Origin of the sequence: Kitasatospora sp. NPDC097605, from assembly GCF_040302725.1 — a bacterium.
Taxonomy (GTDB): domain Bacteria; phylum Actinomycetota; class Actinomycetes; order Streptomycetales; family Streptomycetaceae; genus Kitasatospora.
The window spans coordinates 1-42,718 of the sequence record NZ_JBEOSF010000058.1; the positions used below are offsets into that span (position 1 = coordinate 1).

A 42,718-nucleotide genomic window follows, 5' to 3' on the forward strand; every position below is an offset into this window, starting at 1 on the left:
TCCGGCTTGTCTGTGCGCCGCCAGGGACTCGAACCCCGGACCCGCTGATTAAGAGTCAGCTGCTCTAACCAACTGAGCTAGCGGCGCCTGCTGACAGAGAAGACTCTAGCAGCGGGGCGCGGTCCGGCCAAAATCGAATACCCGCACCTCCCGGGCCCCGCGCCGGCCCGGCGGGCCCGGGGCGCCCCGACGGGCTCAGAGCGCCTCGACCGGCTCGCGGGCCGCCCGGACACAGGCCCAGAGCACCACCGAGGCCCCCGGCAGCCACGGCTCCCGGCTCTCCGGGGCGACGATCCACCGCCCCCGGCCGTGCCCCGGCAGGTCCGGGCCGCCGTCCGCCGTCCGCTGCACCGGCGGCACCGTCACGGTGTCGCCCTTGCCGTGGCAGAGCAGCGGGGGCACGTCCCGGGCCCACTCCTCCCAGGCCAGCAGCCGGCGCAGCCGGGGCGCCGCGCCCGGCTGCACGAACAGCAGCGTCCGCCCCCGGACGACCGCCACCGGCCCGCAGCCGGGCCCGGAGGCCCACAGCTCGTCCAGTACCCGGCGGCCGAACAGCGCCGGCATGCTGATCACGTCGAAGGCCCGGCCGCAGGGCAGCACCGAGGGCGCCCACGGGCGGGACTCCCACAGGGCGCGCATGCTGCGCGGGTACTCGCTGGCGGAGGCGAGCCAGGCCTCTCCGGCCACGGTCACGTACTCCACCGACTGATAGGTCCAGATGTCCACGCACAGTAGCGTGGGGTGCCCGGAGCGTGTCCGGGGCGGAAAGTGCGGTTCGCCGGACAGCGGGGCGGGCGGGGGCGTACCCTTCCGCTTCCTCCGGCATATGCCAGGGGCGAGGGAGCCGGGCCGGGGTGCCCCCGGGTGGATCAGTCCTCGTGCCGCCGGGGGCTGAGCAGGGTGCGGCCGTACTCGATCATCTTGGCCGCGTAGTCCGGCGTCCAGTCCGCCCGGTCCGCGATCTCCGCCTCGGACAGCGCGTCGAACCGGCGCGGGTCCGCCAGCTGCGCGGCCGCGACCGCCTGGAAGTCGGTGGCCCGCTCGGCGGCCGCCCGGAAGGCCAGCGCCAGCTCGGTGGAGCGGCGCAGCAGCTCACCCGGGTCGTCGATCGACTCCAGGTCGAAGAAACGCTCCGGCTCCGGTTCGTCGGCCTGCGGCTCGAACAGCAGCTGTGCCGGGCGCTGCCGCCGACCGGACGCCGTACCGGCGCCCGTGCCGGGACCGGCCGGCGCGGCGGGGCCGCTCGGGTCGGACGCCTGCGCATGGGAGTCGGGCATGGACGGACACCTCCGGGTGCTCGATGGGGGCGGGCGACGGCTGCTCGGGACGGGCGCCGCCCGGTCGTGGCCGTCGTCCATTGTCTCGCGGCGGCGGCCGGTAACGGAACGGTGCGCGTCCGGGCGCTATTCCCGCCCGGCGCGCCGGGGGCGTGCGTCAGCCGGTCCGGCCCACCACGCGCCGCACCGGCCGGCCGCACGCCCCCGCGGCCCGCGGAGTGGACGGCCTCAGAGCCGGCCCAGCCGCACCCGGTGCCCGGACAGGTGGTGCAGCACCCGGTGATTGGCCTCCCAGCCGTCGGGGAACGCCACTGGAACGTTCAACTGCACCGGCTCGGTGGCCGGATGCTCGTCCAGCAGCTCCGCGATCCCGGCCCGGGCCACCACGATGCAGGCGTGCCGGTGCCGGGAGGCCAGCACGCACAGCCGGCCGGTCTCCAGGTGGAACGCGGTCGCGTCCGGCCGCCCCGACAGCGGGTGCAGCACCACCGTCACGTCGTACTCGCGGCCCTGCAGCCGGTTCGCGGTGTCCACCGTCACGGCCGGCCCGGCCGTCGGGTCCACCGGCACCCCCGCCTTGACCAGCGCGGCCCGCACCGCCGCCGCCTGGTCCCGGTGCGCCGTGCCGACCGCGACCCGGTCCGCCGTGAGCGGCGCCGAGCCCTGCTCGGAGTGCGCCGTCAGCCCGCGGTCCAGCAGCCGGCGCACGGTGGCCGCGACGGCCGTCACCGCCTGCGGATCGGTGCGCACGGTGTGCCGGGCGGGCAGCTCCAGCAGCGCCCAGCCGTGCTCGGTCGCCCGGTCGATCGCGGCGTCCACCGCCGAGCCGTCCGGCCGCACCGACGCGGTCATCGAGCGGTCCCCGGGGCCGGTGCCCGAGCGGAACGGCGTGAACGGGTAGAACGCCCCGGAGATCAGCGGCGCCGCACTGGCCGGCAGCCGCCAGGACACCGGCAGCCGGTGCGGCTCGATCTGCGGGTTGTGCGCGAGCAGGGTGACCACCGCGCTGCTCGACGGGTCGTACGACAGGCCCGCCCACTGCTCGGTGCCGACCACGGTGAACGGGTCCAGCTGGCCCGGGTCGCCGACGAACAGGGCCCGCTCGAACAGCCGGGCCACCGCCAGCAGCGCGTCCGACCGCATCTGGTACGCCTCGTCGACGATCGCGTGCCGCCACGGCTGCTCGGCCCGCACCCACTGCCACTTGGCCGAGGTGGAGATCACCACGTCCAGCTCGGACAGCTCGGCGACCTTGTCCGAGGGCGTGACGTTGGCGTGCCGCAGCACCTCCGGGCCCGGGCGCGCGTCGGCCGCGTGCAGCCGGCCGATCGTCAGATCCGGCGCCTTGACGGCCAGTCGGTCGACCAGGTCGTCCACCTGGCCGTTGGTCTGGGCGACGATCATCAGCCGCTCGCCGGCCCCGACCAGCTCCCGGGCGGCGCGCACCACCAGGGTCGACTTGCCGGCGCCGGGCGGCGAGTCCACCACCACGCCGCGCGGCGCGCCGGCGGACGGACGGACGGTCGCCTCCAGGATCCGCGCCACCGCGGCGTCGGCGGCCGCGCCGGGGGTCTGTCCGGAGAGCCGGTCGCCGGCCTGCTCGGTGCTCATCGCGCGGATCACTCCCAGTCCTCGGCGGCGCCGGCCACGACCGGCAGCACGGTGACGACGGCACCGGGCGGGCCGCCGTGGGTCCACGGCGTGTCGTCCGGCTCGGGCAGCGGCGCGGCCTGCCGGACCGTCAGTTCGAACAGCGTGAAGGTGACCCGCTCGCCCGGCTCGGGCAGGCTCCCCGGCTCGGGCTCCTTCCGGCGCCCCATGCCGGACAGCACCCGCACGGTGATGGTGCCCGCCTCCGGGTCCGCCGCCGCGATCACGGCCTTCTGCGCCGGGGCCGGTCCGGCCTCCGCCGCCGCCGGCTCGCGCACCCGGTGCACCTCGCGGCCCAGGTCGGCGTGCGGGCGGTCGTCGGTGCGCACGGTCACCAGCGGGCGCGGCTTGGGGGAGCGGCCGGTGGTGTCGTAGTCCGGCACCACCTCGGTCACCACCCCGCTGAACGCCTCCCCGGCCAGCCGGTGCTCGGCCATCGCCAGCGGGTCGTCCAACGCCTCCTGGACGTCCAGCCGGGCCTGCTCGCGCTCGCGCTGGGCGAGCTTGCGGGCGGCCGTCACGGCGTCGTCGATCCGCGGCTGCGGCGGCTCGCCGGCCGCCAGCCGGTCCCGGTGGCCGGTGTACGACCAGCGGTCGCCGGTCCACCGCTCGGGCAGGTGGCGGGCCGGGGGCAGGGCGCGCAGCAGGTCCAGGCCGTGCCAGACGTCGCGCCAGGTCGGCAGCAGCTCCTCGTGCAGCACGGCGCGCAGCTGCTCGACGGCGACCCGGACGGCCTCCCGGGCCGCCGCGGCGTCCGTGCCGAACGCGCCGCCGCCCGCGCCGCCGCCCGCCGCGCCCGGGCCGTCGGCCTCGCGCAGGGCCGCCGCGGCCGCGTCGTAGCGGGCGATCGCCGGGGCGAGCACCTTGGCGTCGAACACCGGGTCGGTGGTCGGGCCGGCCGGCGGGTGGACCAGCCGGCCGCCCTCGCCGCGCCCGGTCTCGGCCAGCTCGGCCGCCTCGGCGCCGGTCAGCCCCTCCGGCGGGGTGTGCCAGGCCAGCCGGGCGGCCAGGTGCTGGTCCTCCAGGTGGCTCTGACCGGTGGCCCAGTGCCGGGCCAGCAGGCCGGTCATCGGCAGCAGCAGGCTGGAGCCGGGCACCATGGCCCGCTCGGCGAAGTGGGTCAGCCAGCGGCCGAGCAGCGGCACCCGGGCGGGCGCCGGGAACGGGCCCGGGTCCTCGTCCTCGGCGGTGCGGCGGAACCGGGTCGAGCGGCCGAGCAGCGCCAGGTACCGCACGCCCCCGCTGTTGGGCACGATCAGCTGCGGGGCGTCCGCGCACAGCTCGCGCACCACCGGCGTCTTCTCACCGCTCTCCGGGTCCTTCTCGGAGCCCTCGATCAGCTCGACCTCGTCGCCGAAGGACTCCAGGTAGGGCAGCAGGTCGGCGGCCAGGTCGGCCAGGAACTCCGAGCGCAGCGTGCGGTTGAGCGGCTGCGGCACGAGGTGCAGCGTCGGCGCGTCCCGGTCGGTGCCCAGCAGCAGGGCCAGCGGGGCGCCGTCCTCGCCGGCCGAGGTCAGCGGCACGAGCACCATCGGGCGCTCGGACAGGTGCCGGTGGCGGACGGTGGCCAGCGGCTCGGCCCGGCCGCCGCGCACGGCCTCCAGCCGGGCCAGGGTGGACAGCAGGCTCACCGTCCGGCCCCCGCACCGGCGGGCGCGGGGCGGCCGAGCGCCTCGGCGCGCAGCGCGGCGGCGTAGGCCAGCCGGGCGGCTGCCTCGTCGGCGCCGTCGCCGTCCTCGTCGCCGTCCCCGTCCCCGTCCCCGTTCACGCCGCCGTCGGCGCCGCTCGGGGCGGCCCCGGCCGGGCCGGTGCGGGCGACGGCCAGCGCCTCGGTCACCGTGCGGATGCTGCCCAGCTCGCCCCGCACGCCCCGGCCGAGCTGCTCGACCCGGTCGCCGCAGCGGGCCTGGGCGCGGCAGTGGAAGCCGAGCTCGCAGGTGGAGAGGCAGTCCGGGCTGTACGCGGCGGGCACCGTCCCGACCGTCTTCTCCAGCTCCTCGGCCGACCGGACGGGAAAGCCGTCCCCATCGGGGGAGAGGTCGAAGTCCGCCCCTGGCGGCAGCACCGCCAGCAGCCGCTCGATGCCGGTCATCCGGCTCAGCTGCCGGCGGGTGGTGGCCAGCTCGCGGCGCACGTCCACCGGCACGGCGGTCGGCCGGCTGCCGAAGTCCTCCGGGCAGACCAGCAGCACGCTGGTGCGGGGGCTGCCGGGCAGCCGCTGCTCGGCGTACGGGTCCAGGTCCACCGGCCGGCCGGCCAGCGCGGCGGCCGCGTCCTGGAGGGCCAGCACGTAGACGGCGGCCTGCCGGGCGGCGGCGCCCACCTTTCCCGGGTCCGCGGTGCCGTCCAGCACCGGGAAGGACTTGATCTCCACCACGGTGCAGCGGCCGCCGTGCACCACGACGGCGTCCGGCTCCAGGTAGGCCGTGGAGCCCGCCACGTCCAGCCGCAGCATCGGGTGGTCGAGCAGCGTCCAGGCGTGCTCCTCGGCGGCCGCCTCCGCGAGCGCGGCCGCCGTGCGGTCGGCCCGGACCGCCGGACCGGAGGAGCGGAGCAGGTCCGGCACGAGCAGCGGGCCGCCCTCGTCGGACAGGCCGAGCCGGGCGCGCAGCGGCTCCAGCAGCGCCGCGTAGCCGTTCTCCTTCAGCCGGGCCTCGAACACGACGCCGCGCGCCAGCGCGAACGGCGAGCGGCCGAAGGGGGCGGGGCGGCCGAGCCGGGCGGCCAGCGCCGACTTGTCCACCCCGGCGGCGTCCAGCACGGCGCGGCGGTGGCACCCCGGATTGGCGGCCAGGGCGGCGAGGGCACGGGCGTTCAGACTGCGCTGCGGCGCCGGTCCGCGCAGCTCGGCGAGCCGCTGGGCGAGCGGCTCCGCCGGCCCGCGGAGCGGGGCGTTCGTCGAGACGTTCATGGTGCGGCCCAGTGTCGCATCCGGCTCCGACAATCCGCCGCGAACGGGTCGTTGGCGGCGCATCCCCGCCCTCCGGACCAGGCCGGGAGCGTGCACGGTCCGCGGTGGGGGATCATGGGAGGCCGGTGCTCGCTGCCGAGGCCGACCGATGACACCGCCCCGAGCGCGAGGAGCCCGCCCATGCCCGCCCGCATCCTGCTGGTCCGCCACGGCGAGACCGACTGGTCGGCCACCGGCCGCCACACCGGCCGCACCGACATCCCGCTGACCGAGCAGGGCCGGGCGATGGCCCTGGCGCTCGGCGAGCGGCTCGCCGCGGCGCCCTGGAACGGCCTGCCCGACGCCCTCGTCCACACCAGCCCGCTCGGCCGCGCCAAGGAGACCTGCGAGCTGGCCGGCTTCGGCGACCGCGCCGTGGAGCGCCCCGAACTCCTGGAGTGGGACTACGGCCAGTACGAGGGCCGCACCGGCGCCGACATCCGTGCCACCGACCAGCCCGGCTGGCTGATCTGGCGCGACGGCGTCCCCGGCGGCGAGAAGCTCTCCGAGGTCGCCGCCCGGGTCGACGCGCTGCTCGCCGACCTCAACACCGCCCACGGCGTGCCGGACCCGGACACCACCGTCATGCACTGCGCCGACTGCGACGTGGTGCTGTTCGCCCACGGCCACCTGCTGCGCATCCTGACCGCCCGCTGGCTCGGCCTGCCGCCCGAGTACGCACAGCGCTTCAAGCTCGGCACCGCCGCGCTCTGCGTGCTGTCCTGGGAGTACGGCGCCCCGGCCGTCGAGCTGTGGAACGACCAGGGCCACCTGGAGACCCTGCGGCGGTGACCCGGCGCCGGGCCGCCGGTGGCCGGGCCGGACGCCCGGACGCCCGCCCGGCCACCGGCGGCCCGGCGGTCAGTCGGGCGGCCGCTCAGGCGGCCGACGTCGCCGCGCCGTACTCGGCCAGGAACCGCCCCACCTCCGGCACCCGCCGGTGCTCCCGCAGCCGCAGCGCGGTGTCCGCGAGCATGGAGCGGATCCGGGCCGAGCGGACGTCGCCGAACAGCGCGACGGCGGCCGACCCGTGCTCGGCCGCACCCGCCAAGTCCCCCCGGCCCAGCCGGTCGTGGGCGAGTTCGGCGGTGTAGAGCACCCGGTTGCGGACGAAGTGCGGCTGTTGGAGCGCCATGGCCAGCCGGGCGTGCTCGCTGGCCAGGTCCCAGTCCCCGAGCGCGGACCAGCACTGGGCCTGCAGTCCGGCGAGTTCGGCCTCGCCGAAGAACGACATCCACTCCGGGTCGGCCGGGCCGGGCCCCTGCTCGAACAGCCCGCGGGCCCGGGCGACCGCCCGTTCGCAGGCGCCGCGGTCCCGCAGCAGGGCCCAGCCGCCGGCCTCGCGCATCGCGAGCAGGGAGAGCAGCCGGGGGGAGCCGAGGTGCCGGGCGGCGGACTGCCCGGCCTGGGCGGCGCGCAGCGCCTCGCGGGGGCGCCCGGCGTCCCGGGCGAGGAAGGCGCTGTTGGAGAAGACGTGCGCCTCCAGCGCCGGGTCGCCGGCCATCCGCGCGGTGGCCAGCGCCTCCGCGTAGTACGAGCGGGCGTCCCCGAGCCGGTTCGAGTCGTGCGCCAACCAGCCGACCGAGATGGCCAGTTCACCGGCCCCGGCCTGGAGTCTGCGCTCGGTCTCGGTGGAGTACTCGCAGGCGTCGAGCAGCAGGTAGGCCTCCCGCAGCGAGCGGCCGGCCTGCTCGAACAGGGCGTCGGCGCCGTGCGCGTCGTCGGCCAGCCGGATGTCCCGGACGGCCTGTTCCACGCCGAGCACCTCGGCCGTGCCGACCTTGCGGGGCGGCGGGACGGGGCCGGGACGGCCGGGCACGACGGCACTGCCCGCCGCCGGGTGGGGGGCGGCCGTGCCGTGGGGGGCGGGGGCCGCGGCGACCGGGCCGGGCCGGTCGGTGCCGATCACGGAGGCCAGCGCGGCAGGGCCGCCGGCCAGGAACGTACGGCGACGCACGTCGTCGTTCTCCTCGTCACAGGGGTGCGGTTCGTCGGGCCCCCAAGGCGCCGTCGCGAACCTCGGCACCGGGGCCCCGACCGGTGGGGGTGGTTCCGCGTACGGCGAGGCAGCGTAAGGGAGTTGGGTGGAGAGCGGCGAGCGGGGGACGGGCGGCGGCGGGAACGCCGGATGGAAGGGCGGTGGCGCCCCGGCGGCCTGCCCGCCGTCCCGCCCGGGCCCGCTCCCGCCTCCGCTCCCGCCGTCCGCCGGGCGGCGGCGGACGGCGGTGCGGGGGGCGAAGCCGAGGTCGGTGAGCGAGCGGTCCGGCCACATGTGCCGGAACACCCGCTCGTACGCGTAGTTGGGGCAGCGGATCTCGCCGGACTCGACCCGCCCCACGTACCGGGCGTCGCAGGAGACGTGCTCGCCGATCTCCCGGGCCGCCCGGCGCACGGCCACGGCGAACTCGCCCGGTGAGCGGTCGCCGCGCAGCGCGCGCATCGCGGTGTTGGGTGACGGGCGGTTCGGCTCGGCCGGTGGGGGGGCTGCCATGGTGCGCTCCGTGGTGGTGCGGGTGGCGGTGCGGGGGTCGGGCGGCGGGACGGCGGGGACGCCCGGCCGCGGGTGGGTCCGGTGGGGCCCGGCGGACGGCCGGGCGCGGCACGACAGTACCCGGAGTCACCGGGTGGCCACAGCGCGTTCGCGGGCGATGTGCCACCAATACGGGGCAAACGGGGCATAGTTGCCGGGATCCGCCATGAAATGCCATGCCTTGCTGTAAAGCGCCCCGTGGCCTGCGCCGCGCACCCGGCGTTGTCCTGGTACACGGAAGCCCCCGCCGCCGTCCCCCCGCCGCGTCCCTGGCGGCACCCCCACCCGGGCGGCACGGCTTCCGGTCCCGACGAGGTGACAGGAGGGCCCATGCCGGCCACTGGAGTACCGCAGTTCCGCCGTCTGGCCGTCGGCGGGGTGCTCGACGGAGCGGCCCCCGCCCTGCTGCCCGAGTCGGCCGACGACCGGGGCGCCGAGCGCTGCCCGTCCGGCGGCGGCCCCTCCCGCCGCCCGCGCGCCGACGCGGAGGCCGTCCTGGTCGCCACCTTCGACACCGTGACGGTCGCCCTGCGGCACGGTCTGGAGGCGGTCGACATCCTGCGGCTGCGCCGGGCGTGCGGCGCGGTGCTGCAGAGCCGCAACGGCGCCACCGTCTCCTTCCTCGTCCCGGCCGGCACCTCGGCGTCCTGGCACCTGCCCGGCAGCTCCTGTACCGCCGGCGCCCAACTGCTGCCCGCCACCGACCCGCGCTGGGTACTGCCCCCGGCGGGCGCCGACCGCGCAGCCCGCCCCACCGACCCCTGGGTCCTCCGCTCGGCCCTCTGCGAGGCCGCCTGCACCCTCACCGCGGGCGGCCTCGGCCCGTCCTGACCCCAGCCCGCCCCCCAGTCCACCGCCGCTGAGCTGCGGGGCTCTTCCGCGCGGCGGCGATAATGGCGGGTATGGGACGAAGCAACCGAGCCGGCCGCACCGCGGACCGGAGCCGCGACGCCGCGGAGAGCGGCCCGGCCGCCACCGGCCCCGGCGGCCGCACCCACGCCCAGGGCCCGCTCACCCGGGCCGTCGATTCCGGGCTCGCCGAGCTCCGCCCCGACCGCGACCGCCCCGCCGCCTGGTCGCTGCTGATCGACGGCGCGCCGCAGTCCCTGGTCGATCTCGCCGACCCCTCCCACCTGGGCTTCGAGTACCAGCGCCGGCTCGGCCACCTGGTCGACCTCGCCGCCCCGCCCGGCCGCCCGCTCACCGTCCTGCACCTCGGCGGCGGCGCCCTCACGCTGGCCCGCTACGTCGCCGCCACCCGCCCGCGCTCGCGCCAGCAGGTCGCCGAGATCGACACCGCGCTCACCGAACTGGTCCGCACCGAACTCCCGCTGGAGCGCGGCTGGCAGGTCAAGGTGCGCGGCGCGGACGCCCGCGCCGTACTGGAGCGCACCCCCGAGGGCACCGTCGACCTGGTGATCGCCGACGTCTTCTCCGGCGCCCGGGTGCCCGCCCACTGCACCACCGTCGAGTTCACCACGCTGGCCGCCCGGGCCCTCGCCCCCGGCGGCCGCTACGCCGTCAACATCGCCGACGGCTCCGCCCTGCCGTTCGCCCGCTCCCAGGTCGCCACCCTCGGCGCGGTCTTTCCCGAACTCTGCCTGGTCGCCGACCCGGCGGTGCTGCGCGGCAAGCGCTTCGGCAACCTCGTCCTGGCCGCCGCCCACACCCCGCTCCCGGTGGCCGAACTGGCCCGCCGGGTGGCCTCGGACGCCGCCCACGGCCGGGTCGAACACGGCCGCGCCCTGGCCGACTTCGCCGCCGGCGCCACCCCGGCCACCGACGCCACCGCCACCCCGTCCCCCGTCCCGCCACCCGGGGTCTTCCGCTAGCCCGCTCCTCGGTGCACGATGTCCGGATCCCGGACGACCCGAGCAGGAGGAGGACCCGCCATGCCGATCCGACCGGCCCGGCCGAGCGAGGCGGCGGCGCTCAGCGCCCTCGCGCTGCGCTCCAAGGCGCACTGGGGCTACGACGCGGCGTTCATCGAGGCCTGCCGGGCCGAACTCACCCTCGACCCGGCGCGCGTGGAACCCGACCGCACGGCCGTCGCCGAGGGCGAGGACGGCCGGGTCCTGGGGTTCGTCACCCTCACCGGGGCGCCCCCGGAGGGCGAACTCGGCATGCTGTTCGTCGAACCGGCCGCCATCGGCCGCGGCATCGGCCGCCGCCTGATGGAGCACCTGCGCGCCGAGGCCACGGCCCTCGGCTTCGACCGGATCACCGTCGAGGCCGACCCGAACGCCGAACCCTTCTACCGTGCCATGGGCGCCGTCCGCACCGGCACCGCCCCCTCCGGATCCATCCCCGGGCGCGAACTGCCACTGCTCACCCTGCACTTGACCACCCCCACGCGCTAGGGTCCGTCTTCAAACCCCCGCCTGCCGGGCGACGCTCCCCCAGCCTTCGGCCGGGAGGTACCCCCAGGGCACGCACCTCGCCGCGTTGTCGTCGGTCGCCGATGGCCCCCAGCCTTCGGCCGGGAGGTGCCCCCACCGCATGGACTCCCTCCTCCGCCTTGCGATGCACGCACCCAGACGCCGCCCGGCCCGCCCTTCGGGCGGACGACGGGGGCTTGAAGACGGACCCTAGCTCCAGGGCCGCTCAGTGGCCCTTCGGCAGGCCCCGGTGCTTGTACATCGCGGCGCCGGTCAGCAGCAGCCCGGCCGTGATGGGGGCGAGTACGGAGGTCGCGGTGCCGGCGGTGTCGTGGGCGACGGTGACGGCGGCCGTCCTCGCCGTGGCCCCGGCGGGCGGGGCCGTCGTGCCGGGCCCCGGGGCGCCGGCCGAGGCCGGTCCGCGTTCCCGGGCGGCCGTCCGCCCGCCCCCGCCGTCCGCCGGGACCGGGTGTCCGGCCGCGGCGTGCGGGGAGCGGCCCGGTGCGGCGGGCGGCGGGGCGGCGAGGCCGTGGGGAGCGTCGCCCGGCCGGACCGGCAGGCCGGCGTCACAGGGCCGCGCGGCCGGGCCCGACGGTCCGTCGGCCGTCACGCCGGGGGGCGCGTGCGCTTCGGCGGGGCGGGCCTGGGCGGTGGCGGCGTCCAACAGCCCGGAGGCGATCGCGAACGCGTCCGGCACGGCGGCCCGCTGCCCGGGCAGGGGGAGGCCGCCGGCCCTGATCAGCTCCTGGAGCGCGCCGCCGATCGAGCCGGTCGCGGCGGCCGGGTCCAGCACGAGGACGTCCGTCGCGCCCCCCGGGACGGCGCTCGCGAGCCCGTCGAGCAGTCCGCCGGCCGGGCCCGCCGGCGCCGTCCCGGGCTGCTCCGCCGGGCGGACGGGCGCCGCCGGGCCGCCGGCCAGGGCCCGGCCGGCCGGTTCCGGCGGGCGTTCGGCGCCGGCCGCGCAGGAGACGGGAGCGCCGAATCCCCAGAGCTGCGCGAGCAGCGCCCCGCCCGCCGCGACGGCCCGCGGTCGGGGCAGCCACCGCCGGGCCGCGCACCACCGGCCGCCGACGGTCCGTCGGGCGGGTTCCGGGCCCCTGGTCGCGTGATTGGCTCGCACGTGAATCGAGAACGAGCGGGCGGACCGTGAGGACACGGACGGTCACGGCGGACGGCCCCCGCGGACCGTCCGCCGTGCTCCGCTCAGGAGTTGGGGCGCAGTGTCCAGAGGACCGTCATGACGCCGGTCACGGCACCATCGGCGCGGGTGATCTCGACGGCGACCGGGAACTCCGGGCGCTCGCCCCGGTCGAGCTCGGCGACGATCTCGGCGGCCGGCCGGCCGAGCACGGCGGTGGCCGTGACGGCGCCCATGGCGAGCTTCTTGTAGGAGATCTCGGCGCTCACCGCGAGCGGCACCGCGCGCGAGAGCTGGTCCCCGAAGGCCCCCAGCACGATGCAGCCGCTGGCCGACTCGGCGAGGGTGAACATCGCGCCGGCGTGCGGGCCGCCCACGTGGTTGTGGTACTCGGCCTGGTCGGGCAGCCGGAGCACGGCGCGTTCGGGCGTGGTCTCCAGGTACTCGAGCTTGAGGGTCCGGGCCATCGGGACGGTGGAGTCGAGCAGCTGGCCGATCGAAGCAGTGGTCATGGCGGCAACGTTACTAGCCAGTAGCTTCCGGCGGCAGACCCGCGCCCGGGGAAAGGATGAGAAGCGGACCGGGCCGTGACGCGCGCCACACCACCCCCGGCTGTCCGCCGACGATGTGAGGGAACGCGAAAAAGCCCTGAGGGCCGATCTCTTGACGAGACCGGCCCTCAGGGTCGATGGGGTGAGTGACGGGACTCGAACCCGCGGCCACCTGGACCACAACCAGGTGCTCTACCAACTGAGCTACACCCACCATCTGTCCGGATCGTTCCCGCTCTTCGGCGTTCCCGCTCCGACAAGAAGAACTCTACAGGATCCGGGAGGGTGCTCGCGCCAGGGTTCCGTTCCCCCTCGCGCGAGCACCTCCGCCGCCGGGGCTCAGCCCGCCGGCGCCTGGTACTTCTCGGCGATCGCGCGCGCGGTGTCGGTGTCCGGGCCGGGCTGCGGGACGAACACCGCCTCGCGGTAGTAGCGCAGTTCGTCGATGCTCTCGCGGATGTCGGCGAGCGCCCGGTGGTTCCCGCCCTTCTGCGGGCTGTTGTAGTACGCCTTCGGGTACCAGCGCCGGGCCAGCTCCTTGATCGAGGAGACGTCCACGATCCGGTAGTGCAGGTGACCCTCCAGCGCGGGCATGTCCCGGCTCAGGAAGCCGCGGTCGGTGGCCACCGAGTTCCCGCACAGCGGGGTGCGCCCGGCCTCCGGCACGTGCGCGCGGACGTACGCGAGGACCAGCGCCTCCGCCTCGGCCAGCGTGACCCCGTGCTCCAGCTCCTCCAGCAGCCCGGAGGCGGTGTGCATCTCCCGCACCACCTCGGGCATGTTCGCCAGCGCCTCGGCGGGCGGGCGGATGATGACGTCCACACCCTCGCCGAGGATGTTCAGCTCCGAGTCCGTCACCAGCGCCGCGACCTCGACCAGGGCGTCCCGGTCGAGGTCGAGGCCTGTCATTTCACAGTCGATCCATACCAAACGGTCATTCACGCCACTCACCCTACGGCGCGATCACGCGCCGCGGGCACCGAAGGAGCCGAGCGGGGCGCCGGGGCACGGCCCTCGGAGCCGTGCTCGTCCGGCGTGTGGCCGTCCGCCTCCCGGGCCTCCCGGCCGGGGTGGCCTGCGGGGTGCGCCGGACGGACGTCCCGCCCGGGCCGCGCCTCACGGGGCTCCCGGGCCTCCGCCCCGGTGCCCCGGCCGGCCTGCGGACGGAGCTGGCCCGCCCGGGCCTGCCGGGCCCGGAGCTCGGCCGACGCGTCCTGCGGCCGGTCGGCCGCGCTGCGGTGCCCCTGCCCCTGGCCGCGCGCGCCCGGCTGCGGCACCCCGTCCTCGGCGGCGGCGTGCTCCGCCGTCCTCGGCGGGCGGCCCGCACCCGGCCCCGGCTGCGTCGGGACCATCGTCGGACGCGCCGGACCGCGGCCGGCCCCCGGCTGCCCGGGGTGCGCCTGGTGCCCGGCCGACTGGTGCGGGTACGGCTGCCCGGCCCGCGCGTGGACGCCCGGCCCGGACTGCTGTCCCTGCTGGCCCGGGTGCCCGGCGCCCGGCCCGCCCGGGTACCCCGGGGCGGCCGCGTGCCCGTGCCCGACCGGCACACCGTGCCCGCCGGGAGCGCCGTGCTGACCCGGCACCGACCCGCCCACCGCGCCGGCCGCGGCCGACGACGGAACCATCCCGGCCGTCCGCGGGTCGCCGCCCGCCGACGAGGCCGGCACCGGAGCGCTCGCCCCGGGCCGCCGGGCCCGGTAGCTCGTCCGGTACGCGGCCGGCGAGACGCCGAGCTGGCGCCGGAAGTGCCCGCGCAGCGCCACCGGCGACCGGAAGCCGCAGCGGCGCGCGACGTCGTCCACCGACAGCTCCGAGGTCTCCAGCAGCCGCTGCGCCTGCAGCACCCGCTGGGTGATCAGCCACTGCAGCGGGGCGCTGCCGGTGAGCGTGCGGAACCGCCGGTCGAAGGTCCGCCGGCTCATGTAGGCGCGGGCCGCCAGCACCTCGACGTCGAACTGCTGGTTGAGGTTCTCCAGCGCCCAGGTGACCACCTCGGCGAGCGGGTCGTTGCCGATCTCCTCAGGTAAAGACTGATCGATGTACTGGGCCTGTCCTCCGCCGCTGCGCCGGCTCGGCACCACCAGCCGGCGGGCGAGCGCGTTGGCCGCCTCGGCGCCGTGGTCGCTGCGGACCACGTGCAGGCACAGGTCGATCCCGGCGGCGGTGCCGGCCGAGGTGAGCACGTCGCCGTCGTCGACGAACAGCTCGCGCGGGTCGACGTGCACCCGCGGGTAGCGCTTGGCCAGGGTCGGCGCGTACATCCAGTGCGTGGTCGCCGGACGGCCGTCGAGCAGGCCGGCGGCGGCGAGGACGAACGCGCCCGTGCACAGGCCGATGATCCGCGCCCCCTCGTGGTGGGCCTTGCGCAGCGCGGTGATCGCCTCCACCGGCGGCGGCTGCGAGATCGAGCGCCAGGCCGGGACGACGATCGTGCCGGCCCGGGCCAGTGCCTCCAGCCCGTACGGGGCGGAGAGGGTGAGGCCGCCGGTGGTGGCGAGCGGGCCCTCCTCGCCGGCGCAGACCAGCAGGCGGTAGCGCGGCACCCCGGCGTCCTGGCGGTCGACGCCGAAGACCGAGAGCGGGATCGAGCTCTCGAAGATCGGTGCGCCGCCGAAGATCAGGACGGCGACGGTCTCGCGGCGGCGGCGGCCGGAGAGCTTGCGGGGCGCGGCGGCCATCATGGCCGAGGAGGAGCCGTTGAGGCCGGCGGCGGAACCGCCGTGGCCGCCGTGGCCGCCGAGACCGAGCGGTCCGGCGGCCAGTCCACCGGTCGCCATCGGGCCGGGGCCGGGTGACCCCGGGGTGAAGGACGCGGCGGAGGGCCCGGCGGCGAAGGCCGTGAACGCGCTGTCCGGTCCGGCATGGCCACTCGGGTGCCCGCCGGAATGGCCGGTAACCGACGCCCCGGTCCGGCCGTCCGGGCCGCCGCCGTAGCCGCCGGAGTGGCTGACGGCCGGTCGGCTGACGGGGCGTCCGCCGTGTTCCGGGGCGCCCGGGAAGGCCGGGGATCCCGTGGCCGCCGGGGTGCCGGAGCCGGCCGGGGCGCCCGGTGCGGACGGGCCGCCCGGGACGGACGGGGCCGCGGGGGAATAGGAGGGGTACGAGGCGGTGCCGGAGTGACGGGTGTTGGCGGTGGAGGCCTGGGAGGCGGTGCTTCTCGCGGAGCGACCCGCGATTCCGGCCACGGCCTGGCCGCTGTCAGGACCCGCGTCGCTCCTGCTCACCCTGCTCAAGGCGCTCAAGCCCCCTCGGTGGTGTGGTGTGGTGGTGCGGCACTGCTAGCCAAGATCGAATCTATCGGGTGGACCGTTGCCGTTGTGACAAGTTCACCATCCGACGCTATGTCGACATGGCAATTTGGCGTGATGCATTCGATCACGAAGCGTGGCACCCGTCGACCCTTCTGGGAAGAGGGTCGGTGCAACGGTGGCTGGTTGTCGCGGGACGGGTCCTGGGGCGTCCGGCTCCGAGGCGCCCGGCCGGTGCGCCTGGGCTGCGGATTTGCCCAAGGGTGGGGGAGCCGCACGAGATTGACTGAAAATAGGCGGTGCACAGGAGGGGCGCACGGTTGCCCGGTGTGCGCCTCCCAGGCTTCATCCGGCCAGTGCCGGAGCCGCGGAACCGCGATCGGCGGCCCCGCGCGGCCGCTCCCGCACGGAGATCAGGGCCGGCTCGAACAGGCCAATGGCGATGTCGCCGACGGTGGGCCGGGCGGGGGCCGGGCCGGGGCCGTGCACCGTAGACCGGGAGCGGTGCACGAACCGGCGGTGCCGGGGCCGGAACTGACGACGCCGATGACGGCGGAAGGGTTGCGCGGTGAACGGCCCCGATCCGGGCCGGGCGGTCGCGGCAGATCTTCGACGGCCCTGTGCCGTCGATCTGCTGACGGCGCATGAGCCGCCCGGCCGGCCGGCATTCGGTCACGGCGCGGGCGTCGCCGGGGCGTGGCCGCCCGCGGGCCGGCCGCGACCCGGTCCGGTCGGGGCGGGGTCGGGGTGCGACCACGGGCTCCGTGGGAGGGGTGCAGGCGGCGGCGTCCTCGGCAAACTCGTCGGACCGGTTTCGGACAGCCTGTCCGGCCCCGCAGGCGAGTGAAGCACTGGCCGCGGCGTGCACGGTTGAAGGCGCGCGGCCGCTGTCAGGGGCGGACGGCCGGAGCGGCGCGCCGTCGTGCGCGCCGCTCTGCGCCCGGTCCGGCCCGCGCCCCGCTCGCGGCCGGCCCGGCGATCACCCCGGGGCGGCCGCCGTTCGAACGGCGGCGAGCCCGCGCTCGCGGAGGCGCGGAACACCCGCGCCGCCCGCCGCACCCGCCGTGCACGCGAGCGCGACGCCGCCGCCGACCGGACGGCGCCGAGCGCTCACACCGGCCGCCGACACCTCCGGACGCCCCACCGGGGCGCCCCGGGCGGCCAGCACCTGGCCGACGGCCTCCGGCAGGCCGGCCGCCTTGAGCGTCGGCCGATAGGCGGGCTCGGCCCACGGACGCCCGTGGTGCAGCCAGACGCTCCGCAGCCCGGCCAGCTCGGCGCCGGCGATGTCCGCGGGGGCGTGGTCGCCGATCATCCAGGTGCGGGTGGCCCAGTCCCCGGTCGGCGCTATGCCGCAGCGCTGCGCCGCGATCTCGAAGATCAGCGGGTCCGGCTTGAGGCAGTCGGCCTCCTCGGAGATCACCCAGCCGTCGACCATCGGCCCGAGGCCGGTCCGCCGGATCTTCTCCAGCTGGGGCCCGGTGCTGCCGTTGCTGACGATGCCGAGCGTCCACCCGGCGGCGCGCGCCGCCCGCAGCGCGTCGATGTTGCGCGCCGGGCAGTGGATGTAGGAGTTGATGCCGTGCCGGTAGTGGGCGAGCAACCGGTCGAGCGACTCGTCGAGGCCGTAGCGGCGCCGGGCGGCGGACAGTACGGTGCTGCGCGGTACATAGCCGCCGCCGTCGATGGTGACGAGCCAGTCGACGTCTCCGGGCGGCAGAGCCCGTTCGGTCAGAAAATCCTGAGCCCAGGCCCGGAATGCGGCGTCCCTGGGGAGCAGCGTGTTGTCGAGGTCGAGCAGGAGCAGGGGCATGTCGAGCATGGTGCCAGCGGCCGCGCCTATGCACCTGGCAAATGCCAGACGGCGTCCCGAACCGGTGCCCCTTGGCTGAAACGGGTGTCGGGGCGGTGGCACACCGGTCGCTCGCGGCCCGCTCCGCCGCTCCTGTCACCGCCCGGTTCGTGCCCGGTTCGTGTCCGGTTCACTGCCCGGTGACCGACCGCAACGGATCGTCATCGATCCATGACAGTCCGGTCACGGTGTCCCCAGGAGCTGTTGCGCCGCCCGGTCCGCTCAGTCAAGCTCCAGGGAACCTCCTTCGCCGGAGGGGCGCCCTCGCGCCCGAGCGAGGGGCGCACCGCCTCCGGCGCGCGCATCCCTCGTTCGCGGGAAGAGTTCCGCCCCGAGGCCGCGCGGCTGGGCCGCGTGTCCGGCCCGTCGTACCCTGAAAGGAACAGGTCACAAACGGTGGTGCTCGGCGCAGACCGACGTCTTCCCGTGGGCGGGCCTGCCGCGCGGGCAGCGTTGCCCTCTCCTGTCGGCCCATCTCCTTCGAAGAGCCTTGTGCCATGGCTGGTTCTGAGCCCTCCCGACCGGTGGAGCCGGGCGAGGACGCCCGGGGCGGTGGCTTCACCCGCCCCCTTCGTCACCTCGCGCGCCGCGGCCGCCCCGGCCCAGGCGCCCGCCAGCGGCGGGACGACCGGCGCTCCGACACTCCGGAGCCCCCGGTGACCGGCCGGCCGGGACCGGGCGCCGAGCGCCCGAGCGCCACCGGCCTCCCCGGCGCGACGGGCGAGCCCGCGAGCCGCGCGGCGCGCGCCGCGTCCTGCGACCCGGCCTTCCAGCACGGTGTGGTGGTGGGCTTCGACGGCTCGCTGTCCAGTGAGCGCGCCCTCGCCTACGCGGTGGGCATGGCCCGCCGCTCCCAGTGCGGTCTGGTGATCGTGCACGTGGCCAACCGCCTGCCCGCCACCGTCTGGGCGGGCTGCGAACCACCGGTCTTCGTCGACCTCCCCGACCACCGCACGGAGGTGCTCGGCCTGGAGCTCGCCTGCGCCGACTTCCTCGCGGGGGTGCCCTGGGTCCTGGTCGAGCGGGGCGGCGACATCTGCCACGAGATCGAGGAGGTCGGCCGCGAGTTCGCCGCCGACGCGATCGTGGTCGGCACGACGCACGGCCTGCTCGGCAAGATCTTCGGCTCGGTCTCCGGCCGCCTCGCCCGCCGGGCCAACCGGCCGGTGATCGTGATCCCCTGACGGCCGGTCCGGCGCCCGGGCTCCGTCCCGGGAGCGCGGGCGGCCGGGGCGGTGTGGGCCGTCCGTGTCATCCACGCCGACCGCGCGCGGTGCCGCCCGCTCCGCCGTGCGGGTGCGGCAAAGAATGACAAGGTGATCGTTGGGTCAGCCTCGCCGCCGAGCCGTTCCCCGTGCTGTTCCCCGAACCGTACGTCCCGTCGTGCTGTCGCCCTGCTCGCTCTCCTCGCCTTTCTCCTCCTCCCGGCCCCGGTCGGGCCGGCCGCCGCTCCCCGGGCGGCGGCGGTCCGCCCGGCGGGCGGTGAGGCCAGGGGAGCGGTCCGGCTGGAAGTCCGCACCAATGGCGCCACCGGCGTCGACGTCCGGGTCCGCGCCGACGAACAGCTGCTGCGCGTCTACCGGTTGACGAATCTGGCCGAGTACCCGCTCACCGTCTCCACCGTCACCGACGCCCAGGTCTCCGGCGCGGCGGTGGTCTGTGGCGACCAGCAGCCCTTCGCGCTCCCGCCGCTGGGCGTGGTCGAGTGCTCGGCCACCCTGCCGGCCCGGAGCGGGCGGCAGCGGACCGAGGTCCGGGCCGAGGCCACCGCCCCGAAGGGCATGCCGAAGGCCGTCGCGACCGCAGAGGCGGGCTATCAGGGGCTGGTCGCCGGGATCACCCTGACCCGGGTCGGTGTCCCGACGGGCTCGGGCGTGGTGGTCCGCGCCGGCCGGAGCGCCCGCCGGAACCTGAGTGCCACTCAAACGTTCGGTGATGGTGCTCCTTTCCTCGATGGGTGGGCGGCGTCCGGCCGCCGGGCGCTGCCGACGGTGGTCGGCGGCGACGTCCGGCTGCGGTACCGGGTGGACGCCGTCGGGGACTCGCCGATCAGCGCGGTCAGCGTCGTGGACCACCTCCCCGGAGTGGGGCCGGTCAGCTGCACCGGACAGTCCGCCGGCGGACTGCTGGAGCTCGGCCACCCGCTGGACTGCACCGCTTCCGGGGAGGCCGTGCCGGGCCGGCACACCGCCGTGGCGAGGGCCGAGGGCCTGGCGGTGGACGGCGCGATCGGCCAGGACGGCCGCCCGCTGGCACCCCGGCCGGTCGCCGCCGAGGCCCCCGGTGAGTACGAGGGCCAGAGCCCCGCTCCCGCTCCGGCCCCGGCGGCCGCCGGAGCCGCCAACCCCGCCGCCGTACCGCCGGGCACCGCCCCGGGGACGGCCGCCGTCGCCGGTGCCAACGCGCCCCCGCCCAACCCGGCGGCCCCCAACGCCGCCGCGGCCGCGCCTCCCGGCGCGGCCCCTCCGGCGCCGGGCACAGCCGCTGCTGCTGCTGCCGCTTCTGCCGCCGCCGCAGCAGCCGCAGCCGCAGGATCCGCGGTGCCCTTCCGCCCAGGCACCACCATCTTCGGGCTGCCCGCAAGCCCGTTCCAGGCAGTCGCGGCTGCCGGAGCCGCCGGGGCTGGAGCGGCGGCTGCCGCAGCCGCAGCCGCTGCCGCAGCGGCCGGAGGGGCCGGAGGGGCCGGAGGGGCCGGAGCTGCCGCCGCTGCTGCTGCCGCCGCAGCCGGAGGGGCCGCTGGGGCGGGCGGGGCGGGCGGGGCGGGCGGAGCAGCTGGAGCAGGTGCCGGAGCGGCCGGTGCCGGGGCCGGAGCCGGGGCAGGAGGAGCCGGCGCAGGGGGCGCGTCGGGCGGTGCGGGTGCCGGGTCCGGCACCACCTCCGGCTCCACCGGACCGGGCCAGCCGGGCCAGCCGGGCCAGCCGGGTCAGTCCGGCAGTCCGAACCCGAACGGGAACGCGGCCTCGGTCGCTCAGGTCCCGGACGACACACCGTTCGACTGGGACGAGGACTGGGGCACCGACGAGGTGCTGATGCTGCTCCTGTCGATCGTGGCTCCTGTTCTTGTCGTGCTGGCCGCCGCCCTGACGGTGGGGCAACGCCGGAGAGAGGGTCCTGGAGGTGGTGCCGGTGGTGGCGAGTGAACGTCGGGGGAGTGGTCGGTAGATGTGGGTCAATGTCGTGGCGGCGCTGGCCGGCGCAGCGCTCGCCCTGGCCATCGGTGCACTGGTCGGCCGGTCCCGCGGTTCCCGCGAGGGGGCGACCAACCCGTCCGCGATCGGCTTCGCGGGCGCGGCGGTGCTCGGCTTCTTCGCCCTCTTCACCGGCTTCGCCATCGCCGGTTCGTGGCAGCAGCTCAACACCGCCCGCCAGCACACCTACGAGGAGTCCCGGGCCCTCACCGAGGTGTACTGGTCGGCGCGCCTGCTGCCGGGCCCGGACCGCCCGGTGGTGCAGCAGCGCGTGCGCGACTACACCCATCAGGTGATCACGGTCGAGTGGGAGCAGATGGGCCGCGGGCACGGCAGTGCCGAGGCCTGGGCGGCGGCCGACCGGATCCGGATGTCGGTGGACGCGGTGCGGAGCCAGAACACGGCCGAACTCGCCGCCAAGGCCGATGTGTTGAGGAGCCTGACGGACGTCTACGCGCGGCGGAACGCCCGGCTCGCCGATATCCGCGCGCAGGTGCCGGCGCTGGCACTGGGAGGTCTGGTGGTGGGGGCGGTGTTCGTGCTGGCGACGCCGCCGGTGGTCGGGCTGACCGCCACCGGGCGCAACCTGGTGCTGATGGGGTTCGTGGGGGCCTCGGTGGCGTTCGCGGTCAGCCTGGTGTTCCAGCTCAGCGGCCCGTTCGACGGCGCCGTCAAGGTCGAGCCGACGGCGTTCGAACTCGCGCTGACCCGGTACGACCAGATCGACTCGGGTGGCCCGGTGTGACTCCTTCCTCCTCGTGATCGTCCCGACCCGGCGGTCCGTCCGGTCGGGCAGTGCGCCTCGCCCGCCTCGTCCGCCGGCCCGCTCGGGCCGGCGGAGGACGCCGGTGAGGCCCGGGCAGCCTCAGGAGGTGACGCCGAGCTCTCGCGCGATGAGCATCCGCTGGACCTCCGAGGTGCCTTCGCCGATTTCCAGGATCTTGCAGTCCCGCCAGAAGCGGGCGACCGGGAATTCGTTCATGAAGCCGTACCCGCCGTGGATCTGGGTCGCCTCGCGGGCGTTGTCGACGGCGGCCTCCGACGAGTACAGCTTGGCGATCGCGGCCTCCTTCTTGAACGGTTCCGAGTGCAGCAGCCGGGACGCGGCGTCCCGCCAGGCGAGGCGGGCGGTGTGGGCGCGCATCTCCATGTCGGCGAGCTTGAACTGGATGGCCTGGTTGGCGCCGATCGGCCGGCCGAAGGCGCGGCGCGTACCGGCGTACGAGACGGACTGGTCGACGCAGCCCTGGGCCAGGCCGGTGGCCAGAGCGGCGATCGCGATGCGGCCCTCGTCGAGGATCCGCAGGAACTGGGCGTAGCCGCGACCTCGCTCGCCCAGCAGGTTGGCCGCGGGGACGCGGCAGTCGGTAAAGGACAGTTCGCGGGTGTCGGATGCGTTCCATCCGACCTTCGAGTACTTCTTCGACACCTGGAACCCCGGGGTCCCGGTGGGCACGATGATGGAGGAGATTTCCCGCCGTGGCGAGGAGAATTCGGCCTCTTCACTCGAACGAGCGATCGGTTCGGTGAGCGCGGTGACGGTGACCAGACCGGTGATGTCGGTGCCGGAGTTGGTGATGAAGCACTTGGTGCCGTTGATCACCCACTCGTCGGTGGCCTCGTCGTACCGCGCGGTGGTGCGGGTCGCCCCGGCGTCGGAGCCGCCCTCGGGCTCGGTCAGGCCGAACGCGCCGAGCATCTCGCCCGAGGTCAGCCGGGGCAGCCACTCGCGCTTCTGCTCCTCGGTGCCGAAGCGGTAGACGGGCATCGCGCCGAGCGAGACCGCCGCCTCCAGGGTGATCGCGACCGAGGAGTCGACCCGGGCCAGCTCCTCCAGCGCCAGGCAGAGCGCGAAGTAGTCGCCGCCCATGCCGCCGTACTCCTCCGGGAACGGCAGGCCGAACAGGCCCATCCGCCCCATCTCCCGCACGATCTCGTACGGGAACTCGCCCTGCTCGTAGTACTCGCCGATCTTCGGCGCCACCACGTCCTGGGCGAATTCGGCCACGGTGCGCCGCAGTTCCTCGTGCTCGGTGTTCAACCGGTGGTCGAGCATGGTGATCCTCCTGGGCCCCGCCGGTGGGCGCGGGCGTGGTCGGTACGACCGCCGCCGTGCTGGTGTGGCGGGCGGTCTGATGAGCGGACGGACATGAGGAGCGGTCTCGGCGGAGGTCAGTCCGGTGATCCGGCGGGCGTGGTGCCGAGCAGGGCCTGGACCGTGCGGGAAGGGCTCGGTCTGCCGAGCCGGCGCGCCATCCAACCGCTGGTGGCGACCAGCGCGCGCAGGTCGACACCGGTCCGGATGCCGAGTCCGTGCAACATCCACACCAGGTCCTCGGTGGCCAGGTTGCCGGTGGCGCTCTTGGCGTAGGGGCAGCCGCCCAGCCCGCCGGCCGAGGCGTCCACGGTGGTGACCCCGGAGCGCAGGGCCGCGAGCGTGTTGCTGAGTGCCTGGCCGTAGGTGTCGTGGAAGTGCACGGCGAGCCGGCCGGCCGGCACCCCCGCCGCGGCGAACCCGTCGAGCAGGGCGGTGACCTGGCCGGGGGTGGCCACGCCGATGGTGTCGCCGAGGCTCAGCTCGGCGCAGCCCATCTCCAGCAGTCCGACCCCGAAGCGGACCACCTGGGCGACCGGGACCGGCCCCTCCCAGGGGTCGCCGAAGCACATCGACAGGTAGCCGCGGACCGGGACACCGGCCGCCGCGGCCCGTTCCACCACGGGGCGGAACATCGCCATCGCCTCGTCCGCCGAGCGGTTGAGGTTGCGGCGGGCGAAGGTCTCGGTGGCGCTGGCGAAGACCGCGACGTCGGTGGCGTGGTGGGCGAGCGCGCGGTCCAGGCCGCGCTCGTTGGGCACCAGCACCGGCAGACGCAGGCCCGGGTGGCGCTCCGGCAGACCGCCGAGCCGGGGCATCAGTTCCTCGGCATCGGCGAGCTGGGGTACCCACTTCGGGTGAACGAAGCTGGTGGCCTCGACGGTGCGCAGGCCGGCGGCCGCGAGCCGGGCGATGAACTCGGCCTTGACCTCGACGGGGACGAGCGCGCCCTCGTTCTGCAGGCCGTCGCGCGGGCCGACCTCGTGGATCCGCACCTCCTCGGGCAGGCCGGGGGCGCGGACCGGGTCCGGCAGGCCCAGGTCGAGGGCGTCCGGTTCGCGGGCCGGGCCGGCGCCTCTCCGCGCGGGGGCGGTCACGACCGCACCGCCGCGTCGGCCTCGGCAGGGGCGTCCGCGTCGGCCTCGGCGGGGGTCACCACGACCAGCAGCTCCTCCATCGCCACGGTGGCGCCGGCGGTGGCCCGCAGCTCGCTCACCGTGCCGTCGTGCGGGGCGGCGATCACGTGTTCCATCTTCATGGCCTCCAGGACGAGCAGGGGCTGGCCCTTGCGGACCGACTCCCCGGCCGTGGTCTTCACGACGGTGACGGTGCCCGGCATCGGCGCGGTCAGGGCGCCGTGGTGGGCGGCGCCGGCGGCGGCGCTCGCGCCGACCGCGTCGTGGGTGTGCACCGGCCAGGCGTCGCCGTCGACGCCGAGCCAGGTCACCGGGCCGGCGGCGGGTGCGGCCGGAGCGTCGGCGGCGAGGGCGAAGCTCGTCCGCAGGCCGTCGACGGTCAGGTGGAGGCGGTCGCCGGAGCGGCCGGCCCGGGCCCGCCGGACCGGGCCGGCGCCGAGCCGGATCTCGACCTCCAGGGAGGTGCCGGCCGGATTGTCAGTGGCGTCCGTTACGTTGCCCGCAGTGATCGATCGGATGCTCACCGACACCGGTTCCTGGCCGGGGGTGCGGAGTCGGTGGGTGGTCCAGGCGGGGTCGCCGCCCAGGCGCCAGCCGGAGGGAAGGGAGAACGGGTCGGTCCAGCCGTCGGCGTCGGCGGCCGGGGCGAGGTCCAGGTGCCGCGCGAGCGCGGCCGCGTAGGAGAGGAGGTGGCTGGGCGCCGGTTCCTCCGGCGGCAGGGAGCCGGAGGGTTCGTCGGACGGCGTGGTCCCGGCGGCCGGGGAGTACGGCGAGGCGAGCAGCCCGGGCTGCTGCTGCGCCGTCTGCTCGACCAGGCCGGTGTCGAGCCGGCCGGCGGCGACCTCGGGGTGGGCGAGGAGCCGGCGCAGGAAGCCGGTGTTGGTGGTGACGCCGAGGATCCGGGTGTCGGCCAGCGCGGCGCGCAGGCGCCGCAGCGCGGTCGGCCGGTCGGGTCCGTAGGCGATGACCTTGGCGAGCATGGGGTCGTAGGCGCTGGTGATCACGGTTCCGGGGGCGACTCCGGAGTCCACCCGGATGCCTTCGCCCCGCGGTTCGTCGAGGAGCAGGATGCGTCCGCCGGTGGGCAGGAAGTCCCGTTCCGGGTCCTCGGCGCAGATCCGGGCCTCGATGGCGTGGCCCTGGAAGGAGATGTCGGACTGGGTGAAGGAGAGGGTCTCGCCGGCGGCGATCCGCAGCTGCCACTCGACCAGGTCCAGCCGTCCGGGCCGGCCGGCGTCCGCGCCGGGGTCGGCGGACGCGGGGCCGGCCGGGTCGGCCGCGGTCGAACCTGACGTGGACGAACCCTGCGGGCGGGGTGCGGCCACGGCGACGGCGAGTTCGGTGACGGGGTGTTCCACCTGGAGACGGGTGTTCATCTCCATGAAGAAGAAGTCCCGCACGCCCTGGTCGGCGGCGGGGGAGTCGGGGCCGACGCCGGGGACGATGAACTCGACGGTGCCGGCGCCGGTGTAGCCGCAGGACTCGGCGGCGCGGACGGCCGCGGCGCCCATCGCCGCGCGGGTCTCGGCATTGAGGAGAACGGAGGGAGCCTCTTCGATCAGCTTCTGGTGGCGGCGCTGCAGGCTGCACTCGCGCTCGCCGAGGTGGACGGTGGTGCCGTGGGCGTCGGCCAGCACCTGGACCTCGATGTGGCGCGGGCGGTCGATCCAGCGCTCCAGCAGCAGGGTGTCGTCGCCGAAGGCGGTGCGGGCGACGCGCCGGGCCGCGGCGATCTCGGCCGGCAGGTCGGCCGGGTCGCGGACCAGGCGCATGCCCTTGCCGCCGCCGCCGGCGGACGGCTTGAGCAGGACGGGGTAGCCGATCCCCTCGGCGGCCGCGACGAGATCCTCGTCGGTGGGCGCGGTGGCCTGGCTGCCCGGAACCACCGGCACGCCGGCGGCCCGGACGGCCTCCTTGGCGTTGATCTTGTCACCCATCAGCTCGACCGCGGCGGGAGGAGGTCCGATGAAGACGAGGCCGGCGTCGGCGCAGGCGCGGGCGAAGGAGGCGTTCTCGGCGAGGAAGCCGTAGCCGGGGTGGACGGCCTGGGCGCCGGTCCGGCGGGCGGCGGCGAGGATCTGGTCGGTCCGCAGGTAGGTCTCGGCGGCGGAGCTGTCGCTGCGGTCGGCCGGGCCGAGCCGGACCGCGACGTCGGCCTCGCGGACGTGCGGCGCGTCGGCGTCGGCGTCGCTGAACACGGCGACCGAGCGCACGCCGAGCCGCCGCAGGGTGCGGATCACCCGCACGGCGATCTCACCGCGGTTGGCGACCAGAACTGTGTCGAACATGGGAGGCGTTCCTCCGGGTCGAGTGGAGCCGTACGAAGGAGGTGGTGACACCGGGTGGGTGCCGGGCACCGGGAGGGCGGCGGAGCAGGTGGGCCGCCGCCCGGGGAGGAGCGCTACATGCGGAAGACGCCGAACGGGCCGGGCGCCGGGAGCGGGGCGTTGGCGCAGGCGGTGAGCGCCAGGCCGAGCACGGTCCGGGTGTCCATCGGGTCGATCACACCGTCGTCCCAGAGCCGGGCGGTGGCGTAGTAGGCGTTGCCCTGACGCTCGTACTGCTCGCGCACGGGGCGCTTGAACTCCTCCTCCGCCTCGGCGGCCCACTGCTCGCCGCGCGCCTCCAACTGGTCGCGGCGGACGGTGGCCAGCACCGACGCGGCCTGCTCGCCGCCCATCACGGAGATCTTGGCGTTCGGCCACATCCACAGGAAGCGGGGTGAGTAGGCCCGGCCGCACATCGAGTAGTTGCCGGCTCCGTACGAGCCGCCGATCACCACGGTCAGCTTCGGGACGCGGGTGCAGGCGACGGCGTTGACCATCTTGGCGCCGTGCTTGGCGATGCCGCCCGCCTCGTACTGCCGGCCGACCATGAAGCCGGTGATGTTCTGCAGGAAGAGGAGGGGGATGCCCCGCTGGTCGCACAGCTCGATGAAGTGGGCGCCCTTGAGGGCGGACTCGGCGAACAGCACGCCGTTGTTGGCGACGATGCCGACGGGGTGGCCGTGGATCCGGGCGAACCCGGTCACCAGGGTCGCGCCGTACTCGGCCTTGAACTCGGCGAACCGGCTGCCGTCGACCAGCCGGGCGATCACCTCGCGCACGTCGTAGGGCGTGCGCGGGTCGACCGGGACGGCCCCATACAGGCCGGCCGGGTCGACGGCCGGCGGCTCGGCCGGGGTGAGCGGCCATGGGCGGGCCGGGCGCGGGCCGAGCCCGGCGACGATGGTGCGGACGATGGACAGGGCGTGGGCGTCGTCCTCGGCCAGGTGGTCCGTGACGCCGGAGGTCCGCGCGTGCAGGTCGCCGCCGCCGAGCTCCTCGGCCGTCACCACCTCGCCGGTCGCCGCCTTCACCAGCGGTGGCCCGCCGAGGAAGATGGTGCCCTGGTTGCGGACGATGACGGCCTGGTCGCTCATCGCCGGGACGTACGCGCCGCCGGCCGTGCAGGAGCCGAGCACGGCGGCGATCTGCGGGATGCCCGCGGCCGAGAGGCGGGCCTGGTTGTAGAAGATCCGGCCGAAGTGGTCGCGGTCCGGGAAGACCTCGTCCTGCATCGGGAGGAAGGCGCCGCCGGAGTCGACCAGGTAGACGCAGGGGAGCCGGTTCTCCAGCGCGACCTCCTGGGCGCGCAGGTGCTTCTTGACCGTCATCGGGTAGTAGGTGCCGCCCTTGACGGTGGCGTCGTTGGCGACCACGACCACCTCGCGCCCGGCGACCCGGCCGATGCCGGCGATCACCCCGGCGGCCGGGGCGGCGCCGTCGTACATCCCGTCGGCCGCCAGCGGGGCCAGCTCCAGGAACGGCGAGGCCGGGTCGAGCAGGGTGTCCACCCGGTCGCGGGGGAGCAGCTTGCCGCGCTCGGTGTGCCGGGCGCGGGCCCTGGCGCCGCCGCCGAGCGCGGCCGTGCCGAGCTTCTCGCGCAGTTCGGCGACCAGCGCCCGGTGGGCCGCGGTGTTCGTCCGGTACGCCTCGGAACCGGGGTCGACGGCGGTGCCGAGCCGGGGTGCCGGTGCGGCGGCGCCCGGGGTGCCGGCCGCCGGGCCGCCGTTGATGCCGGTGGGTGCGCCGGCGGTGGAGATGACCATCCCAAGAGCTCCCTTGCCCTCGGCGGCAGGTGGGCCGGCAGGGCTGGTGAGCCCGCGACCCCCACACGTTAATGAACGTTAACTTCCGTCGCCCAGGTTAACGACCGATAACCCCACTGTCTACGATGGACCGCATGCCGAACGTCCCACCCGCCTCCGGGCTCCCACGCCGCGACCAGATCCGCAAGGAGGCCGCCCGGTTGTTCGCGGCCCGGGGCTTCCTCGGCGTCGGCGTGGACGAGATCGGCAAGGCCGTCGGGATCAGCGGTCCCGGGCTCTACCGGCACTTCGCCGGCAAGGACGCCATGCTCGCCGACCTGCTCGTCGGCATCAGCGAGCGGCTGCTGGAGGAGGGCCGCCGCAGGGCGGGCGGCAGCGAGGGCCCGGTCGCCGCACTGGACGCCCTGCTCGGCGGCCATGTGGACTTCGCGCTGGACGACCGCGACCTGATCACCCTGCACGACCGGGAGCTGCTCAACCTCCGCGAGGAGGACCGCCGGACCGTCCGCCGGCTCCAGCGCGCCTACGTCGAACTCTGGGTCGAGGTGGTCCGCCAGGCCTACCCGCCGCTCGCCGCCCCGTCCGCCGAGCCGGTCGCCCGGGCGTCCGTGCACGCCGTCTTCGGGCTGATCAACTCCACCCCGCACAGCCACGGGCCGAACCCCGCGCAGGGTGACGACCGGACCGGGCTCGCCCGTGACGCGATGGCCGCGCTGCTGCACGACCTGGCGCACGGAGCCTTCTCGGCGGCCGCCGACGCCGTCGCCGCCGACACCGCCCGGGCCGCCGTCGAGGCCGCCCGCGCCGAGGCCGGCGCCGCCGCGCGGACCTGAGCCCCGATCCCGCCGGACCCCGTTGCGCCGTCCGGGGGAGCCGGCCGCGGCGGCAGGCCCGCGAGGGGCCCCGGCGGGTGCGGGCTCGGGCCTGCGACCTAGGACCAAGGAAGGTCGGCGCCCTGCGCCGGTGGGCGGTGGGCGATCCCGGGCCGGTCGGCGACCCTGGTAGCGGGCGCGCCGGTCCGGTCCGCCGGGAATCAGCGCAGGTTGCGGGCTGTTGCCCCCTCCGTCGGGCCGGGATCCCCGGCTCGCCCTGGCCTGAAATTCCATGGCGGCCACCCGACGGAATGGTTAGCATCCCTAAATATGCCTGAGACTCACGGATCTACGGTGGAGCTTTCCCCGAGCGGCACCCGAACCGACACCCCGGGCGGGTCCGGGGACGGGCACGCCCGACCGGGCCCGGAGCCCACGACCACCGCCGCCACCACCACCGGCGAAGGCGGCGACAGCGACGGCACCGACGGCACCGACGGCCCGGGCTGGCTCCGGCGGCTGCTCGGCTACTGCTGGCGCTCCCGGCGCAGCGTGCTGCTCGCCTTCGGCGCCTCGCTCCTCGGCATGGCCGTCACCGCCCTGGTGCCCCTGGTCACCAAGGTGATCATCGACGACGTCATCACCGCGCACACCCGCCCGCTCGCGCCGTGGGCCGCGGTGCTGCTGCTGGCCGCCGCCGTGGTGTTCGGCTGCACCCAGGTCCGCCGCTACTACGGCGGGCAGCTGGCCGTCGACGTCCAGCACGACATGCGCGCCGACCTCTTCCGCTCGCTCGGCAGGCTCGACGGCCACCGCCAGGACCGCCTGGACACCGGCCAGGTCGTCGGCCGCGCGACCTCCGACCTCCAGCTGGTCAACGGGCTGCTCTCGATGCTGCCCATGATGACCGGCTTCCTGATCATGTTCGCCATGTCGCTCGGCGTGATGATCTGGCTCTCGCCGCCGCTCACCCTGGTCGCCCTGGTCATGGCCCCGGCGCTGTGGTGGGTCTCGGTGCTCAGCCGCAAGCGCCTCTTCCCCTCCACCTGGGCCGCCCAGCAGGAGGCCGCGGCCGTCGCCGGCGTGGTCGACGAGGCGATCGGCGGCGTGCGCGTGGTCAAGGGCTTCGGCCAGGAGACCCAGGAGCTGGACAAGCTGGAGGCGGCCTCGCGCCACCTCTTCGCCGCCCGCCTCCGCTCGATCCGGCTCAACAGCCGCTACAACCCCGCCATGCAGGCGATCCCCGCGCTCGCCCAGGTCGCGGTGCTGGCCTTCGGCGGCTGGCTGGCGGTCGACGGCCGGGTCACGCTCGGCACCTTCGTCGCCTTCTCCACCTACGTGGCGCAGATGACCGGCCCGGTCCGGATGCTGACCATGGTCATCACGGTCGGCCAGCAGGCCCGGGCCGGTGTCGAACGCGTGCTCCAGCTGATCGACGAGCGCCCGCTGGTCCAGGAGCGTCCGGACGCCGTCGCCCTCGACCTCACCCTCGACCCCACCCCGGCCACGGCCCCCGCCGCCCCCGCCGCCGAAGCCCCGACCGGCACCGCCGGCCCGCGCCTTGTCGGCCCGCTCACCACCGAGGTGGCGCTGGAGTTCGACCAGGTCGGCTTCCGCTACGACCCCGAGCACCCGGCGCCCGTCCTGCACGGCCTCAGCCTGCGCCTCGCGCCCGGCGAGACCCTGGCCCTGGTCGGCGCGTCCGGCTCCGGCAAGTCCACCGTCGCGCAGCTGGTGCCGCGCTTCTACGACCCGGCCACCGGAGCCGTCCGCCTCTACGGCCACGACCTGCGCGACCTGACCCTCGACTCGGTCCGCGCGGCCATCGGCACCGTGCCCGAGGAGAGCTTCCTCTTCTCCGAGACGGTCCGCACCAACATCGCCTACGGACGCCCGGACGCCACCGACGAGCAGATCGTCGCCGCCGCCCGCGCCGCCCAGGCCGACGAGTTCGTGCGCGCCCTGCCCGAGGGCTACGAGACCAAGGTCGGCGAGCAGGGCCTCACCCTCTCCGGAGGCCAGCGCCAGCGCATCGCGCTGGCCCGGGCGATCCTCACCGACCCCCGCATCCTGCTCCTCGACGACGCCACCTCGGCGGTCGACCCGCAGATCGAGGCCGAGATCCACGACGCGCTGCGCTCGGTCATGGCCGGCCGCACCACGCTGCTGATCGCCCACCGCCGCTCCACCCTCCAGCTGGCCGACCGGATCGCCGTCCTCGACCGCGGCCGGCTGCTCGACCTCGGCACGCACGAGGAACTCGAGGCCCGATGTCCCCGGTACCGGGCCCTGATCACCGACCCCGAGGCCGGCCGCGCCCCCGCCGCGCCGAAGCCGTCCGACCCGGTGAACCCGTCCGACCAGGCCGACCCGACCGGGACGGCAACCCCGGCGACCCCGGCGGAACCGGCCCCCGCCGCCACGTCGCCCGCCGCCACGTCGCCCGCCCGCGTCACGATGCCCACCCCGGCCCTGGAGAAGGCGGCCCGCACCGCCGCCCCCGACCTGCTCGCCAAGGTCGCCGACCTCCCCCCGGCCACCGACACCCCGGCGATCCCCCGCGCCGAGGCCGAACGGGGCGACCCCGACTTCAGCCTCCGCCGCCTGCTGCGCCCCTTCCGCGCGCCGCTCGCCCTCGCGCTGCTGCTGGTCTCCCTGGACGCGGGCGCCGCCCTGGTCCTGCCGATCCTGATCCGGCACGGCATCGACGACGGCGTCAGCAAGGGCGTCATGACCGGCGTCACCGTCGCCTCGCTCGCCGCCCTGGCGATCGTCCTGCTGGACTGGCTGGTGCAGAGCGCCGAGAACCGGGTCAGCGGCCGCACCGGCGAACGGGTGCTCTACACGCTCCGGCTCAAGATCTTCGCCCACCTCAACCGGCTCGGCCTCGACTACTACGAACGCGAGCTGTCCGGCCGGATCATGACCCGGATGACCACCGACCTGGACTCGCTCACCTCGTTCCTCCAGACCGGCGTGGTCACGGCCGTGGTCAGCCTGCTGACCTTCCTCGGCATCCTGGCGGCCCTGCTGGTCATCGACGCCGGACTCGCCCTCGCGGTCTTCGCCGTCCTGCCGCTGCTGGTGGTGGCGACCCTGGTCTTCCGCCGCAAGTCCAAGGCCCAGTACGAGATCTCCCGGGACCTCATCAGCACCGTCAACGCCGACCTGCAGGAGAACGTGGCCGGCATGCGGATCGTCCAGGCGTTCCGCCGGCTGGACACCAACACCGACCGCTTCGTCGCCCGCGGCCTCGCCTACCGGGACGCCCGCGTCCGCGCCCAGCTCTACATCTCGCTGTACTTCCCCTTCGTGCAGTTCCTCTCCAGCGTGGCCGCCGCGCTGGTGCTGATCGTCGGCGCCTCGCGGGTGGACGCCGGGACGCTCACCGTCGGCGCGCTGGTGGCGTACCTGCTCTACATCGACCTGTTCTTCGCACCGGTCAACCAGCTCTCCCAGATCTTCGACGGCTACCAGCAGGCGGCGGTGGGCCTGGGCCGCACCCGCGAACTGCTGCGCACCCCGACCAGCACCGCACAGGCCGCCGACCCGGTGCCGGTCCCGGCCGGACTGCGCGGCGAGATCGAGTTCGACCGGGTCGGCTTCGCCTACAACGGCGGCGCGGACGGCGCCCCGGACGTGCTCACCGACGTCAGCCTGCGGATCCCCGCCGGGCAGACGGTGGCACTGGTCGGCGAGACGGGCGCCGGCAAGTCGACCCTGGTCAAGCTGGTCGCCCGGTTCTACGACGCGACGGCCGGCACCGTGCGGGTCGACGGCGTGGACCTGACCCGCTACGACCTCGCGCAGTACCGGCACCGGCTCGGCGTGGTGCCGCAGGAGGCCTACCTGTTCGCCGGGACGGTCCGCGAGGCGATCGCCTACGGCCGCCCCGACGCCTCGGCGGCCGAGGTGGAGGTGGCGGCCCGGGCGGTCGGCGCGCACGACATGATCGTCCGGCTGTCCGGCGGCTACGACCACGAGGTCGCGGGCCGGGGACGGAACCTCTCGGCGGGCCAGCGCCAGCTGATCGCGCTGGCCCGGGCGGAGCTGGTCGATCCGGACATCCTGCTGCTGGACGAGGCCACCGCGGCCCTCGACCTGGCCACCGAGGCGGCCGTCAACCACGCCGCGGACCGGCTCAGCGGCGGCCGCACCACGCTGGTCATCGCCCACCGGCTGACCACCGCCGAGCGCGCCGACCGGGTCGTGGTCCTGGACCACGGCCGGGTGGTCGAGGACGGCACCCACGCCGAACTGCTCGCCCGGGGCGGCGCGTACACCCGGCTCTGGCAGGCGTTCGTGGCGGAGGGCCACGGCAGGAGCGGCGGCGCCGCCGTACCGGCCGCGGATGTGATCATCGGCTGACCGGACCGTTGGGCGGCGGGACCGGAAACGGTCCCGCCGTCCGCCCCGGCCCCGCCGCCCCGGTCACGCCGCGAGCAGCGCGATCAGCAGCCCCGAGGGATCGATCCCCCGGGGCAGCTCGCTCACCTGGCCGTCCCCGACCTCGACCACCCGCCAGCCGGAGCCGTCGGCCCGCTCGGCGAGGTCGGTGGTGACGAAGCGGCAGCCCAGCGCCCGCACCAGCGGCCGGACCACGGACAGGTCGGGAGCGGCCGGGCAGCCGGGCAGGTCCGGGTGCGGTCCGACCAGCACCGGCTCGCCGTCCAGCCACCACACCCGGGCCTCCACCGCCCGCCGCCGCCCGTCCCGGCCCGCCTCCCGCCGCCCGCCCGAAGCGTCCCCGGAACCGGAACCACGACCGTCACCGTCCCCGGAACCGCCGCCGTCACCGTCCCCGGAACCGCCGCCGGACGGGGCGCCGCGGGTGTCCCACTCCACCCGGGTGTACTCCTCGAACCGCCGCAGCACCACACCGCCCGCCAGATGTTCGGCCTGCAGCTCCACGAACCGCGCGACCACCCGCTCCACGGCCGGCAGATCCGCCAACTCGGGGATGTAACAGGCCTCGTCCCACTCGTGCTTACGGGACTTCACATAGTCCTTGACGATCGCCGGCCCCTGCCCGCCCAGCCGGGCGACCGCCGGTGCCAACCGCTCCGCGCCGGGCGGCTCGACCCCGCCCCCACCGCCCGCGCCCGCCAGCGGCAGCCACGCGCTCTGCGGCGTGGCGCCCTCGAACACCTCGTACCAGCCCGGCAGTTCATGGGCCGAGGCGTACCCGGGCGGACTGGTCAGCAGCTGCCCGCCGCGCTCCGACAGGGCGGCGGCGAACTCCGCGTAGCGCCGGGAGGGGAGCATCCACCCCCGGTACCAGAGCGGCCCGCGCCCCGCCGGCACGAGGCGGACGGCCGCGTGGGCGTCCCCGGCGAGCAGCGCGTCGTGGTCGACCAGGTACTGCTCGCCGCCCAGGTCACGCAGCAGCCTGGCCTCCCAGGCGAACTGCGGGTCGACCCGGCGCGGGTCCAGGGGATGGGCGGGGAGCAGAAAGGCGGGTGCGGGCATGGGCGTCAGGGTACGGCCACCGACTGATCGGCGGGCCGTCAAAACCCCGACGTCACAGGCCTCCACCCGCACGGACGGGCCTGCCCGGGCACCCGGCCGGCCGTCCGCCGCGAAGCCCCGCCGACCGCGCCCGGCCCGCCCGACGCAATCCGCTCGACGCCCGGAGCGGCCCGCTGCGAGAGTGACCCGATGCGAAACCTGTGGCGCAACGCGCGAAGGACCCCGCGGCAGGCGGCCCGCACCGTCGTCCTGGACGACGGGGGCTCAGTCTTCCTCCTGCGCTCGGACAACAGCGAGGTCGGCGTGCACTGGACCATGCCGGGCGGTGGCATCGAGCCCGGCGAGACACCGTGGACGGGGGCGCGCCGCGAGCTCTGGGAGGAGACCGGCTGGTCCGACCTCGAACCCGGCCCGCTGCTCTGCACCTGGGAACACGACTTCACCTGGCACGGCACACCCGTCCGCCAGCACGAGCACATCTACCTCACCAGTGGCCCGCACCGCGGCCCGGTCGGCGACGTCAGCGCGATGCACGCCGCCGACAAGATCCTCGACTGGCGCTGGTGGACCCCGGAGGACCTCGCCGACGGGAACGCGGACGCGCTCTCGCCGCCCCGGCTGCCCGAGCTGCTGGCGGCCGTGCGGCAGGGCTGGCTCAGCGACCGCCGCGCACCCGAGCCCGTCGACCTCGGCTACCTCCCGAACGCGCGGCCGCGGCCCGCCCGGTCCTGAACAGCCCCGCCCCCGAACGGCCTCGCCCCCGAACAGCCCGCTCCTAGCTGGACCGCCCGCTCCTAGACCGCCCGCCGCCCGCCGCGCCGACCCGCCCGCCCGGGCGGACCGGCCTGCCAGTCCCGCAGTTCCAGCTCCCGGTCGTGCAGCGCGCCCGGGTTGATCACGACGGAGAGCCGCGCCCCGGCCAGCCGCTCGTAGGCGAGGCCGGTGGCGCTCAGCAGGTGCTCGGTCGGCACCGACACGGCGATCGCGGGCCGCCAGGCGGGCAGCACCACCAGACAGGTCCCCCGGCCGATCCGGACGAGTTCGGCGGTGGCCCGCACGGCCGGTCGCTCCTCGCCACGCCCGGGCAGCCCGACCGACCCGGGGCGTCCCGCGGCCTCCGGCAGGTGCGGGGTGCCGCCGATCAGGACGCCCAGCGGCGCCTCGGTACCCGCCGGCGTCCGCGCACCGGTGCCGGTCGGGCCGTCGTCCCCGGCGCGCGGCGCGGGGACGGTCGGCACGTCCGCCGGCACCTGGCCGGTGCGCGCGGAGTCCGGCCCGGCGGTACCGGCCGCCTGCGGGTGCATCCGGCGCAGCCGGCGCGACGGCGCCGGCCGCCGGGTGACGACGGTGCGCAACTCCTCCCGGGCCGCCCGCAGCACGGGGACGGTCCGGTCCTGGGCGGCCGGCCGCTGCTGGAGCCGGACGAAGCCCTCGCCGCCACCGACGCCCTCCGGCCCGCCGGAAGCACCAGAAGCACCAGAAGCACCGGAACCGCCCGGACCGTCACCCGAGCGTTGGCCCGGCCCGCCCGAACGGCTGTCGGCGCCCGTGCCGCGCGGCCGTGGCACGGAACCGCCGGGCAGCACGCCGGCCGCGCCGCCCGTCCGGCCGTCGGCCCCCGCCGCCGCGATCGAGCAACGGGTCGCACCGCCGGCCGGTGCGGCGGCGCCACCGTCACCGTCACCGTCGGCGTCACCGTCCGGCCACGGGGGCGCCGGCGGCGCGGGCGCGGCGGAGGGGGCCGACGGTGGCAGGTCGGCGGCGGTCTGGTCGAGCGTGGTCATCGGCACGGGCCCTTCGGGGTTCGGTGCCGTCGATCCTCCCGCACCGCGCGATCTGCTCCAAGCGCCTTTCCGCCCCCTGTGCCGCACGCCACCGTCCAGCCTCATCCGTCCCGCCCGTCCCATGTCCTGACGCCCCCTCGGCTCGGCCCGGCTCGCCCCCCCGGAGCGCCGGTCAGGCGCCCTTCGCCACGAAGCCCTTGAGGTCGGACAGGACGACGTTGGCCGCGGCCACGCCGAGACCGAGGAACCAGGTCTCGTCCGGGACCGGCCGGGCCTGCCCGGACTTGACCGCGCCGAGCGTCTTCCACAGCGCCCCGCCGAGCACGGCGTCCTGGTTGGTGGAGCTGGGCGTGCCGTAGACGCCGTAGAAGACCCAGTCGGCGTCCGCCTTGTCGATCTGCTCGGGGCTGATCTCCACCGCGAGCTCCTTGACCTGCATGATCTTGGGCTGCGGCAGCTGCGCGTCGGTGAGGATGGTGCCGATGAAGGACAGCTCCGCGTACAGCCGGGTCTTGCCGGGCATGAAGCGCAGCGGAGTGATGGTGGGCCGCTTGTCGCCGAGCCCGGCGCCGATCGCGGCGGCGGCCGCCTGGTAGGCGTCCAGCTGGGACTTGGCCTCCGCCTCCAGACCGAACGGGGTCGCGTTGAGCAGGAAGTTCTGCTTCCACGGGTAGCCGGGGCGCAGCGAGAAGACGGTCGGCGCGATCTTGGAGAGCTGCTCGTACTGGTCCTGGGCGCGCAGCTGGCTGCCGAGGATCAGGTCGGGCTTGAGCGCGGCGATGGCCTCCAGGTTGAGGCTGTTGATGGTGCCGACGTTGGCCGGGCTGCCGGCCTTGTCCTTGAGGTAGGACGGCATCGTCTTGGAGCCGTCGGTGTGGACGACGCCGACCGGCTGGACGCCGAGCGAGACGACGTTGTCGAGCTCGCCGGTGTCGAGGACCACGACCCGGACCGGCTTGGCGGGGATGACGGTCTCGCCCATGGCGTGCTTGATGGTCCGGGGGTAGACGCCGGGGGCGGCGTCGGTGCCGAAGCCCTTCATCTTCTCGATCACGGCGGCGTAGTCGTCGCCGCCCTGCTTGACCGACTTCTGGTCCGGCGTGGAGCCGCCCGAGGGCTTGTCGGAGGGCTTGGCCGTCCCGCCGTCGGAACCGCCGGAGCCGGAACCGGAGCCGTCCGAGCCGCAGGCGGTGAGCAGCCCGCCGAGGCCGAGCACCGCTCCGCCGGTCAGGGCCGCGGTGAGCAGCGTGCGGCGGGCGGGGCGGGGGGCGGTCGGGCGGCCGGAGGTGGGGGACACGCGGCACTCCTTCACGGATGGGACGTCGGGGTTAGGTGAGGCAAACCTATCCGACGGTCCCGGCGGGCTCGCCGCCGCACCGCCCGAGGGGGGTCGAACCGGGTCCCAAAAGATCTCAAACCGAGACATATCCGGCAAATCAATTCGGTAACAACCCTTAGAAATAAAGGTACACGCCTTAACAACCCATGCATCACCGGGTAACAACTGGTCACTCCCAGGCAAATCGAAGGGAGTGGCTCAGATCACCCACGGTTGGACTACTCAACCTTCGGTACCCGCACCTAGGGTGCGCAGGTGTTTGATCAGCAGCTCTCAGAGCACGGAAGCAGCGGCCGGGCAACGGCGCCCGCCGCTCCGCAGGGTGCCCCGGTCAGTGGCGCCAGTGGTGGAGCACCCGGCACCGCACCGGGTGCGGCGGGGGCGACGGGGGCAGCGGGGGACAAGGGCCTACGGGGCAACTCCGTCGGCCTGCTGAGCAGCGTGGTCCTGGGCGTCTCCACGGTCGCCCCGGTCTACTGCCTGACCGCGACCCTGGGTCCGACCGTCACCGCGGTCGGCGTCCAGATGCCCGCGGTCTTCCTGGCCGGCTTCCTGCCGATGCTGCTCGTCGCGTTCGCGTACAAGGAGCTCAACAAGGACTTCCCGGACTGCGGCACGTCCTTCACCTGGACGGTCAAGGCCTTCGGCCCCCGGGTCGGCTGGATGGCCGGCTGGGGCCTGACGGTCGCCACGATCATCGTGCTGTCCAACCTCGCCGGGGTGGCCACCGACTTCCTGTACCTCATGCTCGGCGAGATGACCGGCAACGGCGCCGTCGCCGACCTCAACGACAACAAGGCCGTCCACCTGGCCACCGTCGTCGTGCTGATCGCCGCCGCCACCGCGATGAGCTATCGCGGCATGACGGCCACCAAGTGGTTCCAGTACAGCCTGGTCGGCCTGCAGCTCGCCGTCCTGCTGCTGTTCTCCGGCATCGCCATCGCCAAGGCCGCCGCCGGCGACCTGCCCGACTCGATCGGCTTCTCCGCCTCCTGGCTCAACCCGCTCGAAGTGAGCTCGTTCAGCGCGTTCACCGCCGGCCTGTCCCTGTCGATCTTCATGTACTGGGGCTGGGACACCTGCCTCACCATGAACGAGGAGACCAGCGGCAGCGCCAAGACCCCCGGCCGGGCCGCCATGATCTCGATGGTCACCCTGGTCGGCTCCTACCTGCTGGTCGCCATCGCCGCCCAGATGTTCGCCGGCGTCGGCACCACCGGCACCGGCCTCGGCAACCCCGGCACCGCCGACAACGTCTTCGCCGCCCTGGCCCGCCCGGTGCTCGGCTCCCCGTGGAGCATCCTGCTCTTCGTGGCCGTCGTCGCCAGCGCCGCCGCCAGCCTGCAGACCACCTTCATCCCGGTCGCCCGCACCCTGCTCGCGATGAGCGCCTACCGGGCCGTGCCGCCGCGCTTCGGCACCGTCCACCCGCGCTACCGCACCCCCGGCTTCGCCACCGTCGCCGCCGGCATCGCCACCGCCGCCTTCTACGTCGGCATGAGCGTGATCAGCGAGAACGTCGTCCAGGACACCATCCTGGCCCTCGGCCTGATGATCTGCTTCTACTACGCGCTCACCGCCTTCGCCTGCGTCTGGTACTTCCGCCGCTCGCTCCGCGACAGCCTGCGCGACCTCGTCGTCAAGGGCATCGCCCCGCTGCTCGGCGGCATCCTGCTCAGCGGCGTCTTCCTGCAGACCCTCACCGACGCCTGGGACCCGGAGTACGGCAGCGGCGCCGTCTTCGGCATCGGCTCGGTGTTCGTCATCGGCGTCGGCATCCTGCTGCTCGGCGCCGTCCTCATGGTCGTCTACGGCGTGTACCGGCCGGCGTTCTTCCGCGGCGAGACGCTCCGCAAGGACACCCCCGCCCTCGTCGTCGAGGACTGACCACCACCGGGGAAACCGACGGCGGGCCCGAACGGACCCGCTATCCTCGAACCATGAAGCGCTTCGCAGGTCTCAGCTGGTGGCCGTCCTAGGACGGCCACCAGCCACGCCTGACCAGGGCCGTCCGGGATGGACGGCCCTGCTGCGTTTCTCCGACGGGACGGGCCCCGAGCCCCGGACGGCCGCCACCACCGCCGTACCGAGGAGAAACCCCGTGACCACGACCACCACCACCGTCGCCGACCGGCCCGACCAGGCCGAGCCCGACGACCATGCGGACCTCGCGGACCTCGCCGCCCTCGACGAGAGCGTCCGCCGCGACCCGGCCGCCCACCGCGTCCTCACCGGCGACCGTCCCACCGGCCCGCTCCACCTCGGCCACTACTTCGGCAGCCTCCGCAACCGCGTCCGCCTCCAGCGCCTGGGCGTCGAGATGTTCCTGGTCATCCCCGACTACCAGGTCATCACCGACCGGGACGTCGCCGACCGCCTCGCCGAACACACCGAGAACCTCGTCCTCGACTACCTCGCCACCGGCATCGACGCCGACCGCGCCACGATCTTCACCCACAGCGCCGTCCCCGCGCTCAACCAGTTGCTGCTGCCCTTCCTCAGCCTGGTCAGCGTCGCCGAACTCCACCGCAACCCCACCGTCAAGGACGAGATCGCCCACTCCAGCCAGGCCGCCGTCAACGGACTGATGCTCACCTACCCCGTCCACCAGGCCGCCGACATCCTCTTCTGCAAGGCCGACCTGGTCCCCGTCGGCAAGGACCAGCTGCCCCACCTGGAAGTCACCCGCACCGTCGCCCGCCGGTTCAACGAGCGCTACCCGCACCCCGACGGCACCACCGTCTTCCCCCGCCCCCGGGCCCTGCTGGGCGCCGCCCCGCTGCTCCTCGGCACCGACGGCGGCAAGATGAGCAAGAGCCGCGGCAACTCCATCCCGCTCGCCGCCGACGAGGACACCACCGCGCGCCTCCTCAAGGGCGCCAAGACCGACACCGACCGCCGCATCACCTACGACCCCGCCACCCGCCCCGAGGTCTCCAACCTCGTCCTGCTCGCCGCCCTCTGCCAGGACCGCGCCCCCGAGGAGGTCGCCGAGGAGATCGGCGACGGCGGCGCCGCCACGCTCAAGCGCACGGTCACCGAGGCCGTCAACGAGCACTTCCGCCCGATCCGCGCCCGCCGCGCCGAACTCGCCGCCGACCGCGGCCACCTCCGCGACGTCCTGCGCACCGGCGCCGAACGCGCCAACCGGATCGCCGACGCCACCCTCGCCGAAGTGCGCGAGGTCATGGGATCGCTGTGAACGCGTCAGGGGCATAACCTCTCGGGGCCGGTCGCGCACCGGCCCCGAGACCACCCCGCCCCCGCGGCCACGCCCCGGAAGGAACCCGGCCATGGACCAGCACCCGACCACCCCCGGCCGAGGACTGACCCGCCCGCCCCACCTCCGCCCCGGGGACCACGTCGCCGTGGTCGCCACCAGCGGCCCCATCGACCCCGGGCGACTCGCCGCCGGCGCCGCCCTCCTGCGCTCCTGGGACCTGCGGGTCACCATCGCCCCGCACGTCCTCGACACCCACCCCGTCCTCGGCCACCTCGCCGGCACCGACGCCGACCGCGCCGCCGACCTCCAGGCCGCCTGGCTCGACCCCACCGTCAACGCCGTCATCTGCGCCCGCGGCGGCTACGGCGTCCACCGCATGGTCGACCTCCTCGACTGGGACGCCCTGCGCACCGCCCCGCCCAAGGTGCTGGTCGGCTACAGCGACGTCTCCTCCCTGCACGAGGCCTTCGCCCGGAACCTCGGCCTCGCCACCCTCTACGGACCGATGAGCGCCACGGCCGCCTTCGTCGAGGACGGCCCCACCGCCGAACACCTGCGCCGCACCCTCTTCGACCCCGCCGCCACGACGGTCCTCACCTCGGCCACCGCCACCCCCCTCGTCCCCGGCCGGGCCCACGGCGTCACCGCCGGCGGCTGCACCCACGTCCTCACCGCCGAACGCGGCACCCCCACCGCCCGCCCCTCCTACGCCGGCAGCATCCTGATCCTCGAGGACGTCAACGAGCACCTCTACCAGCTCGACCGCCTCCTCACCCAGCTGCTGCGCTCCGGCGCCTTCGACGGCGTCACCGGCATCGCCCTCGGCTCCTGGGAGGGCTGCGGCCCGCTCGACCGGGTCCGGGACGTGATGCTCGACCGCCTCGGCCCGCTCGGCATACCGATCGTCTGGGAACTCGGCTTCGGCCACTGCCGCTCCGCGCTGACGGTCCCGCTCGGCGTTCCCGCCCTGCTCGACGCCGACGCCGGCACCCTCACCCTGGACCTCCCCGCCCTCGCCGAACGCTGAGTAGGGTGCGCCCATGAACGCGGACCGCTCCACGGCCCCATCCACCGGGGCCCACCTCGACGCGGACAGCCTCGACGCGGAAAGCCTGACGGCCCTCGCCCTCGGCCTGCTGCGAGGCCCCGGCAGCAACGCCCGCACCATCCTCGGACTCGCCGGCCCGCCCGGCGCCGGCAAGTCCACCCTGGCGCGGCACCTCGTCACCGAGGTCGAGCGCCACGCGGGGCCGGGCAGCGCCGCCTACCTCCCCCTGGACGGTTTCCACCTCTCCGCGGCCCAGCTCGACCGCCTCGGCCTCGGCCACCGCAAGGGCGCACCCGCGACCTTCGACGCCCACGGCTACATCGCCCTGCTGCGCCGGGTCGCGACCGAGCGTTTCCAGGACATCTACGTCCCCGACTTCGACCGCGACCTCGACGAACCGGTCGCCGCCCGGCACGTGGTCCACCCGCACACCCGGCTCGTCATCACCGAGGGCAACTACCTCGCGGCCGCCGACCACCCCTGGCCGGAGGCCCGGCACCTGCTGCGCGAACTCTGGTACATCGACACCGACGACACCGTCCGCGAGGCCCGCCTCCTCGACCGACACCGCGCCGGCGGGCGCGACGAGGCCACCGCCCGCCACTGGGTCACCGGCAACGACCACCCCAACGGCGAGTACGTGAAGGCCGGCCGGGCGGTCTGCACCCGCATCGTCCGAGTAGACCGTTTGCCTTCGCCTCCGAATGGGCGTAGTGTTTCCTAGTCGCTCGGCTGGGAGCACCGGACACGCGTCTGCGCGGACGGTCCCGGGGCGGCCAATCCTCTGAAACACCACCTCTTCCCGGTTACGGGCCGAGGCGCTTCGTTGTCTTTTCGAGGCGTTCCGGCTCAGGGTTTATTTGTCGTGCCTGTTTTCGGGGATTGCGGCCGGATTCGCTTTTCGGAGCGGGGATCGGCTAGAGTTTGAAACGTCGGACGGGGCGTCAAGCCGCAGAAGAC

At 75.4% G+C, this 42,718-nt stretch carries 29 protein-coding genes, 2 tRNA genes and 3 pseudogenes; 14 read left to right on the forward strand and 20 right to left on the reverse strand.

What is annotated here, in order from left to right; all coding sequences use genetic code 11:
• Positions 1 to 13: 13 nt before the first annotated feature.
• From ABTX81_RS37470 to ABTX81_RS37495, 6 genes are all read right to left on the reverse strand, one after another.
• Positions 14 to 87: transfer RNA gene (locus tag ABTX81_RS37470), tRNA-Lys, on the reverse strand.
• Positions 88 to 195: 108 nt separating this feature from the next.
• Positions 196 to 726 carry a bifunctional DNA primase/polymerase gene (locus tag ABTX81_RS37475; RefSeq protein WP_350555029.1) on the reverse strand — a complete coding sequence of 177 codons (531 nt, stop codon included), beginning with the start codon at positions 724 to 726 and terminating at the stop codon, positions 196 to 198.
• Positions 727 to 869: 143 nt separating this feature from the next.
• Positions 870 to 1,277, reverse strand: a complete 408-nt coding sequence (locus tag ABTX81_RS37480; RefSeq protein WP_350555030.1) for a DUF8844 domain-containing protein — start codon at positions 1,275 to 1,277, stop codon at positions 870 to 872.
• 228 nt (positions 1,278 to 1,505) lie between these two features.
• Positions 1,506 to 2,888, reverse strand: coding sequence for an AAA family ATPase (locus tag ABTX81_RS37485; protein WP_350555032.1), 1,383 nt, complete (start codon positions 2,886 to 2,888; stop codon positions 1,506 to 1,508).
• Between the two features lie 8 nt (positions 2,889 to 2,896).
• Positions 2,897 to 4,558, reverse strand: a complete 1,662-nt coding sequence (locus ABTX81_RS37490; RefSeq protein ID WP_350555034.1) for a hypothetical protein — start codon at positions 4,556 to 4,558, stop codon at positions 2,897 to 2,899.
• Positions 4,555 to 5,838: a hypothetical protein gene (locus tag ABTX81_RS37495; RefSeq protein WP_350555036.1), complete on the reverse strand. Its 1,284-nt coding sequence runs from the start codon at positions 5,836 to 5,838 to the stop codon at positions 4,555 to 4,557. Before ABTX81_RS37495 ends, ABTX81_RS37490 begins: the two co-directional genes overlap by 4 nt.
• Before the next feature lie 180 nt (positions 5,839 to 6,018).
• Between ABTX81_RS37495 and ABTX81_RS37500 the strand changes: the two genes are divergently transcribed.
• Positions 6,019 to 6,669 (forward strand): histidine phosphatase family protein, encoded by a 651-nt coding sequence (locus ABTX81_RS37500; RefSeq protein ID WP_350555038.1) that lies wholly within the window; start codon positions 6,019 to 6,021, stop codon positions 6,667 to 6,669.
• A gap of 85 nt (positions 6,670 to 6,754) precedes the next feature.
• Here ABTX81_RS37500 and ABTX81_RS37505 read toward each other — a convergent pair whose 3' ends face one another.
• Positions 6,755 to 8,368 carry an NsdA family TPR-like regulatory protein gene (locus ABTX81_RS37505; RefSeq protein WP_350555040.1) on the reverse strand — a complete coding sequence of 538 codons (1,614 nt, stop codon included), beginning with the start codon at positions 8,366 to 8,368 and terminating at the stop codon, positions 6,755 to 6,757.
• 369 nt (positions 8,369 to 8,737) lie between these two features.
• Here ABTX81_RS37505 and ABTX81_RS37510 point away from each other — a divergent pair, with 369 nt between their 5' ends.
• From ABTX81_RS37510 to ABTX81_RS37520, 3 genes are all read left to right on the forward strand, one after another.
• Positions 8,738 to 9,238, forward strand: a complete 501-nt coding sequence (locus ABTX81_RS37510) for a hypothetical protein (protein WP_350555042.1) — start codon at positions 8,738 to 8,740, stop codon at positions 9,236 to 9,238.
• A gap of 71 nt (positions 9,239 to 9,309) precedes the next feature.
• Positions 9,310 to 10,239, forward strand: a complete 930-nt coding sequence (locus ABTX81_RS37515; RefSeq protein WP_502892945.1) for a spermidine synthase — start codon at positions 9,310 to 9,312, stop codon at positions 10,237 to 10,239.
• A 60-nt stretch (positions 10,240 to 10,299) separates the two neighbouring features.
• Complete coding sequence (locus tag ABTX81_RS37520; protein ID WP_350555046.1) at positions 10,300 to 10,767, forward strand: GNAT family N-acetyltransferase; 468 nt, start codon at positions 10,300 to 10,302, stop codon at positions 10,765 to 10,767.
• A gap of 244 nt (positions 10,768 to 11,011) precedes the next feature.
• On the opposite strand, the gene ABTX81_RS37525 is transcribed toward ABTX81_RS37520, so the two are convergent.
• The 6 genes and pseudogenes from ABTX81_RS37525 to ABTX81_RS37550 form a co-directional block, all read right to left on the reverse strand.
• On the reverse strand, positions 11,012 to 11,905 hold the full coding sequence (locus tag ABTX81_RS37525) for a hypothetical protein (protein WP_350555048.1): 894 nt from the start codon (positions 11,903 to 11,905) through the stop codon (positions 11,012 to 11,014).
• 83 nt (positions 11,906 to 11,988) lie between these two features.
• Complete coding sequence (locus ABTX81_RS37530) at positions 11,989 to 12,435, reverse strand: DUF4442 domain-containing protein (protein ID WP_350555050.1); 447 nt, start codon at positions 12,433 to 12,435, stop codon at positions 11,989 to 11,991.
• Between the two features lie 177 nt (positions 12,436 to 12,612).
• A tRNA-His gene (locus ABTX81_RS37535) sits at positions 12,613 to 12,688 on the reverse strand.
• A gap of 125 nt (positions 12,689 to 12,813) precedes the next feature.
• On the reverse strand, positions 12,814 to 13,416 hold the full coding sequence (orn, locus tag ABTX81_RS37540) for an oligoribonuclease (protein WP_350555052.1): 603 nt from the start codon (positions 13,414 to 13,416) through the stop codon (positions 12,814 to 12,816).
• A gap of 740 nt (positions 13,417 to 14,156) precedes the next feature.
• Positions 14,157 to 15,155 (reverse strand): annotated as a pseudogene (locus tag ABTX81_RS37545) (helix-turn-helix domain-containing protein); the annotation flags it as partial.
• A 1,546-nt stretch (positions 15,156 to 16,701) separates the two neighbouring features.
• Entirely contained in the window at positions 16,702 to 17,535 is an 834-nt protein-coding gene (locus ABTX81_RS37550; protein ID WP_350555054.1) for an HAD family hydrolase, read from the reverse strand.
• 788 nt (positions 17,536 to 18,323) lie between these two features.
• Between ABTX81_RS37550 and ABTX81_RS37555 the strand changes: the two are divergent.
• The 3 genes and pseudogenes from ABTX81_RS37555 to ABTX81_RS37565 all read left to right on the forward strand — a co-directional run.
• Positions 18,324 to 18,758, forward strand: a pseudogene (locus ABTX81_RS37555) (universal stress protein); the annotation flags it as partial.
• 132 nt (positions 18,759 to 18,890) lie between these two features.
• Complete coding sequence (locus ABTX81_RS37560; RefSeq protein ID WP_350555056.1) at positions 18,891 to 20,714, forward strand: hypothetical protein; 1,824 nt, start codon at positions 18,891 to 18,893, stop codon at positions 20,712 to 20,714.
• A 22-nt stretch (positions 20,715 to 20,736) separates the two neighbouring features.
• Positions 20,737 to 21,507 carry a bestrophin-like domain gene (locus ABTX81_RS37565; protein WP_350555058.1) on the forward strand — a complete coding sequence of 257 codons (771 nt, stop codon included), beginning with the start codon at positions 20,737 to 20,739 and terminating at the stop codon, positions 21,505 to 21,507.
• A gap of 120 nt (positions 21,508 to 21,627) precedes the next feature.
• Here the strand turns inward: ABTX81_RS37565 and ABTX81_RS37570 are convergent, their stop codons facing one another.
• The 4 genes from ABTX81_RS37570 to ABTX81_RS37585 form a co-directional block, all read right to left on the reverse strand.
• Positions 21,628 to 22,818: an acyl-CoA dehydrogenase family protein gene (locus ABTX81_RS37570; RefSeq protein WP_350555060.1), complete on the reverse strand. Its 1,191-nt coding sequence runs from the start codon at positions 22,816 to 22,818 to the stop codon at positions 21,628 to 21,630.
• Positions 22,819 to 22,934: 116 nt separating this feature from the next.
• Entirely contained in the window at positions 22,935 to 23,954 is a 1,020-nt protein-coding gene (locus tag ABTX81_RS37575; protein ID WP_502892946.1) for a hydroxymethylglutaryl-CoA lyase, read from the reverse strand.
• Positions 23,951 to 26,281 carry an acetyl/propionyl/methylcrotonyl-CoA carboxylase subunit alpha gene (locus ABTX81_RS37580; protein ID WP_350555062.1) on the reverse strand — a complete coding sequence of 777 codons (2,331 nt, stop codon included), beginning with the start codon at positions 26,279 to 26,281 and terminating at the stop codon, positions 23,951 to 23,953. Before ABTX81_RS37580 ends, ABTX81_RS37575 begins: the two co-directional genes overlap by 4 nt.
• A 113-nt stretch (positions 26,282 to 26,394) precedes the next feature.
• Entirely contained in the window at positions 26,395 to 28,083 is a 1,689-nt protein-coding gene (locus ABTX81_RS37585) for a carboxyl transferase domain-containing protein (RefSeq protein ID WP_350555064.1), read from the reverse strand.
• Positions 28,084 to 28,217: 134 nt separating this feature from the next.
• On the opposite strand from ABTX81_RS37585, the gene ABTX81_RS37590 reads away from it, so the two are divergent.
• The gene (locus ABTX81_RS37590) at positions 28,218 to 28,916 is read left to right on the forward strand and encodes an SACE_7040 family transcriptional regulator (protein WP_350555066.1); all 699 of its coding nucleotides are present in this window, start codon (positions 28,218 to 28,220) and stop codon (positions 28,914 to 28,916) included.
• A gap of 333 nt (positions 28,917 to 29,249) precedes the next feature.
• On the forward strand, positions 29,250 to 33,263 hold the full coding sequence (locus ABTX81_RS37595) for an ABC transporter ATP-binding protein (protein WP_502892947.1): 4,014 nt from the start codon (positions 29,250 to 29,252) through the stop codon (positions 33,261 to 33,263).
• 63 nt (positions 33,264 to 33,326) lie between these two features.
• Here the strand turns inward: ABTX81_RS37595 and ABTX81_RS37600 are convergent, their stop codons facing one another.
• The gene (locus tag ABTX81_RS37600) at positions 33,327 to 34,364 is read right to left on the reverse strand and encodes an ATP-grasp domain-containing protein (RefSeq protein ID WP_350555068.1); all 1,038 of its coding nucleotides are present in this window, start codon (positions 34,362 to 34,364) and stop codon (positions 33,327 to 33,329) included.
• A 189-nt stretch (positions 34,365 to 34,553) separates the two neighbouring features.
• On the opposite strand from ABTX81_RS37600, the gene ABTX81_RS37605 reads away from it, so the two are divergent.
• A complete protein-coding gene (locus tag ABTX81_RS37605) occupies positions 34,554 to 35,096 on the forward strand; it encodes an NUDIX hydrolase (RefSeq protein ID WP_350555070.1) in 543 nt (180 codons plus the stop codon).
• Positions 35,097 to 35,158: 62 nt separating this feature from the next.
• Here ABTX81_RS37605 and ABTX81_RS37610 read toward each other — a convergent pair whose 3' ends face one another.
• Both ABTX81_RS37610 and ABTX81_RS37615 read right to left on the reverse strand, forming a co-directional pair.
• Complete coding sequence (locus ABTX81_RS37610; protein ID WP_350555072.1) at positions 35,159 to 36,148, reverse strand: hypothetical protein; 990 nt, start codon at positions 36,146 to 36,148, stop codon at positions 35,159 to 35,161.
• Between the two features lie 172 nt (positions 36,149 to 36,320).
• Positions 36,321 to 37,445, reverse strand: coding sequence for an ABC transporter substrate-binding protein (locus ABTX81_RS37615; RefSeq protein WP_350555074.1), 1,125 nt, complete (start codon positions 37,443 to 37,445; stop codon positions 36,321 to 36,323).
• A 399-nt stretch (positions 37,446 to 37,844) separates the two neighbouring features.
• Between ABTX81_RS37615 and ABTX81_RS37620 the strand changes: the two are divergent.
• From ABTX81_RS37620 to ABTX81_RS37635, 4 genes and pseudogenes are all read left to right on the forward strand, one after another.
• A pseudogene (locus tag ABTX81_RS37620) lies at positions 37,845 to 39,374 on the forward strand (APC family permease); the annotation flags it as partial.
• 214 nt (positions 39,375 to 39,588) lie between these two features.
• Positions 39,589 to 40,689 carry a tryptophan--tRNA ligase gene (trpS, locus tag ABTX81_RS37625; protein WP_350555076.1) on the forward strand — a complete coding sequence of 367 codons (1,101 nt, stop codon included), beginning with the start codon at positions 39,589 to 39,591 and terminating at the stop codon, positions 40,687 to 40,689.
• Between the two features lie 91 nt (positions 40,690 to 40,780).
• Positions 40,781 to 41,737, forward strand: coding sequence for a S66 peptidase family protein (locus ABTX81_RS37630; protein WP_350555078.1), 957 nt, complete (start codon positions 40,781 to 40,783; stop codon positions 41,735 to 41,737).
• Between the two features lie 13 nt (positions 41,738 to 41,750).
• Positions 41,751 to 42,482, forward strand: coding sequence for a nucleoside/nucleotide kinase family protein (locus ABTX81_RS37635; protein ID WP_350555080.1), 732 nt, complete (start codon positions 41,751 to 41,753; stop codon positions 42,480 to 42,482).
• Positions 42,483 to 42,718 lie beyond the last annotated feature (236 nt).

What these genes read in the sequence shown, in the direction of transcription:
- ABTX81_RS37480 (WP_350555030.1), bottom strand. Translation starts at nt 1,277, where the DNA reads ATGCCCGACTCCCATGCGCAGGCGTCCGACCCGAGCGGCCCCGCCGCG.
- ABTX81_RS37485 (WP_350555032.1), bottom strand. Translation starts at nt 2,888, where the DNA reads ATGAGCACCGAGCAGGCCGGCGACCGGCTCTCCGGACAGACCCCCGGC.
- ABTX81_RS37495 (WP_350555036.1), bottom strand. Translation starts at nt 5,838, where the DNA reads ATGAACGTCTCGACGAACGCCCCGCTCCGCGGGCCGGCGGAGCCGCTC.
- ABTX81_RS37500 (WP_350555038.1), top strand. Translation starts at nt 6,019, where the DNA reads ATGCCCGCCCGCATCCTGCTGGTCCGCCACGGCGAGACCGACTGGTCG.
- ABTX81_RS37505 (WP_350555040.1), bottom strand. Translation starts at nt 8,368, where the DNA reads ATGGCAGCCCCCCCACCGGCCGAGCCGAACCGCCCGTCACCCAACACC.
- ABTX81_RS37510 (WP_350555042.1), top strand. Translation starts at nt 8,738, where the DNA reads ATGCCGGCCACTGGAGTACCGCAGTTCCGCCGTCTGGCCGTCGGCGGG.
- ABTX81_RS37515 (WP_502892945.1), top strand. Translation starts at nt 9,310, where the DNA reads ATGGGACGAAGCAACCGAGCCGGCCGCACCGCGGACCGGAGCCGCGAC.
- ABTX81_RS37520 (WP_350555046.1), top strand. Translation starts at nt 10,300, where the DNA reads ATGCCGATCCGACCGGCCCGGCCGAGCGAGGCGGCGGCGCTCAGCGCC.
- ABTX81_RS37530 (WP_350555050.1), bottom strand. Translation starts at nt 12,435, where the DNA reads ATGACCACTGCTTCGATCGGCCAGCTGCTCGACTCCACCGTCCCGATG.
- ABTX81_RS37550 (WP_350555054.1), bottom strand. Translation starts at nt 17,535, where the DNA reads ATGCCCCTGCTCCTGCTCGACCTCGACAACACGCTGCTCCCCAGGGAC.
- ABTX81_RS37565 (WP_350555058.1), top strand. Translation starts at nt 20,737, where the DNA reads ATGTGGGTCAATGTCGTGGCGGCGCTGGCCGGCGCAGCGCTCGCCCTG.
- ABTX81_RS37570 (WP_350555060.1), bottom strand. Translation starts at nt 22,818, where the DNA reads ATGCTCGACCACCGGTTGAACACCGAGCACGAGGAACTGCGGCGCACC.
- ABTX81_RS37580 (WP_350555062.1), bottom strand. Translation starts at nt 26,281, where the DNA reads ATGTTCGACACAGTTCTGGTCGCCAACCGCGGTGAGATCGCCGTGCGG.
- ABTX81_RS37585 (WP_350555064.1), bottom strand. Translation starts at nt 28,083, where the DNA reads ATGGTCATCTCCACCGCCGGCGCACCCACCGGCATCAACGGCGGCCCG.
- ABTX81_RS37590 (WP_350555066.1), top strand. Translation starts at nt 28,218, where the DNA reads ATGCCGAACGTCCCACCCGCCTCCGGGCTCCCACGCCGCGACCAGATC.
- ABTX81_RS37600 (WP_350555068.1), bottom strand. Translation starts at nt 34,364, where the DNA reads ATGCCCGCACCCGCCTTTCTGCTCCCCGCCCATCCCCTGGACCCGCGC.
- ABTX81_RS37605 (WP_350555070.1), top strand. Translation starts at nt 34,554, where the DNA reads ATGCGAAACCTGTGGCGCAACGCGCGAAGGACCCCGCGGCAGGCGGCC.
- ABTX81_RS37610 (WP_350555072.1), bottom strand. Translation starts at nt 36,148, where the DNA reads ATGACCACGCTCGACCAGACCGCCGCCGACCTGCCACCGTCGGCCCCC.
- ABTX81_RS37630 (WP_350555078.1), top strand. Translation starts at nt 40,781, where the DNA reads ATGGACCAGCACCCGACCACCCCCGGCCGAGGACTGACCCGCCCGCCC.
- ABTX81_RS37635 (WP_350555080.1), top strand. Translation starts at nt 41,751, where the DNA reads ATGAACGCGGACCGCTCCACGGCCCCATCCACCGGGGCCCACCTCGAC.